49 protein-coding genes and 1 pseudogene (1 of these 50 cut by a window edge) are annotated in these 57,671 nt (G+C 42.7%); 19 read left to right on the top strand and 31 right to left on the bottom strand.

Going from position 1 to position 57,671, the window contains the following annotated elements:
* The 7 genes from IQO02_RS01405 to cobB all read left to right on the top strand — a co-directional run.
* Positions 1-178, top strand: a 178-nt coding sequence (locus tag IQO02_RS01405) for a twin-arginine translocation signal domain-containing protein (RefSeq protein ID WP_193838491.1), incomplete at its 5' end; no start/stop codon positions are given.
* A gap of 10 nt (positions 179-188) precedes the next feature.
* Entirely contained in the window at positions 189-3,044 is a 2,856-nt protein-coding gene (locus IQO02_RS01410) for a formate dehydrogenase subunit alpha (protein ID WP_010440856.1), read from the top strand.
* A gap of 11 nt (positions 3,045-3,055) precedes the next feature.
* Positions 3,056-3,664, top strand: coding sequence for a formate dehydrogenase FDH3 subunit beta (fdh3B, locus tag IQO02_RS01415; RefSeq protein WP_010440854.1), 609 nt, complete (start codon positions 3,056-3,058; stop codon positions 3,662-3,664).
* Between the two features lie 13 nt (positions 3,665-3,677).
* Positions 3,678-4,751 carry a formate dehydrogenase subunit gamma gene (locus tag IQO02_RS01420; protein ID WP_016784885.1) on the top strand — a complete coding sequence of 358 codons (1,074 nt, stop codon included), beginning with the start codon at positions 3,678-3,680 and terminating at the stop codon, positions 4,749-4,751.
* Positions 4,735-5,151, top strand: coding sequence for a hypothetical protein (locus tag IQO02_RS01425; RefSeq protein WP_010440849.1), 417 nt, complete (start codon positions 4,735-4,737; stop codon positions 5,149-5,151). Before IQO02_RS01420 ends, IQO02_RS01425 begins: the two co-directional genes overlap by 17 nt.
* A 412-nt stretch (positions 5,152-5,563) precedes the next feature.
* The gene (locus IQO02_RS01430; RefSeq protein ID WP_016768064.1) at positions 5,564-6,784 is read left to right on the top strand and encodes an ammonium transporter; all 1,221 of its coding nucleotides are present in this window, start codon (positions 5,564-5,566) and stop codon (positions 6,782-6,784) included.
* A 256-nt stretch (positions 6,785-7,040) separates the two neighbouring features.
* Positions 7,041-7,775 (top strand): Sir2 family NAD+-dependent deacetylase, encoded by a 735-nt coding sequence (cobB, locus tag IQO02_RS01435; protein WP_016784887.1) that lies wholly within the window; start codon positions 7,041-7,043, stop codon positions 7,773-7,775.
* A gap of 93 nt (positions 7,776-7,868) precedes the next feature.
* Here the strand turns inward: cobB and IQO02_RS01440 are convergent, their stop codons facing one another.
* The 5 genes from IQO02_RS01440 to potA form a co-directional block, all read right to left on the bottom strand.
* Entirely contained in the window at positions 7,869-8,906 is a 1,038-nt protein-coding gene (locus IQO02_RS01440) for an extracellular solute-binding protein (protein WP_016784888.1), read from the bottom strand.
* A 219-nt stretch (positions 8,907-9,125) separates the two neighbouring features.
* Positions 9,126-10,160 carry an extracellular solute-binding protein gene (locus IQO02_RS01445; RefSeq protein ID WP_010440842.1) on the bottom strand — a complete coding sequence of 345 codons (1,035 nt, stop codon included), beginning with the start codon at positions 10,158-10,160 and terminating at the stop codon, positions 9,126-9,128.
* A 148-nt stretch (positions 10,161-10,308) separates the two neighbouring features.
* The gene (gene potC / locus IQO02_RS01450; RefSeq protein WP_010440840.1) at positions 10,309-11,079 is read right to left on the bottom strand and encodes a spermidine/putrescine ABC transporter permease PotC; all 771 of its coding nucleotides are present in this window, start codon (positions 11,077-11,079) and stop codon (positions 10,309-10,311) included.
* Positions 11,079-11,936, bottom strand: a complete 858-nt coding sequence (gene potB / locus IQO02_RS01455) for a spermidine/putrescine ABC transporter permease PotB (RefSeq protein ID WP_016767210.1) — start codon at positions 11,934-11,936, stop codon at positions 11,079-11,081. Before potB ends, potC begins: the two co-directional genes overlap by 1 nt.
* Positions 11,920-13,035 carry a spermidine/putrescine ABC transporter ATP-binding protein PotA gene (gene potA / locus IQO02_RS01460; protein WP_010440836.1) on the bottom strand — a complete coding sequence of 372 codons (1,116 nt, stop codon included), beginning with the start codon at positions 13,033-13,035 and terminating at the stop codon, positions 11,920-11,922. Before potA ends, potB begins: the two co-directional genes overlap by 17 nt.
* Before the next feature lie 330 nt (positions 13,036-13,365).
* Here potA and IQO02_RS01465 point away from each other — a divergent pair, with 330 nt between their 5' ends.
* The 4 genes from IQO02_RS01465 to ttcA all read left to right on the top strand — a co-directional run bounded on the left by IQO02_RS01465 (position 13,366) and on the right by ttcA (position 17,032).
* Positions 13,366-14,205 (top strand): hypothetical protein, encoded by an 840-nt coding sequence (locus IQO02_RS01465; protein WP_010440834.1) that lies wholly within the window; start codon positions 13,366-13,368, stop codon positions 14,203-14,205.
* Entirely contained in the window at positions 14,198-15,046 is an 849-nt protein-coding gene (locus IQO02_RS01470; RefSeq protein WP_016784889.1) for a glucosaminidase domain-containing protein, read from the top strand. Before IQO02_RS01465 ends, IQO02_RS01470 begins: the two co-directional genes overlap by 8 nt.
* Before the next feature lie 121 nt (positions 15,047-15,167).
* A complete protein-coding gene (locus IQO02_RS01475; RefSeq protein WP_010440830.1) occupies positions 15,168-15,818 on the top strand; it encodes a DUF2987 domain-containing protein in 651 nt (216 codons plus the stop codon).
* Between the two features lie 320 nt (positions 15,819-16,138).
* Positions 16,139-17,032: a tRNA 2-thiocytidine(32) synthetase TtcA gene (ttcA, locus tag IQO02_RS01480; protein ID WP_010440828.1), complete on the top strand. Its 894-nt coding sequence runs from the start codon at positions 16,139-16,141 to the stop codon at positions 17,030-17,032.
* A 120-nt stretch (positions 17,033-17,152) separates the two neighbouring features.
* Here the strand turns inward: ttcA and uspE are convergent, their stop codons facing one another.
* The 10 genes from uspE to ccoN all read right to left on the bottom strand — a co-directional run bounded on the left by uspE (position 17,153) and on the right by ccoN (position 26,173).
* On the bottom strand, positions 17,153-18,103 hold the full coding sequence (gene uspE, locus IQO02_RS01485; protein ID WP_010440827.1) for a universal stress protein UspE: 951 nt from the start codon (positions 18,101-18,103) through the stop codon (positions 17,153-17,155).
* Positions 18,104-18,235: 132 nt separating this feature from the next.
* Positions 18,236-18,982, bottom strand: a complete 747-nt coding sequence (locus IQO02_RS01490) for an FNR family transcription factor (protein WP_010440825.1) — start codon at positions 18,980-18,982, stop codon at positions 18,236-18,238.
* An 86-nt stretch (positions 18,983-19,068) separates the two neighbouring features.
* On the bottom strand, positions 19,069-19,743 hold the full coding sequence (locus IQO02_RS01495; protein WP_010440823.1) for a sulfite exporter TauE/SafE family protein: 675 nt from the start codon (positions 19,741-19,743) through the stop codon (positions 19,069-19,071).
* Positions 19,733-20,005, bottom strand: a complete 273-nt coding sequence (gene ccoS, locus IQO02_RS01500; protein ID WP_010440820.1) for a cbb3-type cytochrome oxidase assembly protein CcoS — start codon at positions 20,003-20,005, stop codon at positions 19,733-19,735. Before ccoS ends, IQO02_RS01495 begins: the two co-directional genes overlap by 11 nt.
* Positions 20,005-22,377 (bottom strand): heavy metal translocating P-type ATPase, encoded by a 2,373-nt coding sequence (locus tag IQO02_RS01505; RefSeq protein WP_016784891.1) that lies wholly within the window; start codon positions 22,375-22,377, stop codon positions 20,005-20,007. Before IQO02_RS01505 ends, ccoS begins: the two co-directional genes overlap by 1 nt.
* A 5-nt stretch (positions 22,378-22,382) precedes the next feature.
* A complete protein-coding gene (locus IQO02_RS01510; RefSeq protein WP_010440816.1) occupies positions 22,383-22,862 on the bottom strand; it encodes a FixH family protein in 480 nt (159 codons plus the stop codon).
* 85 nt (positions 22,863-22,947) lie between these two features.
* Positions 22,948-23,922, bottom strand: coding sequence for a cytochrome-c oxidase, cbb3-type subunit III (ccoP, locus tag IQO02_RS01515; protein WP_010440814.1), 975 nt, complete (start codon positions 23,920-23,922; stop codon positions 22,948-22,950).
* Positions 23,922-24,098: a CcoQ/FixQ family Cbb3-type cytochrome c oxidase assembly chaperone gene (locus IQO02_RS01520; protein WP_009846708.1), complete on the bottom strand. Its 177-nt coding sequence runs from the start codon at positions 24,096-24,098 to the stop codon at positions 23,922-23,924. Before IQO02_RS01520 ends, ccoP begins: the two co-directional genes overlap by 1 nt.
* A gap of 9 nt (positions 24,099-24,107) precedes the next feature.
* Complete coding sequence (gene ccoO, locus IQO02_RS01525) at positions 24,108-24,728, bottom strand: cytochrome-c oxidase, cbb3-type subunit II (RefSeq protein WP_016767204.1); 621 nt, start codon at positions 24,726-24,728, stop codon at positions 24,108-24,110.
* An 11-nt stretch (positions 24,729-24,739) separates the two neighbouring features.
* Positions 24,740-26,173, bottom strand: a complete 1,434-nt coding sequence (ccoN, locus tag IQO02_RS01530) for a cytochrome-c oxidase, cbb3-type subunit I (RefSeq protein ID WP_008221953.1) — start codon at positions 26,171-26,173, stop codon at positions 24,740-24,742.
* A 252-nt stretch (positions 26,174-26,425) separates the two neighbouring features.
* On the opposite strand from ccoN, the gene IQO02_RS01535 reads away from it, so the two are divergent.
* The 6 genes and pseudogenes from IQO02_RS01535 (at position 26,426) to IQO02_RS01560 (ending at position 32,800) form a co-directional block, all read left to right on the top strand.
* Positions 26,426-26,791, top strand: a complete 366-nt coding sequence (locus IQO02_RS01535) for a hypothetical protein (protein WP_016767203.1) — start codon at positions 26,426-26,428, stop codon at positions 26,789-26,791.
* Positions 26,792-26,906: 115 nt separating this feature from the next.
* Positions 26,907-28,091: an FIST signal transduction protein gene (locus IQO02_RS01540; protein ID WP_016767202.1), complete on the top strand. Its 1,185-nt coding sequence runs from the start codon at positions 26,907-26,909 to the stop codon at positions 28,089-28,091.
* Positions 28,091-29,815 carry an ATP-binding protein gene (locus IQO02_RS01545; protein WP_010440805.1) on the top strand — a complete coding sequence of 575 codons (1,725 nt, stop codon included), beginning with the start codon at positions 28,091-28,093 and terminating at the stop codon, positions 29,813-29,815. The genes IQO02_RS01540 and IQO02_RS01545 overlap by 1 nt, the downstream gene beginning before the upstream one ends.
* A gap of 298 nt (positions 29,816-30,113) precedes the next feature.
* Positions 30,114-31,025 (top strand): annotated as a pseudogene (locus IQO02_RS01550) (ISNCY family transposase); the annotation flags it as partial.
* A gap of 225 nt (positions 31,026-31,250) precedes the next feature.
* Complete coding sequence (locus IQO02_RS01555; RefSeq protein ID WP_010440796.1) at positions 31,251-31,850, top strand: porin family protein; 600 nt, start codon at positions 31,251-31,253, stop codon at positions 31,848-31,850.
* A gap of 332 nt (positions 31,851-32,182) precedes the next feature.
* Positions 32,183-32,800, top strand: a complete 618-nt coding sequence (locus IQO02_RS01560; protein WP_016783646.1) for a DUF2971 domain-containing protein — start codon at positions 32,183-32,185, stop codon at positions 32,798-32,800.
* Between the two features lie 88 nt (positions 32,801-32,888).
* Here the strand turns inward: IQO02_RS01560 and IQO02_RS01565 are convergent, their stop codons facing one another.
* From IQO02_RS01565 to matP, 4 genes are all read right to left on the bottom strand, one after another.
* A complete protein-coding gene (locus IQO02_RS01565; RefSeq protein WP_016767715.1) occupies positions 32,889-34,109 on the bottom strand; it encodes a hypothetical protein in 1,221 nt (406 codons plus the stop codon).
* 142 nt (positions 34,110-34,251) lie between these two features.
* The gene (locus tag IQO02_RS01570; protein ID WP_010440791.1) at positions 34,252-34,563 is read right to left on the bottom strand and encodes a hypothetical protein; all 312 of its coding nucleotides are present in this window, start codon (positions 34,561-34,563) and stop codon (positions 34,252-34,254) included.
* 104 nt (positions 34,564-34,667) lie between these two features.
* Positions 34,668-34,976 (bottom strand): DUF3634 family protein, encoded by a 309-nt coding sequence (locus IQO02_RS01575; RefSeq protein ID WP_010440789.1) that lies wholly within the window; start codon positions 34,974-34,976, stop codon positions 34,668-34,670.
* A gap of 21 nt (positions 34,977-34,997) precedes the next feature.
* Entirely contained in the window at positions 34,998-35,453 is a 456-nt protein-coding gene (gene matP / locus IQO02_RS01580) for a macrodomain Ter protein MatP (protein ID WP_010440786.1), read from the bottom strand.
* Between the two features lie 189 nt (positions 35,454-35,642).
* On the opposite strand from matP, the gene IQO02_RS01585 reads away from it, so the two are divergent.
* Complete coding sequence (locus IQO02_RS01585; protein ID WP_016795567.1) at positions 35,643-37,295, top strand: AAA family ATPase; 1,653 nt, start codon at positions 35,643-35,645, stop codon at positions 37,293-37,295.
* Between the two features lie 70 nt (positions 37,296-37,365).
* A complete protein-coding gene (gene fabA, locus IQO02_RS01590) occupies positions 37,366-37,881 on the top strand; it encodes a bifunctional 3-hydroxydecanoyl-ACP dehydratase/trans-2-decenoyl-ACP isomerase (protein ID WP_010440782.1) in 516 nt (171 codons plus the stop codon).
* A gap of 248 nt (positions 37,882-38,129) precedes the next feature.
* On the opposite strand, the gene rmf is transcribed toward fabA, so the two are convergent.
* From rmf to prc, 12 genes are all read right to left on the bottom strand, one after another.
* Positions 38,130-38,303 carry a ribosome modulation factor gene (gene rmf / locus IQO02_RS01595; RefSeq protein WP_016767713.1) on the bottom strand — a complete coding sequence of 58 codons (174 nt, stop codon included), beginning with the start codon at positions 38,301-38,303 and terminating at the stop codon, positions 38,130-38,132.
* A 160-nt stretch (positions 38,304-38,463) separates the two neighbouring features.
* Entirely contained in the window at positions 38,464-40,176 is a 1,713-nt protein-coding gene (locus IQO02_RS01600; RefSeq protein ID WP_046209385.1) for a DUF3466 family protein, read from the bottom strand.
* A 9-nt stretch (positions 40,177-40,185) separates the two neighbouring features.
* Positions 40,186-42,102, bottom strand: coding sequence for an ABC transporter ATP-binding protein (locus tag IQO02_RS01605; protein ID WP_016767711.1), 1,917 nt, complete (start codon positions 42,100-42,102; stop codon positions 40,186-40,188).
* Positions 42,080-42,340, bottom strand: coding sequence for a glutaredoxin family protein (locus IQO02_RS01610; protein WP_012603885.1), 261 nt, complete (start codon positions 42,338-42,340; stop codon positions 42,080-42,082). Before IQO02_RS01610 ends, IQO02_RS01605 begins: the two co-directional genes overlap by 23 nt.
* 26 nt (positions 42,341-42,366) lie before the next feature.
* The gene (gene rlmKL / locus IQO02_RS01615) at positions 42,367-44,487 is read right to left on the bottom strand and encodes a bifunctional 23S rRNA (guanine(2069)-N(7))-methyltransferase RlmK/23S rRNA (guanine(2445)-N(2))-methyltransferase RlmL (RefSeq protein ID WP_102282678.1); all 2,121 of its coding nucleotides are present in this window, start codon (positions 44,485-44,487) and stop codon (positions 42,367-42,369) included.
* Positions 44,488-44,994: 507 nt separating this feature from the next.
* Positions 44,995-45,543, bottom strand: coding sequence for a cell division protein ZapC (locus IQO02_RS01620; protein ID WP_016767709.1), 549 nt, complete (start codon positions 45,541-45,543; stop codon positions 44,995-44,997).
* Between the two features lie 204 nt (positions 45,544-45,747).
* Positions 45,748-46,758 (bottom strand): quinone-dependent dihydroorotate dehydrogenase, encoded by a 1,011-nt coding sequence (gene pyrD / locus IQO02_RS01625; protein ID WP_010440770.1) that lies wholly within the window; start codon positions 46,756-46,758, stop codon positions 45,748-45,750.
* A gap of 307 nt (positions 46,759-47,065) precedes the next feature.
* Positions 47,066-51,907: an NAD-glutamate dehydrogenase gene (locus IQO02_RS01630; RefSeq protein WP_016783652.1), complete on the bottom strand. Its 4,842-nt coding sequence runs from the start codon at positions 51,905-51,907 to the stop codon at positions 47,066-47,068.
* Positions 51,908-52,135: 228 nt separating this feature from the next.
* Entirely contained in the window at positions 52,136-52,354 is a 219-nt protein-coding gene (locus IQO02_RS01635) for a DUF2835 domain-containing protein (protein ID WP_010440766.1), read from the bottom strand.
* 243 nt (positions 52,355-52,597) lie between these two features.
* Positions 52,598-55,204, bottom strand: a complete 2,607-nt coding sequence (gene pepN / locus IQO02_RS01640; protein ID WP_016792149.1) for an aminopeptidase N — start codon at positions 55,202-55,204, stop codon at positions 52,598-52,600.
* Between the two features lie 217 nt (positions 55,205-55,421).
* Entirely contained in the window at positions 55,422-56,105 is a 684-nt protein-coding gene (locus IQO02_RS01645) for a hypothetical protein (RefSeq protein WP_010440762.1), read from the bottom strand.
* A gap of 273 nt (positions 56,106-56,378) precedes the next feature.
* Positions 56,379-57,671, bottom strand: the 3' portion of a protein-coding gene (gene prc / locus IQO02_RS01650) for a carboxy terminal-processing peptidase (RefSeq protein WP_016767706.1). It continues 702 nt past the right edge of the window; only the last 1,293 of its 1,995 coding nucleotides appear in the window; its start codon lies beyond the right edge, outside the window; the stop codon is at positions 56,379-56,381.

Genomic DNA, 57,671 nt, shown 5'->3' on the forward strand with positions numbered 1-57,671 from the left:
TACAAGCCGTAGAGACTTACTCAAAGGTTTAACGACTGCAGCCGTTGCTGGTGCCGTTGTCGCTGGTACAACCAAAGTGGCAACCGCTTCAGAAACGGTTGAAATACCTGAAAAAGACGTGAAGAAGACGGGCTATCGTGAAACGCAACATATTCGCGATTACTACGACACACTTTAGGAGATAACGGATGAAACTTGTCAAACGCTCCGATAGTGTGAGCAAAGAAACCAATCAGCTAGGTGTGTCTCGTCGCGCCTTCATGAAAAACACTTCACTTGCTGCTGGTGGCGCAGTGGTAGGCGCAAGTCTATTCGCACCGGGCATGATGAAGAAAGCACAGGCTAAATCAGTCGACCCAGAAGCGAAAACAGAAGTAAAACGTACTATCTGTTCTCACTGCTCCGTAGGTTGTGGTATCTACGCTGAAGTTCAAAATGGTGTATGGACGGGTCAAGAGCCTGCTTTCGATCACCCATTTAACGCTGGTGGACACTGTGCGAAAGGTGCAGCACTACGTGAGCACGGCCACGGTGAACGTCGTCTTAAGTACCCAATGAAATTGGAAGGCGGTAAGTGGAAGAAGCTTTCCTGGGAACAAGCGATTGAAGAAATCGGCAACAAGGCGCTAGAACTGCGTAAGGAATCTGGCCCTGATTCGGTTTACTTCCTCGGCAGTGCAAAACACAGTAACGAGCAAGCTTACGCATTCCGTAAGATGGCGTCTTTGTGGGGAACAAATAACGTTGACCACCAAGCTCGTATTTGTCACTCAACCACAGTAGCCGGTGTTGCGAACACTTGGGGTTACGGTGCAATGACAAACTCGTTCAATGACATGCATAACTGTAAGTCGATGCTGTTCATTGGTTCGAACCCTGCAGAAGCTCACCCAGTAGCGATGCAACATATCCTAATCGCGAAAGAGAAGAACAACTGTAAAATCGTAGTTGCGGATCCTCGTCGTACGCGTACTGCTGCGAAATCTGATCATTACGTATCATTGCGCCCTGGTTCAGATGTTGCCTTCATTTGGGGCATCTTATGGCATGTATTTGGAAACCAATGGGAAGACAAAGAGTTCATTCGCCAACGTGTATTCGGTATGGAAGAAATCCGTGAAGAAGTGGCGAAATGGAACCCAGCAGAAGTTGAACGTGTGACAGGCGTAAGCGAAGAAGACGTTTACCAAACTGCGAAACTACTTTCTGAAAACCGCCCGGGGTGTATTGTTTGGTGTATGGGTGGTACTCAACATACTACTGGTAACAACAACACACGTGCTTACTGTGTCCTTGAGCTTGCGCTAGGTAACATCGGTAAATCAGGCGGCGGTGCAAACATTTTCCGTGGACACGATAACGTACAAGGCGCAACTGACCTTGGCGTACTGTCTGACACACTTCCAGGCTACTACGGCTTGTCTGAAGGTTCTTGGCGTCACTGGTCTAAAGTCTGGGAAGTTGACTTTGACTGGATCAAAGGACGCTTTGACGACAACGCATACGGCGGTCAAAAACCAATGAACAGTGCAGGTATTCCTGTATCTCGTTGGGTTGATGGTGTGCTTGAAGACAAAGACAAGATTCGCCAACGCGAAAACATCCGCGCCATGTTCTACTGGGGTCACGCGGTGAACTCTCAGACTCGTGGTCCAGAGATGAAGAAGGCGATGCAGAAGCTGGATATGATGGTTATTGTTGACCCATACCCAACAGTCGCGGCAGTAATGAACGATCGCTCCGACGGCGTTTACTTGCTTCCAGCAACCACTCAATTTGAAACCTACGGCAGTGTAACGGCGTCAAACCGTTCTCTACAGTGGCGTGACAAGGTTGTTGATCCTCTGTTCGAATCTAAACCTGACCACGAAATTATGTACCTTCTTTCTAAGAAGCTTGGTTTCTCTGATCAGTTGTTCAAAAACATCCGTGTTGAGAACAACCAACCACTGATTGAAGACATCACTCGTGAATTCAACAAGGGTATGTGGACAATCGGCTACACAGGTCAAAGCCCAGAACGTTTGAAAGAGCACCAACAAAACTGGCACACGTTCCACAAAACCACGCTTGCAGCAGAAGGCGGTCCAGCAAATGGCGAGACTTACGGTCTTCCGTGGCCATGTTGGGGCAACCCAGAAATGAAACACCCAGGTACGCACATCCTTTACGATACGTCTAAACCGGTAGCAGAGGGCGGCGGTAACTTCCGTACTCGTTTCGGTGTGGAGTTCGAAGGTCAAAGTATCTTGGCGGAAGACAGCTACTCGAAAGGCAGCGAAATCAAAGACGGTTACCCAGAATTCAGTGACAAACTTCTGAAGCAACTGGGTTGGTGGGACGATCTAACCGCAGAAGAGAAAGCTTCAGCGGAAGGTAAGAACTGGAAGACTGACGTTTCTGGTGGCATCCAACGTGTGGCTATCAAGCATGGTTGTATCCCGTTTGGTAATGCGAAAGCACGTGCAATTGTTTGGACATTCCCAGATCGCGTACCTCTACACCGTGAGCCACTTTACACACCACGTCGTGATCTTGTTGCTGATTACCCAACTTGGGATGACAAAGAAGCGATTTTCCGTGTTCCTACGTTGTACAAGTCAATTCAAGACCAAGACAAGTCTGGTGAATACCCAATCATTCTGACTTCTGGTCGTTTGGTTGAGTACGAAGGTGGTGGTGAAGAAACACGTTCTAACCCTTGGCTAGCAGAACTTCAACAAGAGATGTTTGTTGAAGTAAACCCGAAAGACGCAAACGACATTGGCTTCAAAGATGGCGATGATGTTTGGGTTGAAGGTGCAGAGAAAGGCCGTATCAAGGTCAAAGCGATGGTGACTCGTCGTGTTAAACCGGGTTTAGCGTTCTTGCCGTTCCACTTCGGTGGTAAGTTCGAAGGCGAAGATTTGCGTTCTAAGTACCCTGAAGGCACTGATCCTTACGTTATTGGTGAATCAGCCAATACCGCAACCACATATGGTTACGACCCTGTCACGTTGATGCAGGAAACGAAAGTAACCCTTTGTAATATTCGTAAAGCGTAAGGAGTCTTAAAATGGCTAGAATGAAATTTCTTTGTGACACCAAACGTTGTATTGAATGTAACGGTTGTGTCACTGCATGTAAGAATGAAAATGATGATGCTCTGGAATGGGGTATTCAACGTCGCCGCGTTGTAACACTGAACGACGGTGAACCGGGTGAAAACTCTATCTCAGTAGCATGTATGCACTGTACTGATGCACCTTGTATGGCTGTGTGCCCAGCAGACTGTTTTGAACATACAGAAGACGGCATCGTACTTCACAATAAAGATCTGTGTATCGGTTGTGGTTACTGTTTGTTTGCTTGTCCGTTTGGCGCACCTCAATTCCCTAAACAGGAAGCATTTGGTGAGCGCGGTAAGATGGACAAATGTACCTTCTGTGCTGGCGGCCCAGAAACAGAGCCTGGTTCTGTGGAAGAGCGTCAGAAGTACGGTGCGAACCGTATTGCTGAAGGCAAACTGCCAATGTGTGCTTCGCTTTGTTCGACAAAAGCGCTGCTTGCCGGTGATGCTGAGCAAGTCTCTGATATCTTCCGTCAGCGTGTTGTAGAACGCGGTGCGAAAGGTGCTGGCTGGACAGACGGCAACGACCTTTCTTACGATGCGATGAAGAGCTAGTTAGGAGAGACATATGCTTACAATGTTTAAGCGTCTCTTCCTTGTTGTGCTGCCGATGTTGGCAGCACTAACAATGCTGTCTCCTTTGAGTCATGCATCTGAGACGAACTCATCACAAACTCAATCGAGCTCTGCTGAAAGAGAAATAACACAACTTGCTGGCGCTGATTTTTGGCGACAAGTAAGAAACGGTGAGGAAGGTTACACCACCTCTCAATCTGCTGAGCACGGTGTGTTGATCAGTACTCCAGGTCAAACGTGGTACATATTGAAAGAGAAGTGGATGTCGCCAGCCGGTGCTGTTGCTATCTTTGGCAGTATTGCTTTCGTTACTTTAATGTATGTTGTGATTGGCCCATTAATGCTAAGTGCGCCAAGAACGGGTCGTAAGATCAAACGTTGGTCTCGACTGGATCGTGCGTTGCACTGGAGCATGGCGTTTACTTTCTTAACGCTCGCGTTCAGTGGTTTGATGTTGGTTTACGGCAAGCACTTTTTGAAACCCTACATTCCAACTGACCTTTGGGGCTTTATCGTTCTATCGGCGAAGCAATACCACAACTACATCGGCCCGATTTTCTATGTGCTGTTGATGGCTGTTCTTATCAAGTGGTGGCGCAAGTCGATATTTAAGATGGTGGATGTCCAGTGGTTCATCAAACTGGGTGGTATGGTCGGGAAACATAAAGGTTCTCATCCATCGGCAGAATTCTCGAACGCGGGTGAAAAAGCGCTGTTTTGGCTGTTAATTGTGATGGGCAGTGTGGCGGCAATCAGTGGTTTGGTGTTGGATTTCCCAATATTCGGTCAAACACGCCGCCATATGGAACTTTCAAACCTTGTTCATATGATCGCCGCTCTTATCCTTATTTGTGGCTTTGTGTTCCACATTTATATCGGTTTGTTCGGTATGGAAGGCGCATTAGAAGGTATGGTAACAGGCGAAGTTGATGAAACCTGGGCTAAAGAGCACCATGACCTTTGGTACAAAGAAGTGATGGAACAAGAGAAAAACGGCGTTGAACAAAGCGCTAACGTAGCAACAGAGAAAACGGAAGGGGTGAATAAGAATGAACAAACCTCATAAGGGTATTTGGGTTGCTTACATCCTAAGCTGCTTTACACCATTTACTTGTCTTCTCTCTGGTGTGATTGCCATTATCTACGCGGGCTATCGTTTAGATAAAGGCGAAGACGGCGAAGTCGTGGATACCCATTACTACGGCTTGATTCGCTCGTTCTTCTTGAACCTGACGTTTTTTGTTGTGCTTATCGTCACGGTAGCGACCTCTAACGGCGTATTGATCGGTGTGAACGATTACTGGTATCAAAACCATATTATCGATGACATCGCTTACTACATCCCATATGTAGGCATGTTATTTGGTGGTGTGGCGATTGTGGTTTGGTTTATTCGTATGTATCAAGGCATGCAGCGTTTAAGTCAAAACCTACCGCAAAACCCGACAACAGGTCCAAACCTTTAAGCGTTTATATGTAAGTCGTTTGGGTTACCAAACTCGATAATAACTCCTTTGTCGATGAGTTAACTCTAATCAGCGAAAGACATTAAAAGCCCAGTGATTCATTTCTCTGGGCTTTTTGTCGTTTGGTCGCTAGGTAACTGATCTAATGCCCTACAATGACCGCATCAATATAGTGCAAATCCCTCAATTGGTGCAATCAGTTATCAAATATTTTCTCTCTCTGAGAACCAATAAAGTGCACTTTAGAAATTAACCACAAAAAATCAATAACTTAAAATCAAACTCTGTTGCACGTTTTTTGCGTAACCAAGTTGGAACGCATCTTGCCTTTACTGTTGAGTCTTTAATTAATTGCAGCATCAATTCGCACGAATCTAGTGCAATTGAGACAAAGCTAAGGGAGAAAGCTTTAATGAGTCAAACGGTTACCCAAGTTAATAGCGCAGTAGAAAGCTTGACGCAGAGTTCAGACACTCTATTTCTATTATTAGGCGCGATCATGGTCTTCTTAATGCACGCAGGCTTTGCATTTTTGGAAGTTGGTACAGTAAGAAAGAAAAACCAAGTTAATGCATTAGTTAAAATCCTCTCTGATTTTGGCGTCTCTGCTATAGCTTATTTCTTTATCGGTTATTGGGTCGCTTACGGCGCGCATTTCTTTGCTGACGCAGAGACGTTATCGCAAGGCAATGGGTATGAGTTGGTTAAGTTCTTTTTCTTAATGACGTTTGCAGCCGCCATTCCTGCCATTGTTTCTGGTGGTATTGCAGAGCGTGCTCGTTTCTATCCAATCCTTATCGCAACTTTGTTTACCGTTGGTTTCGTTTACCCATTCTTCGAAGGCATCATCTGGAACGGCAATTTTGGTTTCCAAGCTTGGCTAGAAAATCAGTTTGGTTATGGATTCCATGACTTCGCAGGCTCTGTTGTGGTTCACGGTGTTGGCGGTTGGATTGCATTGGTCGCAGTTTACTTCCTTGGCATGCGCAGAGGTCGAATCCGTGCAGGTAAGCACACCAACTTCGCGCCATCGAACATTCCATTCTTAGCGTTAGGTTCTTGGATTTTATGCGTAGGTTGGTTTGGCTTTAACGTGATGTCTGCTCAAGCTATTAATGGGATCAGTGGCCTAGTAGCGATGAACTCATTAATGGCAATGGTTGGCGGTATTCTTGCGGCTCTAGTCGCAGGTAAAAATGACCCAGGCTTCATCCATAATGGACCTTTGGCTGGCTTAGTCGCTATTTGTGCCGGTTCTGACTTAATGCACCCACTTGGCGCTTTAGTGACTGGCGGCGTGGCAGGCGCGCTGTTTGTTTACTTATTTACTTACATGCAAAACAAAACTCAGATTGATGATGTACTGGGTGTTTGGCCTCTACACGGCGTATGTGGCGCTTGGGGTGGCATTGCGGCAGGTATCTTCGGTCAGCAAGCATTCTGGGGGCTAGGGGGTGTGAGTTTCGCGTCTCAGGTTGTTGGTACATTAGCGGGTATCGCTGTTGCTCTGATTGGCGCTTTGATTGTTTATGGCGTACTTAGCAAAGTGACAGGTCTACGCTTGAGTGAAGAAGATGAATTCAACGGTGCTGACCTTTCAATTCATAAGATCTCATCGATCAACGAAGACTAACGTTGGTCACTTCGAAGATTCATAGACTCTTCGAATCAATATCAGTGAAAAAACTAAGCGGCTTCGGTCGCTTTTTTTGTGTCTGGTGAAAACAACTAAGAGTTTTAATAACAGAGCCAAATGATAGACAAGCGAGTTCTGTCACAAATAACTAATGAATTCAGTTGGCTAAGACTATGGTCTAATCCCTAAAACTATTGTTGGAATTTGAACAGTGCTAAGCTGTTACAAAGTGACATATTGAAAAGGACGTTATATGCATTTCCCATATCGAAATATCGTAATTCTTACTGGCGCCGGCATCTCTGCGGAATCAGGAATACAAACATTCCGAGCACAAGACGGATTATGGGAAAACCATAAAATCGAAGACGTTGCGACACCTGAAGGGTTCGAGAAAGATCCGGATTTGGTACAAGCGTTCTATAACAAGCGTCGTCACGGCCTGCAAAGCGAAAACATCCAACCAAATTCGGCCCATAAGGCGCTAGGCGAGCTTGAAGACAAACTTGATGGAAAAGTAACAATCATCACACAGAATATCGACAATCTGCACGAGAGAGGCGGTAGCAACAACATTATTCACATGCACGGTGAACTGCTTAAAGCGCGCTGCAGCGAGTCGAATCAGGTTATCGACCATAAAGACAACATCGAGACAGGCGAGCTTTGTCACTGCTGTCAGATTCCCGCACAGATGCGTCCACATATTGTTTGGTTTGGTGAAATGCCATTAAGAATGGGGGATATCTACTCGGCATTAGAAGAAGCAGACCTTTTTATCTCGATTGGCACATCTGGCGTCGTCTACCCAGCTGCAGGGTTTGTACATGATGCGAAAATGCATGGTGCACATACAATAGAAATCAACCTTGAGCCAAGTGCAGTAGAGAGTGAGTTTGAAGAGAAGCGTTACGGTAAGGCAAGCATTGAGGTGCCTAAACTGGTGAGTGAGTTATTATGTACAGAGAAGGGTTCTTTAACGGCCTAGGCTTGTCTTTAATAAAGCACATCAGTTTCTGAATCTGAAAAAATAAAGCGGCTTACGCCGCTTTATTTACTTAACTGATTACCTAACAAAAACTTAGTTATTCACTTTAAGTTTTTGGAAATACTCGTCGTAGATAACGCTCGCTTCACCAACTTCATCTTGCCATACACCGTTATCCATTACTGACTGTGGTGGAAAAACGTTCTTATCTTCAGAAAATTCTTTCGGAAGAAGAGGGTAAGCTGTTTTAACTGGCGTTGGGTAGCCGATCTCTAGAGCAATCTTCGCTGCATTCTCAGGGCGAAGAAGAAAGTCGATCATCTTATGTGCCGATTCGATGTTCTTAGCGCCTGACGGAATCGCCAGGCTGTCCATCCAGAAGATAGCGCCTTTTTCTGGCCAGATAATGTCAATCGTTGCGCCTTCTTGGCGTGCCATGTAAGCAGAGCCATTCCAAAGCATACCAAGAGACACTTCACCAGCTAGGTAAGGGTTCGCTGGGAAATCTGAGTTAAATACCAATACGTTTGGCATTAGCTTACGAAGTTCTTCGTAGGCTTCTTTGATTTCTTCAGGGTTAGTCGTGTTTGGAGAGTAGCCCAGTTTAGATAGAGCGATATGGAAAACCTCACGAGAGTCATCCATCATCATCAATTGACCTTCCCACTGCGTATCCCACAGATCGCCCCAGTTTTTAACTGAAGACTTGTCTAGCATATCTGAGTTGATACCAATACCCGTTGCGCCCCAGATGTATGGGATCGAGTAGTTGTTGTTTGGGTCAAATGGCTTATCTAAGTAATTTGGATCCAAATCAGCAAAGTGGCTTAGCTTAGTTTTATCAAGCTCTTGAAGCATGCCTTCTTTACGCATCTTAGAAACGAAGTAAGTAGAAGGAACCACTAAGTCGTAACCCGTACCTTGAGTTTTTAACTTAGCGTACATGCTTTCGTTAGACTCATAAGTTGAGTAATAGACTTTGATGCCAGTCTCTTCTGTGAAGTCTTCTAAAACTTCATTTGGAATATATTCAGACCAGTTGTAAAAATACAGTTCTTGGTCAGCTGCGAAAGAGGGTGTAGAAAGTAAAGTAGCAGCACACAATGCGCCGGTATACAGTGTTTTTTTCATTACTGTTCCGTTCATTTGTTTGATTTGGAGCTGGGTAGTGAACCCAAAGTAAAAGGATTTCTAAAAATCGCGCTATATTATAGCAGTGATATAACAAAATAGGCAGCCTAAGCTGCCTGTTCATTGTTATTCTTCTTTTTAACTTATTGATTATCTAGGTTGGGTTGTTATGTAAACCAGTGGCTTACAACCAATTGGATAACGGCCAAACGAGTTAATTTACTGACCGGCTTTAAGCTTCATGAAGTAATCTTCGTACTTCACAGTCTTGTCGCCAACCGCAGCTTGCCATTCAACGCGGTCAAGGTCTTCTTGCGATGGGAACAGAGCCGGGCTGTCTTTGAACTTCTCATTAGACGCTTTAACGGCTGTTAGGTAGCCTGTATCACGAGAGATTTGCTCAGCAATTTCAGGGCGAAGTAGGAAGTCAATCATCTTATGAGCTGCTTCTACGTTTACCGCGCCAGAACTGATGGCAAAGTTATCAACCCAACCGATGCCACCTTCTTTAGGGAAAACCAATTGAATTGGTAGACCTTCGTTTTGCGCAGCAGCAGCAGAACCGTTCCACAGCATACCAAGACCCACTTCACCAGACATGTAAGGCGAGCCTGGGTTGTCTGAGTTAAATACTAGAACGTTTGGCATTAGCTTTTTTAGCTCAGCGTAGGCTTCGTCGATCTCTTTCTCGTTTGTTGTGTTACCAGAGTAACCTAACTTACGTAGCGCAATGTGGAACACTTCACGAGTGTCGTCCATCATCATCAGTTGACCTTCAAGCTCAGGCTTCCATAAATCAGCCCAGCTTTGGAAATCTTCTGGATCGTACATATCAGTGTTAACAGCTAGGCCCGTAATAGCGACAACATGTGGAATAGAGTAGTCGTTGTTCGGGTCATATGGCTTATCTAAGTAATTTGTATCTAGGTTCGCAAAATTGTTTAGCTTGGTTTTGTCGATCTTTTGAAGCATGCCTTCGTCGCGCATTTTAGACACGAAGTAAGTTGAAGGAACCACAAGGTCGTAACCTTTATTGTGCGTTTTCAATTTTGCGTACAAAGTTTCATTCGATTCGTAAGTCGAGTAAATCACTTTGATGCCAGTTTCATCAGTGAACTGTTCTAAGATCTCACTGTTGATGTAAGGTCCCCAGTTCATGAATACCAACTCTTTGTTATCTTTTGCAAACGATGGTGCAGATAACATTGAAAGCGCACATGCACTACCAGCTAATAGAGTAGCCCATTTTTTCATTGACGTTAGCTCCAAACTAAACGTTGCCCGAAGGCAGTAGATAGAAAAACAGAATGGCAATTTACCATTCTGTTTATGAATAACACTTTTGTTAAACTTCAAGTATCTTAACTTCTTATCAAGTCAGCCTTTGTATAGAGTAGGAGACTTACTTGATTTTCTCTCTTGCTAACAACTGGGAAATAATCACCAGTACTAACGACACCACTAACATCACTGTTGCTAGGGCGTTGACCTCAGGAGAGATACCCACTTTAACCATTGAGTAAATCTTCAGTGGTAATATTTCATAGGTTGGGCCAGTTACGAAAGAGCTTATGATCACATCGTCCAAAGACAGAGTGAAGCTCAATAACCAACCCGCAGCAACCGCTGGCTTAGCAAGTGGAAGGATGATCTGTTTTAGAATCGTCCACTCGCTTGCCCCTAAGTCTTTTGCGGCTTCTAGCATCTTCACATCAAAGCCATTCAAGCGACTGTAGACCGTTACAACAACAAACGGCAGACAGAAAGTAATATGTGCTGCAAGCAGGGTAAAGAACCCAAGTTGTACACCCATTACCAAGAATAGCGCAAGAAGCGAAATCGCCATTACGATATCTGGTGACATCATCACGATGAACAACATGCCATTGACGATGCCTTTACCTTTAAACTGGTAACGGAATAGGGCAACCGCAGTTAGGCTCCCTACAATTGTGGCAGCTGTTGCTGAGAATACCGCTACGTTGATCGAGTGCCATGCTGCCTGCATTAGGCTGTCGTTGTTAATAAGCGCGTCATACCATTTAGTCGTGAAACCACCCCATTTCATACCAAACTTATTGGCATTAAACGAGTTAGCAATCAATACGACAATAGGTAGGTATAGAAAGGCGTATACCAGCGCCATAAAGCTGAACTTAACTGTGCGACCCATTAGTCTAGCTCCACTTTCTTGTTCAATAGCTTACCTGCTCGGTAGTAGGCATACAGCATCACAGCCATTGCCATGGTCAGTGCGATACTCGTCGCTGCGCCAAACGGCCAGTCTCGAGCGTTGAGCACCTGGCTCTTAATCACATTACCAATCAATAGGTTTTTAGCTCCGCCTAATAGGTCAGAGATGTAGAACATGCCTAACGCAGGAAGAAGTACTAATAAACAACCACCGATGATGCCTGGCATTGTCAAAGGAAGTACCACTTTCAATAGCGTTTGCAGTTTGTTCGCGCCTAAATCTTTCGCGGCTTCTAAATACGTATCATCCAGTTTTTCAATCGCTGAATACAACGGCAGAATCATAAACGGAAGTAGGATATACACCAAACCGATCATTACTGCTGTTTCTGAGTACATGATACGTAGCGGCTTATCGATAATGTCTAACGCTAACAAGCCTTTGTTTAAGACACCTTGCGTACCCAGTACAATCTTCAATCCGTATGTACGAATCAAAGAGTTAGTCCAGAATGGCACTATCACTAGGAACAACATGATCGGACGCCACTTCACAGGCATTTTTGCCACGATGTAAGCGAACGGGTAACCAACAATTAAACAAAGTAGGGTTGCGACAATTGCCATATAGAAAGAGTGCATTAACACTTTAAAATACAGCGGGTCAGCCAAACGCAAGTAGTTATCGAGAGTGAAAGTCATCTCGATCAAGTTTGCTTCATCACGAGTTAAAAAGCTCGTCCCGATGATCATGATGTTTGGAATCATCACGAACAAAACCAGCCACCCTGTAATTAAAGCAACAATCGCGCTTTGTAAATTAAACTTCTTGCTCATCTTCTAGTACCACTTCCCAGCTCTCAACCCAAGTTACTGCAACTTTTTGGCCCAGTGAGTGATCAACATCAGGGTCATCTTCGTTGAAGAATTCGCTAACCATGACACGCATACCAGATTCAAGTTCTACCACTGAATCTAGTGTCATTCCTTTATAGGTTCGCTCGACAATGTGGCCAACAATACCGCGTTGCTCCGACTCTTTGATTTCTTCGATACGAAGATCTTCAGGGCGAAGCAATACTTGCAGTTTTTGGCCCGGTGTTACGTCTTTATCGTGATAGATAATTGATTCTTCACCTTCGATTGTCGCAACAATGCGTTTTTCATCTTGACGAGATTTCGCTGTCGCTTCGAATACGTTAATTTCACCAATGAAACGAGCAACAAATAAGTTCTTAGGCTCTTCGTAAATTTCTCTTGGTGTTCCATCTTGTTCAATCACACCATCACGCATAACTATAATACGGTCTGACATGGACAACGCTTCTTCTTGGTCATGTGTTACAAAAATAAACGTGATACCAAGTTGGCGTTGCAGTTGCTTAAGTTCGATCTGCATTTGTTTACGAAGTTTGTAATCAAGAGCAGAAAGAGATTCGTCCAGTAAAAGAACTTTAGGCTTATTAACGACAGCACGAGCGATTGCGATACGTTGCTGTTGACCACCAGATAACTGGTGTGGCTTTCGTTGTGCCATTTGTTCTAAGCGCACCATTTTCAAAGCGTCCATTACGCGAGGTTCAATCTCGGTACTTGGAACTTTCTGCATGCGTAAGCCAAACGCCACATTGTCGAAAACGGTCATATGTGGGAATAGGGCATAGCTTTGGAATACAGTGTTAACATGCCTTTGTTCAGCAGGAACTTGTGTTACATTCTGGTCAGCTAATAGTATTTGACCACTATCTGCCGTTTCAAAACCCGCAATCATTCTTAGTACGGTTGTTTTACCACAACCTGATGGGCCTAAGATCGTGAGAAACTCACCATGATTTACATTTAGATCAAGATTGCCGATGACTTCTTTGCCATCGAAACTTTTACTAATGCCAGTAAGCTGTACGACTGGCTTTCCTACTGATTTTTTAGCGTTCAACGTCTGTTTTTCTCCACCTTGGTTCTTTTTGAGACCTGTTGCTATACACTTTTAAGGCGCGCATCATAATCACCAAAAACGTGAATTCAAAGCCTTTTTTGTTATTAGAAGACAAAAAATTTCGCAGGTAAAAGTAAACATCCTTTACCATACTGTAATTTACAAGGTTTACATCCCAATAAGTGTCTAATTATTAACCATTAAGGCATAAAAGCAAGGCTTGTTACAGATTCATATTTTAGTTTGTATTCGACATATGAGTATAATGAAGCCAATTTTTTATCAATAAGTTAGGTAGCTTCGATAAAGTAAGCACACCTAGGTATCATTATGAACAACGACATCGAAAAAGATTTTAATTTAGGCGGTAATATCAACCGTGCTCTTTCAGGGGATTATGAGCTTAAAGCAACAGCTGTATTCCAAGAAGCTTGGAAGCATACCGTTAGTCACTTTCTTTCGTTTTCTCCTGCGATTGTTGCTCTTATGTTCGTGCAACTGGCTATTTTCTATATAGCATTGAAATTACAACTGGGTGATCCTGCCATCATCCTAGATGCCGTTATCGACCCAGAAGCGTTTACACCACAGATTGTTGAATCTATTTTCATTGCTAACTTTAGCTATGAAGTAGTGAGTGCACCTATTTACGCAGGCATCAGCCTAATGGCAATGAGCCATGCGGCAGGCTTGCGAACTAAAACGCGTCATATTGGTAAAGGTTTGCAATTTACTGTGCCTGTCATCTTAGTGACCTTATTCAGCCTAATGTTGCAAGGTATCGCAGGTATGCTATTACCGTTTCTTTCTATCTACTTCTCATTAGCTTTCAGCCATTCAATTCTGTTGATTTGTGATAAGAAAGTGCCTCCTATGCAATCTTTATTGCTTTCTCTACGAGCAGTAAATAAGAAAATCTTCACCGTTGCGTCTATTTATTTAATGGTGATGTTGATGTTTATTGTTGCAGCGATGATGTACGGCATTGGTTTGATCTTCGTACTTCCATTCTTTTTCCACGTGAAAGGTATTCTTTATCGTGAAATGTTTGGCATCAAGTTGAAGCTTATTGCGTCAGATCGTCCAAGTAACGATGACGACAGTAACAATGATGGCAACAACAGTAACAGCGACGATAACAACAAAAATCCACAGGTGTTCGATGCGTAATAATGCTCAAGCAGGCGTTGGAAAATCTCTGGCGTTGAAAGTAACCGCACTGGCGATCGTTGGTTCTATCTCATTAGTTGGCCCATACATTTACCAAGAAGAAGAGCGTCGACGCACAACAGAGCAAAGTTCTAATTCAATCAATCAATTTGGTGACTTGTCGGTTTCTTCAAGCGCACCTGATTTTGCTGCTATCGAAGATGTAAACGAGAAAAAAGACACTTTCTTTTCGTTCTTACGTCCAAGCATCAATATTGAAAATAAACGTATTACGAAAGAGCGTGTATTTTTGACCAAGATTTCAGAGTCAGGTTTGAGCAATATTGACGCTGAAGGTACGTCGTATGCAAAAAGGCTAGGGAAATTGTACAGTTTACCAGTGCCATCTTCAGGTTTAGATCAATCTTGGCTAACTGAAATGCTGAACCGCGTAAACGTACTGCCAGAAGCGCTTGTGCTCACACAGGCTGCTAATGAATCGGCTTGGGGAACATCGCGTTTTGCCACCAAAGCAAACAACTATTTCGGACACTGGTGTTATACCAAGGGTTGTGGCCTTGTTCCGCTACAACGTAACGAAGGTAGCTCGCATGAAGTCGCCACATTCTCTTCAAGCCAAGAATCCGTGCACCGTTACTTCATGAACCTTAATCGCAATCGTGCTTACGCAGCTCTAAGAGCGATTCGTGCAAAACTTGCTGCGCAAGGTGATGATATTTTAACAACCGAGACAGCGACAGAGCTCACCAATGGCTTGTTAAAATATTCTGAGCGAGGTTCAGACTATGTGACTGATTTACAAGCTATGATCCGTCATAACGCGGTATACTGGAAAAAGTAACTCGATTTGATATCAGTTGGTTGCCTTTCATAGTAGGTTATGACCAATCGGCATTACATAAAGAGCAGCTCATGGCTGCTCTTTCTATTTATAAACGCTCAACTTTAACAAGATTATAATAATGAAAAAGACAGCACTCGCTTTATTAGCCTCATTAAGCCTTGGGGTCTCTTTACCCGCTGCAGCGCAAGAGTACATGTTCACGTATTCTAAGCTCTACACACAACTTAAGAACAATACCAAAGAAGGGCACGATGACGTCAAAGTTGCGGTCTTCTTTGTTGATCAACAAGCTCAAACAATTTGCCACATCAGCAAAGCGTGGATGGAAAAAGAAGAGCACTACGAAGAGCTAAAAGTATCTCCAACACATGAATTACTTTTACCTGTAGATCAAAACCTTCGTTCAGCAAACCCACTTATCTTTGTTCAAACTCAAGAGCAAGAATGTGCGTATTCTTTGGTTGTAATGACTCAAGAACCTTTGGCTGGAACAGTTGAGGTTGCACTACTGGAAAGCCTGTTACCACAGATGCAAGCGATGTTAGAAGACGTCAGCGGCATGTTCTCTAGTTGGTTCACGCCGGATGTTGAAGGGTTAACCTTGGAATTTGATAATAAGCTTGAAGGCAACATCGCGCTGTCTAACGGTAAGCAAATCCCAATCACACAAGGGCGTGCTAAATTCACTTTAGAAGAGCTGAACGGTAGTGACAGCATCACGTTGCCAGAGCCAACGGTTCGCGTATTGCCGTACATTCCCGCGCAATAATTTTAAACGGAATCTTTGTTAATGGGGTAAGCGTTAGCAGAATCCTTCCCCTAAACTTTCATGACATACCCTTAAGCAGCCCCATCGAATTAGAGCAGGCTGCTTTTCTTTATCTATAATACATACCTAGATCTGGCCTAGACGCGTTTCTCTAGCCGTTTAAGAGGCTTATCGAATAATAAAAGCAGAAACTTTCTATTACTCAGCTTGTTTATCCTACCGTTACTATTTCAACATGAAATAAAAATCCGTATAATCCACGCCCTAAAACAGTCCCACTAGCAATCTACAGTCGGTAATACGACGGTGTGAGAGTCGCAATGAACCAAAACGATAATAGAAAAGAAACACTTGAATTCAACAAACTTCAGAAACGTCTGAGAAGAAATGTTGGAAATGCCATCATCGACTACAACATGATCGAAGAGAATGACGTAGTAATGGCGTGTATTAGTGGCGGTAAAGATTCATTTGCGATGCTAGACATTTTGCTACGTTTACGTGAAGCAGCACCTATCAAATTTGATGTTGTGGCAGTAAACCTAGATCAAAAACAACCTGGGTTCCCTGAACACATTCTTCCTGAGTACTTTGAAACGCTGAACATTCCTTACTACATAGTAGATAAAGATACGTATTCAGTGGTTAAAGAGAAAGTGCCAGAAGGCAAAACAACGTGTGGCCTATGTTCTCGTCTTCGTCGTGGTACTTTGTACTCGTTCGCAGAAAAGATTGGCGCAACTAAGATCGCACTAGGTCACCACCTGGACGACATCGTTGAGACCATGTTCCTGAATATGTTCCACGGTGCACGCTTAAAGGCTATGCCACCAAAGCTTCGTTCAGATGATGGACGTAACGTTGTTATTCGTCCACTGACTTACTGCCGTGAAACGGACCTAATCCAATACGCTGAGCACAAAGAGTTTCCGATTATTCCTTGTAACCTGTGTGGCTCTCAAGAGAACCTACAGCGTCAGAATATTAAAGCAATGCTAATTGATTGGGATACTAAAACGCCAGGTCGTGTTGAGAAGATCTTCAAGTCAATTCAAAACGTAAGCCCAAGCCAACTAGCTGACCGCGAGTTGTTTGACTTCGTGAATCTTCCACTAGACCGTAGTGAAGACCGTAAAGCGTACGAATTCGAAGAAGCTGAAATTTCATCTTCAAACATTGATGAGTCTATGTTCATCGACGTAACAAATGTTTAGCCATTTGAGTCGATAAAGACGATGTTAACCATTCGTATTTGGAATGGCACAGCTCTAGATAAACAAAAACGCCTCAAGCAATGCTTGAGGCGTTTTTTATAAGTTAAATTTGCCGCTGACTTAACCTTTCGAAAGGTTAGGGTCTAGTGGGCTCACGTAACCTGACGGTTTAAGAGCCAACACGTCACAGTTAATCTTGTCGATAACATGTTCCGCGGTGTTACCGATAAACACAGCAGACAAGCCAGTACGGCCAGTTGTACCAAGAATAACCATCGCAGCGCTGTTTTCAGACGCAACACGTGGGATAACATCTTCAGGCAAGCCTTGCTCAACCACAGTTTGCTCTTCACACATACCGTGTTTCTGGCGTAGTGCTTTCATCGCGGTTAAGTGATGGCCACGAACTGCATCAGTATAAGAGGTTGGGTCAAACTCGGGCAATTCGATTGTGATATTCGCTGGTGTGACAGGGTAGGCGTTAACCAAGAACGGTTCAGCATCCAAACGACCAGTGATCTCAAGTAATCGGTCGACCATTGTATCATTAAGCTCTAAGTGAGCTTCAGTTTCAGAACCTACGTGAACGGAAGCAAAAATCTTCGCATGCTCTGGCCAGAACTCATTCTTAACCAGTAGCACTGGGCTAGGGCATTTTCGCAATAGATGCCAATCCGTTGGAGTGAAGATCACGGATTCTAAGGTATCGTGCTTACGCGTGCCTTTGATCAAAATATCGTGCTCACCACTGTAGATTTCTGCAATGATGGCCTCATAAGGGCGATTATGCCAGACCACTTGAACGTTGAATTCGATAGCATCATCAAGGTAAGGTTCTGCGACTTTATTCATCCAGATCTCACGCTGATGAATGACACCTTTGCGCATTGCGTCTCTTTCGTCGACAGAAAGCATCGATGTCATCTCATATGAGAAATCATAGATAGACAAAAAGAAAGTGATACGACTCGTTGAAGTGCTTTTCTTGGCGAGTTGGATAGCACGAACCAGAGCAGGTTGCTCATCGTGATTAATGTCTGCGACAACTAGAATTTTGTTATAGATACTCATAACTAAGCCTACTTTTTAGACCGAACATATAAATAATGTAGCGTAGTTATGGGGAGATTAAGAGAAATATAAGAGGTTTTAAGAGAGAAACATGATGTAGCTCATTATTGAACTACATCATTGATATCTAGACTATTCTTTTGAAACGCCAGCAAGTTCCATCAGCGCATCGTGATCTTCGATAGTGATGTATTTGCCTTTAACGCTCAAGATGTCTGCTTTTTGGAAACGACCTAAAAGACGGCTAATTGTCTCGACAGTTAGACCTAAGTAGTTACCAATGTCGCCACGAGTCATCGTTAAGCGGAACTCTCGAGGGCTGAAACCACGTTGAGAGAAGCGTGTAGAAAGGTTGTAAAGGAATGCTGCAAGACGTTCTTCCGCGTTCTTCTTAGAAAGAAGCAGAATCATTTCTTGGTCACCTTTAATTTCATTACTCATCAAGCGCATAATTTGCTGACGCAATTTAGGCATTTTCCCTGACAAGTCATCAAGAATCTCATATGGAATTTCACATACCATAGAAGTTTCTAGTGCTTGAGCGAAACTAGGGTGTACATCACCCGTAATCGCGTCAAAGCCAACAAGATCGCCCGCTAGGTGGAATGCAGTAATCTGCTCATCACCTTGTTCGGTAATCGTGTAGCTCTTGATCGTTCCAGAGCGAATAGCGTATAGAGATTTAAGCTCGTCGCCGGCTTTAAATAGCTCTTGGCCTTTTTGAATAGGTTTCTTTCTCTCAATGATCTGATCAAGTTGATCGAGTTCAGATTCATTCAAAGTAAATGGGATACAGAGCTGGCTAATACTACAATCCTGGCAGTGGATTGCACAGCCACCAGACTGAACTCGTTTCGTCACAGGCTTTTCAGAAATCATAACAATCTTTCACTATTTGATATACGTCAATATTTTAGCATTCCTTCACCCGGTTGGGTAGTAAAAAAACCGGATTAAAGGAAGCTCTATACGGTATAAATAATGAGCTGTAGCGCCATATATCCGCTATAGATGCCATAAATGAGGATTAAAATTGCGCCTAGTTGGCGAAATAAGTCAGCTTGTTGCAGTTTCTTGAGAAAACTAGCGCCCATTCCCACCGTTAACATGGCAGGAAGAGTGCCTAAGCCAAATGCGAGCATAATTCCCGCTCCGTTATACCAACTTCCTGATACCGCAGCCCACGTAAGCATTGAGTAAACAAGGCCACATGGTAACCAACCCCAAATGAAGCCAAACGGCAACGCATGACTAGGGTGTTTTAGCGGCAAAAATGATTTCCCAAGAGGAGATATATAGCGCCATAGTTTTTGCCCAACTTTTTCAAAGAACAGCAAACCAAACCACCACTTACCAATATATAGTCCCAAGATGATCATGAACACCGCAGCAAACAGGCGAAGCCAAGCTAACAAGGTATTGAAATCGCTCAACTGTCCAATAGAAGAAATGGCACCACCAATCAGACCGCCAATAACGGCATAACTTGATAAACGGCCGAGGTTGTAAAGTAGGGGAATGAAAGGAGAAGGTTTAGCGTTGCCAATCGATAGAAGCGAAGCAATACCACCACACATTCCCATGCAATGGCCTGCACCGATCAACCCAACAAGAAAGGCTCCGATCCAATCAGGCGTCATCATTCTTTTTTTCTAAGTCTGTTTGGATTTCTAAGTCAACGTGATTTTCCTCAGAGGTAAGAGTAATCACTTCGGCTTTTCTTTTCACAACAGGTTTGCTGTCGGAGTTATTGTGAGCATGGCTGTCTTCATCAAAAAGAATATTGTGGCCTTGGCGTTCAAGGTCTTCAAACTGCTCACTTTTAACGGCCCATAGAAAGATTCCGACAGCGATACAAACAAGCACGATCGCGATTGGAATGAGGATATATAAACTTTCCATTATTTACCTTGCTCTTTTAAAAGCCTTAACGAGTTAGACACAACAATAATAGAGCTAGCAGACATGCCAACAACGGCAATGTATGGAGCAACCAAACCTGCGACAGCCAGTGGAAGGATAAGTAAGTTGTATCCCAATGACCACGCTAAGTTTTCACGGATTATCTTACGCGTTTTTAGTGCCAATGTACGCGACTTAAGTAATCTATCGAGTTTATCACCTAAGAGCACCATGTCAGCCGAGGCTTTCGCTACATCCGTACCGCCACCCATCGCAACGGATAGGTGGGCGCCAGCAAGGATAGGCGCATCATTAATGCCATCGCCAACCATCATTGTGATGTCGCTTGCGTCTCTAGAGTTGAGGTAAGCAAGCTTATCTTCTGGTTTCGCGTTAGCAACAATATCGGCAATACCAATTTCTTCCGCAACAGGTTTCGCGTTAATCAAAGAATCCCCAGTAAGCAACGTAGTTTTGATACCTGCTTCTTTGAACTTTTTTATAAACTCAATACTTTCTTTACGAATTGGGTCTTCATAAGTAAACGTTGCGATATGACGACCTGTCATCGACAAATAAATACCATTGCTTTTAGATGGTTGAGATTCACCTAGAATAAACTCGCTACTGCCAATCGCAACTTTTTGTCCGTTCCATTCACCAGTGATGCCTGAGCCAATCACGTTGTTAACAGATTCAACTTCAACATCATCTGCAATGAAGGCTTTGAACGCTTTGGCAATAGGGTGGTTAGCGTGTTGTTCGAGACTAGCTGCTATTTGTAAACAAGTGTCTTTATCGAGATTTGCAAAAGTTTCAACTTGGCTGATACGAATATCACCTTCAGTTAAGGTTCCCGTCTTATCAATGATCAAGTGATTCACTTTGCAAAGCGTTTCAAATACGTGGCCTTTGCGCAGCAAAATACCGAAGTTACCCATGCGGGAAGTTGAACACGTAATCGCTGTAGGTGTCGCAAGAGAGAGAGCACAAGGGCACGTCGCTACTAAAACTGAAAGCATGATCCAGAAAGCATCTTCTGGACGTGTTTGGTGCCAGTAAAACCAGGTACCGAATGAGATAATTAAAATTACCGCCACAAAATATCTAGCCACTACATCGGCAATTTCAGCAATTCTAGGTTTAGAAAGTTGAGCTTCATCTTGAAGGCGAACTATATTGGAAATCACTGAGTCCGCTTTTGACGTCATCACTTCCAATTCAAACGATTCATCGCCATTCAATGTACCAGCGAAGACCGTATCACCCTCATTCTTAAACACATGGATAGATTCGCCTGTCAGCATGGATTCATCGATATGAATTCTGCCAGACAATACTTTGCCATCTGCGGGAATATGTTCACCCGGTAGAACGCGAATTTGATCGCCAACCTTCAAAGTTTTAACCGGAACTTGTTCACCGTCTAGCGTTGTCGCCATAGCAGGAACTAGCTTTAGTAGGTTTCCGCTCGCAGCCGCAGCTTTTCGGCGTGCTCGCATTTCAAGGAAACGGCCAAGCAATAAAAAGAAGGTGAACATCGAAATCGATTCGAAGAATACTTCACCTTGCTCGGTTACCGTTGCCACTAAACTCGCGATGTAGGCAAATAGCAAAGCGATCGACACCGGAACATCCATACCCAGTGTTCGGCCTTTAATACTGCGCCAAGCATTGACATAGAAAGGTAACGCAGAATAGAGCAGTACAGGCGTTGCAAAGATCAAACTAACCCAGCGGAAGTAACTTTTGAATTCAGGTTCCAAGCTACCAAACACTTCAAGATAAAGTGCCACAGCCAACATCATGACTTGCATGGTCGCCAAACCAGCAACACCAAGACGATAGAGATAGTTTTTCATCGAGCGATGATAGGCGGCTTCTTGTTGATCGGCTTCAAAAGGTGCAGCTTTGTAACCTAGTGTATGTATTGCCGATAACAACTCGCTAAGTTTCACTTGCGTATTATCCCAGCTAAGCAAAGCACGATTAGTGGTTGTATTTACACGAATACTGCCAACACCATGTTTTGAGGATACTTGCTTCTCAATCAGCCATGCACAGGCAGCACAAGACACACCATCAAGTGACAGCGTCACTTCTGAGGTGTTTTCTGAGTTACGAACGAACTCTAATTGAACATCTTCATTATCATAATGACTGAGTGCTAGAAGTTGCTCTGGCACAAGATCAGCTTTCTCAGCTGGAGCGGTGCGGTATTGATAATAAGAAACCAAACCGCTATCAACGATGGTCTGAGCTACGGTCTCGCAGCCCGGACAACACATCTTACGAGCCGATCCTAGAATCTCAACTTCAAAATCCGTTTCCGCTGGTACATCTTCACCGCAGTGATAACAGGATTCACACATAAGCTTTAATTCGTTAGTTGAGTAGGTGTATCAATAGGAAAGTTCATGCGGCCTTGCACCAACCATTCAGAGTCATGCGGAGATAGTTCAATAAACCATGGACCTTGCATTTCGTGGTCTAGAGTCAGCGTATAGTTACCCTTCGCATCAGCAGTAAGAAGCTGCGTGAAATCGCGGTCAGGCAATGTTCTGTGCACGAACATAGCGTTAATAGCAGGGAAGTGGTCAAGCTTACCTTTGTCGAGAGTAATGACAACTGAGTTACCTTTCTCGTTAACGGTAGCTGATAGGCCGAGTTCCTTTGCAATATTTACTTTTGAAATATCGACGTTAATGCCTTTTCCTTTTTTATAGTAATCCTCAGTCACTAAATCGACAGAGTTTTGAGTGAACACAATCACCGTCATAATCGTCCAAATCACAACTGTCGCCGGCAACGCGATTAAGAACCACGGCCAAAACTGTTTATACCAAGGCTTTACCATAAAAAATATCTCAAAAAAGAATAAAAAGAAGGGGTTATAAAATAAAGGAAAGACAGCCCCTTAGAAAGAGGCTGTTATTGAAATGTTACTTATTATCCGAGTTGCTTAAGCTCCAAACGTACGATGCAACAAGCTGAACTTTGTCTTCGCCTAGAATATCTTTCCAAGCGGGCATTACGCCAGAACGTCCGTTCATTACTGTTTCAGTTACATCAGCACGAGAATCGCCGAACAACCAATCGCGGTCTGTTAGGTCAGGTGCACCTACTGCAGGGTTACCCTTACCATCAGTACCGTGACATGCAGCACACACGACGAAACGTGCTTTACCTGCTTCAGCTTCACGTACATTAACACTACGACCAGAAAGGCTAAGAGTATAGCTAACTACTTCTTTAACACCTTGCTCGCCTAGAGCGTCTTTCCACGCTGGCATTTGACCAACACGACCGTGCATGATCGTCGTAACGATAGCTTGTGGTTCACCACCATATAGCCATGCGTCATCAGTTAGGTTAGGAAAACCTTTCTGACCACGAGCATCAGAGCCGTGACACTGAGAACAGTTTTGCAAGAATAAACGTTGGCCTACTTTGATTGCGTCAGAGTCTGATGCAATATCAGGGACAGAACGTAAACCATTTTCGTCGTGAGCTAGCTTTTTGAACGCTTCACCAAAGTAGGTGTTAGCATCATCAAGCTCTTTCGCGTACTCGTCTAATTGTTTGTTTGCTTGAGCCGCAGCGATTGAAGAGCGAGACTCTTCGATACTGCGAACTTCTTGGTTTGAACTTGTCCAACCGAGTAGGCCTTTAAAGTTGCCAAGGCCAGGGTATAGAGCAAGGTAAACCGCTGCAAACACAATTGTACTGATGAAAAGGTATGTCCACCATTTTGGTAGTGGGTTATTAAGCTCGCGAATACCATCGTATTCGTGGCCCATATCATGACCTTCTTCTACGCCTGTTCTATCTTTAAAACACCAACGAAGTAAGACCGCACAACCAATTAGGGTACCAATCGTAATCGCACTAACCCAGATACTCCAGAATGTACTCATTACTTTGTCACTCCTTGATTTTTAGAACTTGTTGCCGGCTCGTCGTCTGCGAACACAAGGTTCGCGTCTTCGTCGAAACGTGATTTACGATTCTTGCCATATGCCCACCAAACGATGCCAATGAAACAAGCAAAAACAGTAACAGTCCAAACACTTTGAAATGTAATAATATCCATAATTATTCCTTATTTCATTGCGTGGCCAAGCGATTGAAGGTAAGCGATGATTGCATCCATCTCTGTTTTTCCTTCAACATCTTGTTTAGCGTTAGCAATTTGTTCGTCTGTGTAAGGAACACCAAATTGATTACGGAAGAGTTCAAGCTTCTGTTTAGTCAATTTGCCATCAAGTACGTTCTCAGCAAGCCATGGGAAACCAGGCATGTTTGATTCAGGAACAAGTTCTCGAGGGTCTAGAAGGTGAACGCGGTGCCACTCATCAGAGTAACGATCACCAACACGCGCCAGATCAGGACCCGTACGCTTAGAACCCCATAAGAATGGGTGTTCCCAAACGCTTTCGCCAGCTACAGAGTAGTGACCATAACGTTCAGTTTCAGAGCGGAAAGGGCGAATCATTTGGCTGTGACATACGTTACAACCTTCGCGGATATAGATATCACGACCTTCCATTTCCAGAGCAGAGTAAACGCGTAGGTTTTCTACAGGTTCTGTTGTCTGCTTTTGGAAAATAAGAGGGGTGATTTCTACTAAAGCACCAAAGCTGATAGCAATAACGATCAAGATCGCTAGTAAGCCAACGTTTTTCTCGACCAACTCATGGCGATTATTTGAATTTGAGCTCATTCTAAATCTCCTTAAGCCGGTTGAGGGATAGCTTTAAGGCTATCTTTAGGTGCTGAAACAGTTTTGTACGTGTTGTATGCCAATAAGAACATACCAGATAGGAAGATGAAACCACCTAAGAAACGTACAAAGTAGAACGGGTAAGAGGCTTCTACAGACTCTACAAAGCTGTAAGTCAATGTACCGTCAGAGTTAACTGCACGCCACATCAGACCTTGCATCACACCAGAAATCCACATTGCAACAATGTAGAAAACCGTACCAATCGTTGCTAACCAGAAGTGAACATTAATTAGAGATACAGAGTACATACGCTCTTGACCAAATAGTTTAGGAACTAAGTGGTAAACCGAACCGATAGAAACCATAGCAACCCAACCTAACGCACCAGAGTGAACGTGACCGATAGTCCAGTCCGTGTAGTGAGATAGTGCGTTAACCGTTTTAATTGCCATCATAGGGCCTTCGAAAGTCGACATGCCGTAGAATGATAGAGAAACGATTAGGAAACGTAGGATCGGATCGTAACGTAGCTTATGCCACGCACCAGATAGAGTCATGATACCGTTGATCATGCCACCCCAAGATGGAGCAAACAGTACCAAAGACATAACCATACCTAGAGATTGAGTCCAGTCTGGAAGTGCAGTGTAGTGTAGGTGGTGAGGACCAGCCCAGATATACAATGACACAAGAGCCCAGAAGTGAACAATCGACAAACGGTAAGAGTAAACAGGGCGACCAGCTTGTTTAGGGACGAAGTAATACATCATACCTAGGAAACCAGCTGTCAATAGGAAGCCTACCGCATTGTGTCCGTACCACCATTGCACCATTGCATCGATCGCACCGGAGTAAATCGAGTACGATTTAAACGCAGATACAGGAACAGCCAGGCTGTTAACGATGTGCAACACGGCAACCGTGATGATGAAGGCTCCGAAGAACCAGTTAGCTACATAAATGTGCGATGTCTTACGCTTAATCATGGTTCCGAAGAACACGACCGCATAAGCTACCCACACAAGAGTAATAGCAATATCGATTGGCCATTCAAGTTCTGCGTATTCTTTACCAGAGGTTAAACCTAACGGTAAAGTAATTGCAGCGGACAGGATAATCGCTTGCCAACCCCAAAAGGTAAAGGCTACGAGAGGACCACCAAAGAGACGCGTCTGACAGGTACGTTGTACAACATAATATGATGTTGCAAACAGCGCACTTGTACCGAACGCAAAAATAACCGCATTAGTATGCAGGGGACGTAAACGACTGTACGTCAGCCACGGCGTATCAAAGTTTAGCTGTGGCCAAACTAATTGAGCGGCAATCAAAACACCAACGCCCATACCGACAATACCCCACAAAATTGTAACGAGGGTAAATTGACGGACGACCGTATAGTTGTAGTTTTGTTCAAGCTGCTTTTCTTGGCTCATTTGCATGCTTCCAATTTCTTATTTACTACACTTTACTTCCAACACGACTCACGTCGTAATGCCACCCAAATTAGAAAAGGAAATTCAGCCTATTCAGGGCTTTATTTCCACTTGCTGATTTTAAAAAAAAGTGGCATTTTCAACGCGACACTATACTTGAATTAACAAATCAATGACAGAGTAGTAACCTTACGCTTGGTCTGGAATTGGATTTTTATTTAAAAACTTTGAACTTTGTAACAAGGAGTAAAGATTATAATGGCGGCACAAAAGCTAACAAAGGGCAGGCTTGTTCAAATTATCGTCATGTTGGTTATTTTAATAGCTGCATTTACTTGGAGAACAGTAACATACAACAACGACAAGACGGTGAACTGTATAATTTCAAAACCTTGTGAATTTGGTATTGATAAACATAATGTTTTGATTTCGGGTGATAGCCTAGGGTATTCAATTGAAACATCTGAAACTGGCAAATTTATCATTAGTAATAATGGAAGCGAAATTTTAGAAGAAAAAAGCCCAACAAATTGGCTTTTACAAACTAGTGCTAAGACCTCCTCAATAACAGTTACATTTCCACAACAGGTAAGTACGTTTTCTGTAAACCTTTCAAAAGAGTAATAAGGCCAAAACTGAGTTACTCCTCGGTTCTTTTGATAGAAATATGTACCAAATCAGTGAAACACAATGCATTTAAGTGTTATAAAGAGTGCATTAATAAAGTTTCCAGAAATCTATGAAATTTCTATCAAAAGTCTCTTATGCCTTAAGTGAAAACATCGCGATAGATGAGTTGCTCAGCGGGGTCGAAAACGCCGAGGAAATTGCTTGTCTTATTTGCTACTGCACAGAAGAGTACTCGACGCTCGCTGTACAGCGCTATTTAGTAGATGCTCTTCCAAACAGTCCGATACACGGATGTACCACCTGCCACGGTATCATGACCGAAACTGGGTTCCATTCTGGACCTGTGATTGGTGTACTTATCATCTATGACTCAGGGATCAACGCTTATGGTACTGGTATTGAGCACTTTGGTGAAACCATAGAGCACAGTACCTTCAACGCCATCGATAAAGCACTACAGAACGCCAATCGAGAAGGTGAAATACCCGACCTCATCTTGCTTCACTCGACGCCTGGCAATGAAGAAAAAGTGATGACAGCGATCGATAAGAAATTCGGTACTGAGGTGCCTATTATTGGTGGAAGCGCTGCCGACAACCAGGTTTCTGGAAATTGGAGCATATTTACTGAAGAATCGATCTCTATCAATGGCGTGTCACTAACCGTCATTTTTGCCTCTCAGTCTATCTACTCATCCTTCAGTGCTGGTCATACTCCCACTGGTTATTCAGGTATAGTGACCAAAGTAAGAAACAGAATTTTGCTGGAAATAGACCACCGGCCGGCCACAACCGTTTACAACGAATGGACAAACTTCCATTTAGGCGGTAGCGATGATGGATATATTTTCGAAAAATCCTCTGTCTATCCACTGGGCAGAAAAGTCGGTTCTTCATACGATTATCCATATTTCAAATTATCACATTCAATTAGAGAAACAGAATGCAATGGAATCGAGCTGTTCACTGACATCAATAAGGGCGATACTATTTATTTGATGCAAGGTTCTAAGCAACAGTTAATCAGCCGAGCTGCAAACATAATCCATTCTTCTTACTATAATGATATGGATCTCGAGGAAAAATTAGGCGCTATCAACATATTTTGTGCAGGACCTATGCTACATCTGAAACAAGACATGGACGAGGTTTGCGATCAAATAAATCAAGCACTTAATGGGCTGCCATACATCTGCCCATTTACTTTTGGCGAGCAAGGAAGACTCTCTGGTGGCGAAAATGCACACGGAAATTTAATGGTGTCATCTGCAACTTTCTATAGGTTAAAAAAGTAATGAGTTCTGAAGGTCAAGAAGCACTGCAAGAAGCTCGTATTGAACTGCAAAAGCTAAAATCCCGTGAGCGTAAACTGGCTGAAGAGAATAGAGTGATCTTGTCTACTATCTCTGCGATCAGCAAGGCAAGTAACATATCAGAGATATTCTCAAGCTTGGAATATGTACTCAAAAAATACATTAAGTTTGATGACTTTATTGTGGTATCAAGGGTAGGGAAGGAAGGTGATTTCAAAACCCTGCTGACCAATAACAAAGTCTTCGAACAGATGTTGTGGACTGATTGTGGCAAGCTATCGCGTGTCATCAACGGAGAATGTGCCATCCTTTTTGAACCCAAATCATTGGGTGAATTCAACTCTTTGCATCCCATCGTTCTCGACCAAATTAATTCAGTTCTCATTACAGGTATTGATAGTGGGCTGACACAATCTGTTATTATTTTCGTCCATTCCAACACCAAGCACTTTAGTATTGAGACCAAAGCAACCCTAAACCGTTTTCGACCACTGATAGAGCGTGCTGTTTTCGATATTGAGAACAAAGAAAAGCTTGAAGCCACTGTTCGAGAACGTACTGCAGAGCTTGTTACAGCAAGAAAAGACGCGGAACGAGCGAACAAGGCAAAGTCTGAATTCTTAGCTATGATGAGCCATGAACTGAGAACGCCTTTAAACGCTATTATAGGATTGATTGACGCATTAAAATCCACACAGTTAAATGAAGAACAACAATCTATACTGCTTAATATGAGCACATCATCTGAGCTTCTATTAGCGATCATTAGTGACGTATTGGACTTTTCCAAAATAGAATCGGGATGTTTCTCACTTGCACCTCAATGGACCAATGTTAGAGACACTGTAACTTTTGTTTTATCTGAACAAATAAAAGCAGCAGACGAAAAAGGGCTTCAACTCACCGTGACCAGCGATATCCCTGAAGGTGAACTTCATTATATTGACCCGAGCCGCTTGGCACAGATTCTCTTTAACCTAATTGGCAATGCGATTAAGTTCACTAACCGCGGACATGTTCATGTTTCTATTGAATACCGACAGAGTTCATTCTACATAACAGTTGAAGACACCGGGATTGGTATCAGTTCACAGAAACTTTCTTCATTATTTAGTCCGTTCATTCAGGCCGATAGCACAATAACTCGTAGATTTGGCGGCACCGGTTTGGGTTTGGCCATCACGAAACGACTTGTTGAACTCATGCGTGGGCGTATATCTGTAGAAAGTGAACCGGACAAAGGCTCGAAATTTGAAGTACAGTTGCCGGTACTTACCAGAGTAATTAACGATCTCGTAAACGACGAACAGAATGAATGTGCACAAGAACTAAGAAGCCGTTATTCAGTATTAGTTGTCGAAGACAACCCAACGAATCAGATGGTAATCAAACTGATCCTAACGCGACAAGGTCACGAAGTATTTATTGCAAGCAACGGTGAGGAAGCGATTGGCTTTGTTGAAAGAGGCAATGATTCGATAGACATTATTTTAATGGATGTTTCTATGCCAGTAATGGATGGCTTGACCACAACCAAATGTATGAGAGACGCAAACATTCAAACGCCAATCGTCGCGCTAACAGCACACACATCAATAGAAGATAAATATTCCTGCTTAGATGCTGGTATGAATGATTTCGTTACCAAACCAGTGAGAACCAAAGAAATCACCGAGGCAATTGATAGACTGATGCTTGAGATCTAATAAACGTATTCTTAATCGAAGATTAGGAAATATGTTTATTAGGTATTTTATGGTAAATAGCCTCACTGTTAAATAGACTCCTAATTTGAAGCCTAATGGAATGATGGGGCGTTATAGAAAGAGACTAATACTATGCTTGTTAAACTCAATTTAACATAATACATATAATACGCAGTTAGGCTGTAAGCGCAAAGTTGTAATGTCACTATTTTCCAAAGTTAAAATGTCCCTTTAGCTCATCACCACTGGCTTAATTGATATTGGTAAACGCTATGGACATAACAACATGCTGCTGACTATGAGTGATTCAGAGATCAATCGTTTTAAAGTAATTGAAGATGTGTGTCAGCGACGGATACGTCGGGCCGATGCTGCCGAGATCCTCAGCTTGAATGTCCTTCACATCCAACGCCTGATGAACCGACTTCGTAAATACGGTGCGAGCGGATTGGCTCATCGCGCTCGCGGTAAGCCTAGCAATCATCGTTATTCGAGTGGTTATAGAAACTCGGTGCTAAGCCTTGTCCGTGAAAACTACAGCGACTTCTCACCAACACTCGCTCAAGAAAAGTTATCTGAGCTGCACAACTTGCCCATATCAAACGAAACTTTACGTCAATGGATGATCGCCGACGGACTGTGACTTCCACATTCACAACGCAAACCTCGGGTCTATCAGCCTCGTTACCGTCGTGATTGCTTGGGTGAACTTATCCAAATTGGCGGATCCCATCATGACTGGTTTGAAGGCCGCTGTGACAAATGCTGCCTATTGGTGTTCATTGATGATGCGACTGGCCGTCTGATGAACCTAAGATTCAGCAAGACAGAATCCGCGTTTGACTACATGATGACCACGCATGAATACCTTAATGAGCACGGTAAACCCATCGCATTTTACAGTGACAAGCACTCTATTTTTCGAGTGAACCAGGAGAAACACAAACAAGTTGGCCAAACTCAATACGGCCGTGTGTTGAAAAAACTGGCCATAGAACTCATCTGTGCCAAGAGCTCTCAAGCTAAAGGCCGCGTTGAGCGAGCCAACCTCACGCTGCAAGACCGACTGGTTAAAGAGATGCGCTTACAAAGTATCGACACCATCGAACAAGCCAACGCCTGGCTTCCCTACTTCATCGACGATTTTATCCATCGCTTTGCTAAGCCCGCTCAATACCTGAAAAACATGCATCGTCAGGTTCGAGAGTCAAAGTAAGGACTCGACGATATTTGCTAAATGACCATCCGACAATAAGTTACATCGTAACATAATTAAATTGTCTGATCTCACCCGTTAAAAAACTACGGTATTGATGTTTTTATTAATGATAAGCATTAAAAATCAGATAGTTAACGAGCATTCTCATTGATTTAAAAAGCTTGTATTTGATAACATATTCCCCAGATAAATAACTCATTATATTAAAGGCTTAATATGAAAATCCGCATGGTCGCTCTATCCTTCTTCACCGCTTTTGGTATCAGCTCTCAGGCTCTTGCTAATGACAATGAAAAACCTTCTAAAGATCTTGGTAGCTTTTATACTGGAGTTGATATCGGTTTTTATAATGAAACTGAATTAGAATATCGCGGGAGTGCAATTGAAGATTCATCTGACCTATCCGACCTTAGTTATAATTTAGTTGGAGGTTATGAATTCAATACCCACGATGTTGTAAAACTAGGAGTAGAAGCTGAATACCGAAAAATAGGTAAAGTGAACTTTAGTGATGTAATGGATATTGAAGGACAAGCTTTCTTCTTAAACGTAAAACCAAAATTCATTGTTAAAGGTGATGTATTAGATTTATACGTATCCCTTCTAGCTGGTATAGGCTCTATGGACATGGAAGCGCGTGCCTTTGGAACCTCCGACTCTAAATCAGAAGTTGGTTACCAAGTTGGTGGTGAGTTTGGCGCCATAGTTACAGACAATATTGACATTCATGTTGGCTATCGCTTTGCACAGGTCGAAATTGAATCTATAGATGTCTCACCTCAAACTGCTTACCTTGGCGCAAGGTACCACTTTTAAACCACCTTCAATATGAAGAACTATACAAATTAAGCCGAACTCATTTAGTTCGGCTTTGAGTTAATCGTTAAATTGAGTTTATCCATGCTTTTTAACCCTACCTGTGCACTCTATTCCGTTACGTTGTATCTTTCTCCACAATACATCAACGCTAACGATAAACAATGCAAAAAAAACTACTAACAACAGAAGCTATTTTGTGTTTAAACTTTGATCTATCAATCAGTTATAAGAACAAACAAGGCACTTAAGCAATCAAATGCAATGCATTCGCACTTACATTGTAATTTAAAATGTTAACATCAGGCAATTTTGTAAAATAGGTGTTTGATATGTTACCCAAGCTTTATAAGTTCAGATCCCTTAATGATAGAAATATACAATCGATATCTGAATGCTCGCTGTGGTTTGATTACGCGAAAACCTTTAATAACCCTTTTGAATCTAACCATGCGTTCAACGAAAACCTTCAAAACGATTTCAAAGTCATGTGCTTTTCTCAGTCCAGTGACCACCCTATATTGTGGTCACAATATGGCGATAATTTTAAAGGTATGTGTATCGAATATGATCTTAATTTTTATCGTGGCAAAGCTAAACTCAACTGCTTTGAAGTCCAGTATGAAGATGACCCAACCATTTTTAATTCGTCTCCTATTATCATCGACTTCAAGACTCATTTGAAAACAGCTAAACTGGGAGCCGAACTGTTTAAGATTAAGCATGCAAATTGGCGTTACGAACAAGAATATCGATGGGTACTGCCTAATGAAGAGATTGTCGGGCATAAATTGTATCTGAATAGAGAATGCTTGAGATCTGTGATTCTTTCGGAACACGCTCCTGTTGATAGGAAACTGAAAGTTCTGATGACATGCCAAAGCCTCGGCATTCCAGTCAAGCATGCTATTGCTCAGCAGAATTCATTTACTTTCCAAGCAATGAACTAAGCTCTACTGTCACGGAATATGGCATTATGAAAAGTTACACCGCAACAATAATCGCCACATAAATTGTGGCTCTTTTGGTTTTCTACACCTACATATGAGTCGTTAACTTGCCTGGAACTTTGCTTTGTACCTGGCTAATCGTCGCTGCTGCCATTTGCACTGTAGAGAACCAATACGGGCGATGTTTAGCGTTGAACAAATCACTATTATCTAACGCCTCATATATAGAAAACTTCCTTCCTTGAGCCAGTGCTGCGCCATAAACCGTTCGTTCAAGAGCAGGAATATCATTAACTTCCTCAAGAAGCGCACGCTTTATAAATTGGTTACTTGGGCTCCAGTCAATGAAATCAACAAGATTTTTAAGTAATTTGAGTTCCAATTGCTCTACCATAGCCTCAAGAAACTGTGTGTTTGGTAGTACTTCAGTGCAAGCGTAATATTCATCATGCTTGTCACTTGCATCTCGGTAACCCAACATAGTTTTCACTAGTGCATCTTCAAACGTTGAAGAAAAGTGGTTACAAATTAAGAACAAAGGCAGCACTCTCAACACACCAAGAAGGATACCAACATTAGGCTCTTTTACTGAGGTTTCTTGAAGTCGAAGTCGCGTCACGTTTGACGTTACTACTAGATGTTGCCAAACCTTAGGGACGATATGTTTAATATTGCCATCATTCCACTTGATAAGCTGCTGGCTCATCAGTAAAGGAAACAATAAACGGCAATTTTCAATTCCTATCTGTCGTGCTGCAACTTTGGGGTCAAGAATGACCTTTGCTTTCTTACCGTACTTGTCTGTGAATTCACGGTTAGAAACAAACTCTATTAAGCTTGAGCTCAATGACCTACTTTTGGCCGATATCTCATGGAGCTTAGAAAAATTTAAGGATGGCGAATAAGCAGTACTAGCGAATTGATTGTAATCTGGTAGATCAGAAAACAAAGAACTTATTAAGGTGCTTTGAAGCTTTTCCAGCATCAGAGCTGAGGCGACATTGCTCACATCATCGATAACGTATCGCAATGTTTGTTGCTTCGCGACGACTTTCTCTCGATGTGCATTAACTCTGTCCTGCTCACAACGCAGCAAAACACGTTGATTGTGAGATATTCGGTCACACTCATCGAATATGACGCTATCACAGTATCGATTTTCTAAACTCAGTAATGTGTCTACTGTGGCTTGCTCAAGCTTATACTCTGGAGAGATTAACCATCGATTAAAGCGAGCCTCAATATTAATTGAGACCTTTCTAGAAATCTCAATGACTTCCGGAGTGTAATTTTTATTTGCTAACAACAACCGTGACTTTCCTTTGCCCTAAGTGTTTTTCGTCTGCATATTCTGCCTTTATAATAAAACTAATATTAATGGAAATCAGAGATTGGTTCACGAAATTGTTTCAATTAAATTAAGGTTATCTAGTTATAGTGCGTTATAGCTATCATTCTGTGATATGTAACCGGATAAACTTCTCAGGAAAGCTGTATTTGTACTTTTTCTTTTTTGGTAAATGCTTTTTGGCCTGTTTACAGATTTGAGGATCGCCCGATGTTCTTACTCTTTTGATTCTTGTATAGCCTTTGAAATGCTTCATCTCAATCATCAGGTCGCAATAGCCCACTACGTCAACATTGCTCTTGCTGACACCTTTGATGACAGTCGCTTTAATCTTCTTTGCTACTGGATTAGTCAATGCATCATCACTGAGTACGTGTAAGGATAAGAAATAAAAAAAGAATATTAGGTATTTCATACTGGTCTCAATTATTAAGTTGGAGAACAGTATGCAAGTAATTGAGATAAATTGAGGACTAACTAAGTATGGCTATTCACCAACCGAGGCTTAATTTTCGACAATTACGCTTTCTTTGAACCTCTAGACTTGAAGCCGTTGTGCGGAAACACGTTACGAATACGTTGTTGAACATTTTTAGGTACCTCTTTAGTGAACTTAAGATTATAGCCAGAGCGTTTTGCGTACACTTTTAGTTCACCTTTAAAGGCGTTGTTATTACCAATTTCTTGAAGGTTATGCTTAAAACTCGGAGGAAGATGACCTTTAACCTGTTCAATAACGCCGTCGTTGAATTTGATTTTCAATACGGGTCTATCTATTGCCACTAACCAAAAAACCAAGACTGCACCGATTAAGATTACATACATCATAATGTCACCACTTATTGATGATTACTTGTCGTCAGAAAGAAGTTTACTCAAGTCTTCTTTAAGGCTTGTTACTGTCTTACTAGCCTGCTCACTACGAGAGGCTTCGCTCACAAGGTATTCAATGGCATCCGATAACGTGCAGCCCAATTCGTTCGCGCGTTGAGATAACTTTTCCCAGACGCGGTAATCAAGGTCGATTGATTTCTTTTTTGTGTGAACTTGTTCAGCATTGAAATGGCGTTTTCGCTTCGCTCTGATCGCTTGTTTAAGCTTGTTATCGAGCTCAGGAGACATGTTGTTAGAGATCCATTCGAGAACGCCTGTAGGTTGGTGTTCAAGCTTCAATAAGGCTTGTACAGCAACGTCAGCTTCGCTTGAATCAATATGGCAAGTGATCGATTCGCCTTCTTTCCATTTCTTGACCAAATAGTTCCATTTCCAACCACATTCCAAGTTTTCAAGTTGCTGATATTTCATGTCTAATCTCGAGTGTAAAACCTAGTGACAGCGTAACCCAAAGCGGGCTAATTAACAATTATTGTCTTGAAAGAATAGACCAAGATCATACTTATATTAGCTTAGTGATTAGTAACTACAACATAGAGCTACAAGCGAGATCGGTTTTTCTATATACTCCGTACCTTATTACCATAATCAGAAACCTAAATGACTCAAGTAGATTGGCGACATGTAACGCCTCAGTATGACGAATATAGTGCTCAATTAGAGCAATTCCCTGACATCTCGCCTTTCCCATTTTCAGACATTCAACATCGATTTAACGATGCGCTAACCCGCTTTGTCCGCTTGTCCAACCTTTCGCGTGTTTTACTTGTAAACGCCCAGGACAACTCAATCTATCGTCAAATGATTGTTGAATCTTTAGTCACTGCATTAGATGATCACACTCTGCCGGTTATAAAAACCGAATCTTTAAATGCTGTTTCTTTGTTTGATCAAGTTCAATCAAAAGACGGTAAAGTCATCGTGACAAAACCCGGCTTACTCGCAAGAGCAAACAACGGCTATTTGATCGTTTCAGCTAACTTGATCTTAGCGAATCCTGGAAGCTGGTTGTTGCTAAAATCAGCCCTGCTTGGTGAAGCTGTAGAGCCGGTCAGTAGTAATCCTGAACACTTAAATCAATCACCTACTTTACCCCTTACCTACAACATTAAACTCATTGTTGTTGGAGACAGAGCTCAATTAGGTGACCTTGATTATCTCGACAGTGATATTCAAACAGGGTTTTGCCTGTTCAGTGAAATTGAGCAAGACATCAAGCTTTCACAAGACACTTTGACGCAATATCTTGGATATCTAAAGTGGCTTCAGCAACGCTATGAATTACCTAACATCACACAGCAAGCGTTGACGGGGATTCTTACCGCCGGAGCAAGAGAAACTGAAGATCAAAGTTATATCCCGCTGTGCCCAATTTGGCACAATGCGCTATTGAACGAAGCACTCGTGGAAGCGAGCAACGGTGAGATTGATATTCACCATATCCAACAAGCATTACAACACAAATATAACCGAGAGTCGTATCTACCTGAACGCGCTCTTGATGATATTCGAGATGGACAGGTCATTATCGAAACTGAAGGTGAACAAGTTGGTCAAGTAAATGGATTAACTGTTATCGATGTGCCTGGACACCCTGTCTCTTATGGGGAACCCGCTCGTATTTCTTGTGTTATTCACTTCGGTGATGGCGACATTGCTGACGTTGAACGTAAAGCTGAGCTTGGTGGTAACCTGCACGCTAAAGGGATGATGATCATGCAAGCTTTTGTTAGCAGTGCACTCAACCTTGAAGATCCCCTACCGTACGCAGCTTCTGTGGTGTTTGAACAGTCGTATTGTGAAGTTGATGGCGATAGCGCTTCTCTTGCTGAACTGTGCTCTCTAGTGAGTGCGCTTTCTGAGTACCCTATCAATCAGCATATTGCGGTAACAGGGGCTGTCGATCAGTTTGGTCGTGTACAAGCGGTTGGTGGGTTAAACGAGAAAATCGAAGGATTCTATCATGTGTGTAAGCACAATGGCTTAACCGGCGAGCAAGGCGTGATCCTTCCAAAATCTAACTTAAGGCATCTGGCTCTTAAACCTGACCTTATTGAAAGCATCAAAAATGAAGAATTCCATATTTGGTCTGTTTCTAATGTAGATGAAGCGATTCCTCTGATTATGAACAAACCATTTAGAGACGATGAACAAGAAAGCGTTCTGAGTAAAATCGCGGAACGTATTGAAAACTTTGAAAGACATGAGCACCCTATTGGAATTGTTGGACGCATCAAAAACTGGTTTGTCTAGTACTGATCGGACTTGTTTAGCGTACACCTGTTCACTAATATGCACCTATCAAAAATCGGAGTAATTGATAATGCAAAACAAACGTGATTCTTACACTCGCGAAGATCTTCTAGCATCAAGCCAAGGCGAACTATGGCCAGAAGGTCCTCAACTACCAGCACCGAACATGTTGATGATGGATCGCATCACTAAAATGTCTGAAACTGAAGGTGATTTCGGTAAAGGTTTGATTCTTGCTGAACTGGATATTACTCCTGACCTATGGTTCTTCGACTGTCACTTCCCTGGTGATCCAGTAATGCCTGGTTGTCTAGGCCTTGACGCAATGTGGCAGCTTGTTGGCTTCTACCTTGGTTGGGTTGGCGGCAAAGGTAAAGGCCGAGCTTTAGGTGTAGGCGAAGTGAAATTCACAGGTCAAATTCTACCTACAGCGAAAAAAGTAACTTACGAGATCCACATGAAGCGTGTTGTTAACCGTCGCCTAGTTATGGGCCTTGCTGATGGTCGCGTACTTGTTGATGGTAAAGAGATCTATGTTGCTAAAGACTTGAAAGTTGGCCTTTTCCAAGATACGTCAGCGTTCTAATCGGCTTGATGTATTTTAATAAAGCAGCCAAAGGCTGCTTTATTTTTGCTCCAATAAAATCAGTTATAGTGCATCAGGATACCTAGACCTAAATATGAAATAAGTTAAATCCACCAGCAAAACGCACTTGTGATAGCGAAACTATAATACTTTATAGCTCTGGGGAGCTTAGCACTCGTCTGAAACTAACAAGGCTCCAATGTTTCAATCAACAATGGAGCCTTGACCTTGAATTCTTTGCGCCCTATCTATTTATAGAGTCCTGCATTTTTATCATCTTTGGCATCACGCCAACCACCTAACCAATAAGACCGAGAATCCATTTGGCTGTATGGGCAAGCTTCTTGCGACCTACCATTTAAACCAGCTTTGTAGCCTTGAGATTGTGCTCGTTCTAGTCGATCACGCTTTTGTCTCTTCATAGTGCAGTCCTCACACGGGTGTTGATTTACTAACATACAATGATTACAACTTAGCGGAGTTTTTGTGACTCCAACTTTAAGAATCGAACAATTTTTTACTTTTCTCAAGGCGAAAAAAAGCCCGAATTCAGAAATGTGAACTCGGGCTCAAGAGATAAAATTATTTAAATTTTCTACGGAACCCTAATAGACCAAGAACAGTCAAAGTTAACCAACCTAGACTACCGCCTTGACGATCAACTTTTTCTGTATCAGCGCTGCGAGTTTGGATATCGGCTTTACCTTTACCAGCGATAGGAATCAACTTAACAGCAACAACCTCTTCAACTGCATTAGTTGCTGCACCGCCACAATACGAGTTATGTGACGTTGTATCGTATGGTTGTGTTGTTCCACCAACGGTACACTTGATAGCTGTAGCTGAGATCACACCTGCATCATTGATATCGGAAGCATCAATAATTCTGAACTTGTTGTTATCTCCAGACGCGTTGCCGTCATTTGTTAGATCATCTAACCACCAAGCTTGGCCATTAAAGATGTCTACACGACGCTCATCTTTCGAGGAGTCGACATTGTATGGGTAGATAAAGCCTCTATGTCTACGCTCACTACCATCAACCTCACGAGTGGTTTCTGCATCTATTTGACCGACAAACTCATTGAAGTTGTTAACGGCTTTAGCTTCACCACTTGAGCCACCAAAGAAGATACCACCAGACAGGTATGTTGCCGTCGGAGTCACTGCAGATGCATCCGTAACAACGAAAATCTTATTACCTGCACTACCGCTCTCTGGTACATAACCATTACGCTTAGAATAACCCACAGCAAACAAGTTATCGTTGATGTCAGTAGCAACGGAGTTACTGTATCTCGCATCATCGTTAGATGAACCAGACTTAACCTCTGCACCGCTAATAACTTTCGTTGACCAAGAGCCTGAAATGTCTAATGAATCACTAACAAAAACACTTGCGTTCATGTCTTGAAGGTCGCCATTCCCATCTACAGTGTTGTAACCGACACCATAAAAGATCGAACTCGACTCAACAATTGAACGCATACTGCCTTGAGCAAAATAATCGCCTTGTTGGGCATTACCACTTCTGACCCAATCAATTTCTTTTGTTGTTGTGCCACCCCAAATTGCCGCTTTAGAAGCAAACGCCTTATCTGGTTCAGAAGTGTCAGTCGGATCAAATTCTTCAGAGATACTACCTACATTGTAAACGGTACCGTTGCTTGCCGTTATCGCTTTCCAAGCACGAGTTTCTGAAGCTCCAGTTGGCGCCGCTGTCGTCGTAAACAATGCATTATTGCGAATATCATCTTTGGATTTGATCCCCACAGGTTGGGCATTCTCATCTAAAGAATTGATTACCGTATTGCGAGTTTCAAAAGTATCCCCACCTTCAACAAACGCTTTCGCATTTACGTGAGTAAGGTCATTTCTTTCCTTACTCCAAGTGTCATTCCAACGGTTTTCAGCCCAACTTTCACATGTAGAATATCTCAGCTCTCGATAACAATAGTTTTCGAAATCATCACGCTCTTGAATGTACTGAAATGGTGCATCCATTGCGAATGGTACTTCTTCACGATAACTTACCGCTTCAAGCGTATCGCGAGTCTCACCAGCAAGTTTAAATGCACTATCGGTACAGTTGGTTGCAGCTGAATCGAAGCAACCTAACGCAAGCTCATTCGTTCCGTCTGTCGCAACACCAGGTTGAATCGCCACACCATAGATTTCAGAGGCACCTGTAATTGAAGGAGTGACTTCAACGACCTTGTAAAGCGCAGCATTGGCATTAGTTGCAGCTAAAACTAATGCTGCAACTGTAGTTAATTTAAATTTAGTACAAGTCATTATTACTTCTTAACTTTCCTGTTGTAGTGCCTCGAGCTCTTCCCAGCGCTCAAAAGCAACTTCAAGCTCCTGCTCTGCTGCAGATAGCTTATCTAAAACTGGTTGTGTCTGCTCTACAGATTTTGAAAAGAAGCTGGGATCGTTGACTTCTTCCTGAAGAGTTTCAATTTGAGTTTCCAATTCTTCTAAACGCATTGGTAGCGCTTCTAGTTCTCGTTGTAGCTTATACGATAACTTCTTAGGTTTAGCCTTAACTGGCGCAGTTTTGGGAGTTTCCTCAACTACTTTCTCGGGCTTTGATGGCTTTTCAACCTGTCGGTACTCTAATGCCTGCTTTCTTTGCTGCTGGGCATCATGGTAACCACCAACAAATTCTTCAATAACGCCATTACCTTCAAAGATCCAACTTGTCATCACCGTATTATCAACAAACTGACGATCGTGGCTCACTAAAAGAAGTGTACCCTGATAGTTGGCAAGCAAATCTTCTAAAAGTTCCAAAGTTTCTATATCTAGATCGTTGGTCGGCTCATCGAGAATCAATAAGTTGTTCGACTTAAGGAAGATACGAGCTAATAACAGACGGTTTTTCTCACCACCAGATAGTGCCTTTACAGGAGTACGAGCACGTTTAGGAGAGAATAAGAAATCTTGCAGGTAACTCAGTGCATGGCGCTCACGGCCGCCTACTGTCACTTCTTGCTTACCATCCGCTAGATTATCAATTACAGACTTCTCAGGGTCTAGGATTTCACGATATTGGTCGAAGTAAGCCACTTCCAGCTTAGTACCACAATGCAGGCGACCTGAATCTGGCTTAAGTTGATCAAGAAGCAGTTTAAGCACCGTACTCTTACCACAGCCATTAGGACCGATCAGAGCAATACGATCACCACGCATGATGTTGAAGCTAAAGTCTTTAACAATCTCTTTGCCTTCAAAACCAAAGTTAAGATTTTCTGCTTCGAATACAATCTTGCCTGAGCGTTGACCATCATCAATCTGGATAACCGCTTTACCCTGCACTTCACGACGATTGATACGTTCTTCACGCAGCTTCTTGAGAGCACGCACACGGCCTTCGTTACGAGTTCGACGAGCTTTGATACCCTGACGAATCCAAACTTCTTCTTGAGCAAGCTTTTTATCAAATTCAGCGTTCTGCATTTCCTCAACACGCAACGCTTCTTCTTTCTCTAATAGGTAGTTTTCGTAATCCCCCGGGAAAGAGCTCAGTTTACCGCGATCAAGATCAACGATACGTGTTGCCATCGATTTAATGAACGCACGGTCATGCGAGATAAAGATGATTGAACCACGGAAGTCTTTCAGGAAGCCTTCTAACCATTCAATAGTTGCAACATCCAAGTGGTTAGTCGGTTCGTCTAGAAGTAGAACGTCTGGATCACACACTAATGCACGCGCAAGCGCAGCTTTACGTTGCCAACCACCAGACAAATCGGTCAGTTTGGTTTCAGCAGTCAGCTTAAGCGCCGCCATTACGTTACTTACACGATCTTCGAAACGCCATGCGTTTGCGTGATCTAACTGCTCTTGAACACGAGTAAGACGGTTTAGGTTCTTTTCACTTGGGTCAGTACCAATGAGATCCAAAAGATCATGATAGATCTTCAGTTGCTCGCCAATTTCAGCTAAGCCACCAGCAACGTAGTCATAGACGGTACCTTGCTCATTACGCGGGGGATCTTGCTCTAAGCGAGATACAACTACATCTTGTGTGATTTGCATCTTACCGTCGTCCATGATGATATTCCCTGACAGGATCTTCATCAACGTAGACTTACCCGCGCCATTGCGCCCTACTAAACACACACGTTCATTTTCTTGCAGTGCAAAGTCCGCACGATCTAATAACGGGTGATCGCCAAACGCTAATTGCCCGTTATGAATTGTAAGTAATGCCATTCTTTTTTAACCAATCATTAAGTTCTAACAAGCCAAATGGCCAGTTAAGCTCTGAGCTTTGAGAGAAGTCAGAGCTTTCAAATTTGAGCACCGGAATAGTGACCCCGTAACGGGAAAAGAGCTCATCATCAAATGCAATGTCGACAACGTTGACGTGATGGCTAATGTTTAACTGTTCCGTGAGTTTGAATGCCATCTCACATAGATGGCACCCTTCTGTACTGTAGAGAGTCAGCACTCTATATCCTTATACAATCTCTTTGATTATTTGTGTGTAATCAACCAGCAGTTATGAATATGCTTATTACGAGAGAAATCTAATGGAAGCGTCTTAGCTGAGATATTCTGAGCTTTAAGACCTAACGCTTCTAGACCTTCTAGATCCATCTTAAAGTGACGCTTGTTGTTGGAAAATACAATCCTACCTTCTTCACGAAGAAGACGCTTAAGGTTTTCCATCAACTGAATGTGATCACGTTGAACATCGAAAGATTGATCCATACGCTTAGAGTTTGAGAACGTAGGTGGATCAATAAAAATCAGATCGTAAGAACCCTGCTCTTTAACCAACCATTGTAAGCAGTCAGCTTGCACAAACTGATGTTGACGACCAACACGACCATTAAGCTCCATGTTCTGCTTTGCCCACTCAAGGTAGGTATTCGACATGTCAACCGTTGTTGTAGAGCGTGCGCCACCTACTGCAGCATGAACAGATGCACTGCCAGTGTAAGCAAACAGGTTTAGGAAATCTTTACCTGCAGCCATCTCACCGATACGACGACGAGTGATCTTATGGTCTAAGAACAAGCCTGTATCTAAGTAATCATGAAGATTAACAATGAGTTTAACGCCGTACTCGTTCACTTCTAGGTTAGATGAATCTTGAGCCATTTTTTGATATTGAGAACGGCCTTTCTGCTTCTGACGAACCTTAAGAACCACGTTGTTTGCTTCAACGCCCGTTACTTGAATAGAAGCACGGATAATGTCGGTTAGACGGCGCTTTGCTTTATCTTCTGGTACATCTTTAGGCGCTGCGTATTCTTGAATCACAAGGTGGCCTGGGTATACATCAATCGCTACATTGTATTCTGGTAAGTCAGCATCATAGATACGGTAGCAATCTAATTGCTCTTTCTTAGCCCACTTGCCAATTTTACCGATGTTCTTTTTAAGACGGTTTGCGAAATCAGGCGCAATCAGCTGTTCTTGCTCGCCCGTTGGACGTTCTGACATCGGACGATCTGAAATTGAATAGTTTTTTTGGTGACACGGTAACGCACCGTTGTTCAATTTGAACTGTTTTTCTGCACGCATGCGTAAACAGCTAAGTAGTTCGTCTGAACTAGAAAAGATAGACGCGTTACAACCACCAAATTCAGCTTTAAGCTGCGCGCCGAATGCTGTGTAAAGAGCAATAAGACCCGGCTCGGTACCAAGACGTTCACCGTAAGGCGGGTTAGAAACAATCACACCATCAGTAAACTCTGTAGGACGCTTAAGCTTTGCAGCATCGCCTACTTCGAATTCAATCAACTCTTCAACACCGGCACGACGAGCATTGTCACGCGCAGTTTTGATCATACGTTCATCATTGTCGTAGCCATAGAACTTACATTCCACTTTCTTAACACCACGACGACCTTGAACGTTCGCTTCAGCTTTCACTTCAGCCCATAGCTCTGGTTCGAAATCTTCTAGTGATTCAAAACACCACTTCTGACGTTTAACACCTGGAGCCATGTTTGCAGCCATCATCGCCGCTTCAATCACTAACGTACCTGAACCACACATTGGATCTAGGAAAGGCTTAGTTGCGTCCCAACCACTACGAAGAAGAATCGCGGCAGCAAGAGTTTCACGTAGTGGTGCTCGACCTGATTCAGGACGGTAACCACGTTGGTGAAGACCGCTACCTACCATATCAACACCAAGAATCGCTTTATCACGGTGTAAACGAACGTGGATACGAATGTCTGGGTTCTCTTTGCTAATAGAAGGACGAGGTAAAGACTTCTTCTCAAAGCAATCAACAACGGCATCTTTTACTTTCATCGCACCGTATTGGCTATTACGGATTTCGTTGTTCGTACCATTGAAGTCAACAACAAAACGCTTAGAGCTATGGAATTGATTTACCCAGTTAACCGCTGTGGTTGATAGGTACAAATCCATGTCGTCCATACAAGTGAATTCAGAAAGGACACGTACAAATCGAGAAGCCAAACGGCTCCACAAACAACAACGATAAATTTGCTCATTGGTGGCTTTGAATTTAACACCTGCTTGAACAGGTTTTGCGTTTGTAATCCCTAGTTGGGTTAGTTCTTCAACTAATAAATTCTCAAGGCCATTTGAGGTAACCGCTAGATATTGATTCATAGTGTTCTTTTATTGATAAAAATGAGCTCGATTATACCTGAATTTATTACCAGAGCATCACACTAAACTCGTCTTTTCATTGAATCTTTCGACTAACTGGCTAGCAAGTGCACAGTGTCGAAGCGATCGCTTACCCACATTCCCTTAGGACATAAGACTTACTAAACCAACATGATTTGTGACCTAACATCGCCCAAAGTGGTGATTTGAATTTATATTCACATCAAAATTGGTATATACCAGGTTAAATTTATGAGTGAAAGTTAGCTACAAATGACAATAAACAAGGAATAAATTCGAGTTATTTACACTTTTGGTGATAAAAACAGGCAGGAATTAAGGCGAAAAAATAGTCGAGTGTTCACTATTTAAATGGATAACAGGTGATGTATTTATCAGAATGAGGTTTTTTAGGCACAAAAAAATCGGCTATTAAGCCGATTCTGAGGAAGGTTTTGTGAATTGTGCGCTGTAATATGTGCTAGAAATAATGCTCTAGATTGGAGCTTAACCGACCATCGCTATGTGGCCGTGATGAAGAATAGCGTTCGCGTTTACCATTCTGTCATGCATCACCTTAATAGAGTCACCAAATCGAAGTCCTTTTGAAGGGGTAAGTAAGAACTCTTCTAGGTCTACAAAAGCACATAGGCTCGCACACTCTCCCACTTCTAGTACGATGAAGTAACCTAAGCTATGCTCGTTACTCATTTGTACTATGTCCCCTTCTTGAGGGTGTTCATGGCCTGTACCTTGTGAGTCGAAAAACCAACTCTTAGGCTGCACAGGCTTGTGGAAGCGCTTTGCTGCCACACAATAAAGTGCAAGTTCAGCTTGACGAGGCTCAGACAGTTCTAAGCCAGAAATTTGTTCTTTGAAGGTTTGGTATGAGGATGCGTCATCAACGGTGAATTCATTATCTCTAAACGCGCAGTCCACCAGCTTATTGCGGACCAGATTCGTTTTGAAAATCATATCCTCTCCGAGGCTTAGCATTAATGAACATTGCTGCTCATCGTAATACCAATTCCATGTATCGCTAGGTTTAAGCATCATTTCGTCTCACACTGTTGAACCATTCCATTAGGTAAAACGCAAAATTACCTTCAATTACAGTAATTTTACTGAGCAATAGGCAAAAAAAAAGAGGAAATGAATTCCTCTTTCTTATCGCTTTTCTCTACAACTCATTGAGTTACAGTGTCTCTTTTAGTAAGACGATACCGGATTATAGCCTTTGACTACGATCGATTTTACGAACTATAGATTTTTGACAATATCGCCTACAAGACCTGGGCCTTTATAGATAAAGCCAGAATAAACTTGGACAAGTTTAGCACCTGCCATCATTTTCTCTTTTGCTGCGACATAAGAGTCAATGCCACCTACCCCAATGATCGGCAGTTTGTCACCAAGTTCTTCGTGAAGTTTACGAACCACTTCTGTACTACGAGATTGAACTGGACGCCCACTAAGACCACCCGCTTCATCGCAATGCTTCATGCCTTCAACAATTGAACGATCCAACGTCGTGTTGGTTGCGATCACACCATCAATCTCATTTTTGACCAATGATTCACAAATTTGTTTAATCTCGTCGTCGCTTAGATCCGGAGCAATCTTAAGAGCAAGAGGAACATACTTGCCATGCTTCTCCTCCAGTTCAGATTGTTTCGCTTTAAGTTCAGACAACAGATCGTCTAGAGCTTCACCGTATTGCAGAGAACGAAGTCCAGGAGTATTTGGTGAAGAGATATTCACAGCAATGTAACCCGCGTATTGATATACCTTCTCCATACAAATCAGGTAATCTTCTGCGCCCTTTTCAATTGGTGTGTCTTTGTTCTTGCCGATATTGATACCTAAGATACCGTCGTAGTTTGACTTCTTAACGTTCTCAATCAGATTGTCGACGCCTAGGTTATTGAAGCCCATGCGGTTGATGATACCTTCAGCCTCAACAAGACGGAATAAACGAGGTTTGTCGTTACCCGCTTGTGGACGAGGAGTAACAGTCCCGACTTCAACGAAACCAAAACCCATTGCGCCAAATGCATCAATACATTCGCCGTTTTTATCTAGGCCAGCAGCAAGGCCAACTGGGTTTTTAAAAGTAAGACCCATGCATTCTACAGGTCGGTGAGGTAACTGTTGGCGATACAAAAGATCAATAGGTGTGCCTGTGAAGCGTTTGAAATTTTGAATTGCAAGATCATGTGCCTTTTCGGCATCAAGTTGGAAAAAGCCAGTTCTGGCTAGACGGTAAAGCATTGTGCCTCCGATAGAAAAAAGCCCCGTGTAAACGGGGCGATATTATTTACTTATTTACTCAACTATTCAATCTATTACTGTCTGTAGGGGTAAGATAATCGAGTTTGTTAGCGAATGAGGTTCTTTATTAAGCAAACGATACCGTTTCTATAAACACTCGCTGAGTTTGAGTATCATTCACCCTACTACTTCACTTTGTTCCCTTTAACCTAAGCATAATCACTCAATCAAATGAGTAGTTCGACTTTTCCAAACAAAAAAGGCAGACCTTATGGCCTGCCTTTGTATTATCGTCTTTATCTAATCGCTAATCTTTAGACATGCAATTAAGATTTAACAGCATCAATTCACGCAATGCCACTGAGAACTTAGCAAACTCGTGAACCGAACCTACTTTGAATTCGTTCAAGATACTTTCCCAGCGATGTAGAGAAACAGAGTTATTTTCCATCCAATCATCAAGCGCTTTAATCACATCGATGTCCGAAGCACAACCACAGTTGAGTACTTGGCCAGTTAACTGACGTTGTTGCCAATCCAGATCTTCTCTGAATGCTGCACGCGCCAGTGCTTGCCAGTTGTTGTCTACAGCTTGGCCATTGATTTGCTTCAAGAACCAGTGCAATGACAAACGGTCGCCAAGGTTGAAGTAAAGCTTAGACGCTTGTTGTACTGTTTTACCGGTTTCACGAGCTACTGTGGATATATCCAGCGCTGAGTATAAGCTAGACAAACGTGCGACTGAATTAGCCAGTTCTGCATTCACGCCCTGGTCAATCCACACTTGAGCCATTGCTTGATGCTCTTCTACTTCTGAAGCCACAAGATTTTCATCCAGATTCTCAGTTATCGTAACTACATCACCTTGGTATAACTCAATCAATGCATTCACCGATTGCTTACCTGTACGATTTCTTAGCAACCAACGAGCGAGTCGACGAAGAGTACGGCGTACATGGTAAAGCAACTCGTATTGAGCTTCAGAGCTTGAGATGTTATCGAGTTCACGAATACTCTTAAGCACCTGACCTAAACCGTAGATTTCGCGAGATGCTGCGTAAGCATTAGCGATATCTACAATATTTGCGCCCGTCTCTTCTTGCAAGCGAGTCACAAAATTGCATCCCATTTCGTTAACCATTTGGTTAGCGAGTGCAGTCGCAATGATTTCTGCACGCAATGGATGGTTATCCATATGCTGAGAGTAGTTACGACGTAACGCAGTTGGAAAGTATTGCATCAACTGTCGAGCATGGAACTCATCATTCGCAATATCATCACTCACAAGATCTTCTTTAAGTACCATTTTACCGTAAGCAACAAGTACAGAAAGCTCTGGTCTTGTTAGGCCTTGACCCTGCTTTTCGCGCTCAAGCAATGTTTCGTCATCTGGGATATATTCCAAACCACGATCCAAGTACCCTGCTTTTTCCATTGTGTGAATAAAGCGGATTTGCTCTTTGACTAAGCCAACACCTTGGTGCTCAGTAACCGAAATAGATTCGGCTTGGCAGTATGCGTCGTCTAGTACGATTTCGCCTACTTCGTCTTCCATAGACTCAAGAACTTGGTTACGTTGTTTGACGGTTAGATCACCATTAGACACCAAACCATTCAAGAAGATCTTAATGTTAACTTCGTTATCCGAGCAGTCTACACCACCAACGTTATCAACGAAGTCAGTATTAACTCGACCGCCCGTTAGAGCATATTCAATACGACCCAATTGAGTCATACCCAAGTTCCCACCTTCGCCAACAACCTTGGCCTTTAGGTCGCGACCATCGATACGTAGAACGTCATTTGCACGGTCACCTACATCAGTATGAGTCTCGCTTGAAGACTTAACATAAGTACCAATACCACCGTTCCAAAGTAGATCAACGTTCATAGACAGGATCGCTTTGATCAAGTCATTTGGTGCCATTGATGCTTTCTTCGTGCCCAGCATTTTCTGTATTTCAGGTGTCAGAGAGATAGACTTCGCTCGGCGAGAGAAGATGCCACCACCTTGAGAAATCAGGTCTTTATTATAATCTTCCCAGCTTGAGCGAGGTAGATTAAATAGACGATCACGCTCTACCCAGCTTGACGCTGATTCTGGGTTAGGATCAATGAAGATGTGCATGTGGTTAAACGCAGCTTGTAAACGGATGTGCTTAGATAACAGCATGCCGTTACCAAACACGTCACCAGCCATATCACCAACACCTATCGCAGTGAAGTCTGTGGTTTGACAGTTAATACCCATCTCACGGAAGTGACGCTTAACCGATTCCCAACCACCTTTTGCTGTAATCCCCATGGCTTTATGGTCATAACCATTAGAACCACCCGATGCAAACGCGTCTCCTAGCCAGAAGTTGTACTCTGCAGCAACTGAGTTAGCCAGATCTGAGAATGTCGCGGTACCTTTATCCGCAGCAACAACTAAATATGGGTCGTCTTCATCATGACGAACGACGCTCTTAGGTGGGATAACCTCACCCTCGATGATGTTGTCTGATACGTCGAGTAATGCACGGATGAAGCGCTTATAACAACGTTGACCTTCAGCGAAGATTTCATCACGGCCAGACATCATATGCTGACGCTTACAAACGAAACCACCTTTTGCACCAACGGGCACAATCACCGTATTCTTAACTTGCTGTGCTTTAACTAGGCCTAGAATCTCCGTACGGAAATCCTCTTGACGGTCTGACCAACGTAAACCACCACGCGCAACTTTGCCGCCACGTAGATGCACACCTTCAATGTCCGGTGCGTAAACGAAAATCTCAAATACAGGAACCGGTGCCGGGATATCTGGAATCTCACTTGGTCTCATTTTCAGAGCCAACCAAGGCTTAGATTGCTTATTTTCATCTACTTGGTAGTAGTTAGTACGCAGCGTGGCAGTGATCATTTCCATGTAGCGACGAATGATACGATCATCATCCAAGCTTTCTACGTGATCCAACTGCTCAGTGATCTTCTTGATAAGATCTTGTTGGCCCTTCGCGCTACCCTTGAGTTTAGGATCAAAACGCTTGCCAAATAAGCTGACTAGACCTTTTGCTAAATCTGGGTAATGAGACAGTGTGTCTTCAATATATTGTTGACTGAATGGGAAGCCAACTTGGCGCATGTAGCGTGCATAAGCACGTAAAATTGAAATTTCACGACCAGAAAGACCCGCGCCTAGCACCAAGCGGTTGAAACCATCGCTGTCTAACTCGCCCGCCCAAATTGCCGCAAACGCTTGTTGGAAAAGATCACGAGCTTCACGAAGATCAATTGTCTTGTCACTCTTATGCAGCATTGAGAAATCCAAGATCCAATATGTCACACCATTGGTTTTACGGACTTCATATGGAGATTCACCGATAACGCGCAGGCCAAAATTTTCAAGCATTGGCATTACATCTGAAAGGTGGATTGGCTCATCACTGTGATAGAACAACTTCAAACGAACGGCTTTTGAATCCGCCGCTTCTTCTTGAGGACGGTAGAAAAGCATACCCAGTTTGTTGTCTACACTTAACGCTTCTAAACGTTCGATGTCAGCAACAGCTGAGCCTGGCATCATGTCCTCTTTGTACGAACGTGGGAATGCACGCATATACTCTTTCGACAATGGAAGGCCTTTGCTTTCACCAAAGTTTGCAATGATTGATTCAGAGAGACGGTCATCCCATGTAGACGATACTTCCATTAAATTTTGCTCAATTGTTTTCACGTCCACATCCATGTTGTTGTTATCAACACGAACAATATAATGCGTTCTCGCCAGTGGGCTTTCAGAGAAGTATGTTGTGAATTCCACTTCCTGCTCACAACCAAAGTACTGCTTCAAGATGCGTTGTGTTTGACGGCGAAGCTCAGTGTTGTAACGATCTTTTGTTACGTAAACCATACAACTAAAGAAACGGCCAAACGGGTCTTTGCGAACAAACAAGCGCAGAAGATCACGATCTTGCATTTGTACGACACCAGTGCCCACTTCGAGTAGCTCTTCTTCTCGAGCTTGAAGCAATTCATCTCGTGGGTAGTTTTCAAGAATATTGTGCAGTGCTTTGTAAGAATATGAACCCTCACGGTAACCACTCGCGTCTAAGATACGCTCTACTTTTTCACGAACTAGAGGAATACTTTCAACGGTTTGGTTATAAACGGCTGAAGTGTAAAGGCCTGTAAAGCGGTGCTCGCCAATGACCTTACCGTTCTTGTCGAATTTCTTAATGCCAATGTAGTCATTGTAAGCTGGGCGATGAATGCGAGAAGCCGTGTTACCTTTAGTTACGATAAGTACATAAGGTTTTTTCGCTTCTAGACGTGCCGAGTCAGAAAATTCAGACAGCTTAACATTGCGAACGCGATCTGAATTTGCGAACAAACCAAGGCCTTGCTCTTTAGTCGGTTGCAATTCAGTGTCGCCATTCACAGAAACAAGGTCATATTCCTTGTAGCCCATAAACGTAAAGTTGTGCTCACCTAACCAACGAAGAAATGCCAATGTTTCATCAAAGCGCTGGCTGTCGACAGGAATGGTATCTTTCTGCTCTTCAACTTGGTTAGTAACTTCTCCAAGTCTTTCTACCATTTTCAGCCAATCGTTAACAACAAGCCCAGTGTCGGTAAAAATATCCAGCAGTTCCGTTTTGAGCGCTGTCATTTCAGCTTTGCTGCTAAGACGGTCAACTTCGATATGGAAAAGCGATTGGAATGCACCTTCGTTATTGCTAACGCCGACAACACTGCCCTTATCAGAGCGAGATATTTGAGTTGGGTTGTGAAGCATAAGGTGAGAAGAAAGATCGAGACGGGTTAATGCCATTTTTACTGAATCAACCAGGAATGGGCTGTCTGGTACTACAATCTCTACGATTGTGTGAGTAGACTGCCAACCTTGACGACTTACTGTTGGGTTAAATACTCGAACAGAGATTTCGTCGGCTTTTTTTTCATTGATGTGATGCCATAAGCTAACTACAGCACCATATAAATCGGATTCGTTTCTCTGAGTCAAGTCGTCGTGAGAAACATTACTAAACAAGTGTTGAGCAAGTTGAGTTACGAGAGGTCGATGAGCAAGGTCAAGTTTGTCTTGAATCAGTTTGTAAACTTTTTCAAGTAAAACTGGAACCACAGTTTCACGTGCGGTCATAGTCACACTCCACAATTAGAATTATATTTTATTATTAGGGGGATCACTTAATCTGGTGTTTGAAACTCGCTGTTGAGCGCTTTTCTACTAACGAGTTAAGTAAAGGTAATGCATTCATTTATTGTAAAAGCATTATTGAAAAATAGTTAATTGTTTTGGAGGTGGTAGGAGGTGAAATGTTTGATTATGTGATTAAGATTCCTTTTAACTCACTAGGCATGCCAAGCTTTACAGAGCTTCTAACTTAATAAACTTATTTTTTTGGTCAGTTGTCAGTCTAAACCGCCCTCTAACACCTATTTGTGTAAGAAATGGTCTGAATCGAGTTGCAGGTAACTGTAGACGTAAACCTGTCGTTGTTATCACTTGAACTTTGCTTGCCGCCCCAGAATAACTCACCAAGAATTGCTGATACGAAATGTTAAGTTGGAAAATATAGTGATTCATACGATACCTGTATAAATATACAGTGCCGGTGTTTTTTGGCACAAATGGGTTAAAATTAGCAAAGTGTTAGCGCTTATAGCTATGTTCGCACATGCCTATGTTCGTATACGTCTATGGTCCATATACTATGTTTAAGATTTAAAACGACATTTAGGCCTCTAACAAACTGAGTAACATTGAAAGCAAAAAATCAGTGACAGATTCCTCTGTCACTGATTTAGTTTACCTGTTTTATCGCTTAACTTAAGCCTCTAGTGCTTTATTCACTTTTTCAAACAGATCTTTAGCTAAGTTATCCATGTTCTTGAGCGTCTCAAGTTCTTTTATGATCAAAGCTTGACGCTCATCGTCGTATTTACGGAACTTAAGCAGTGGGTCTATTAAACGCGACGCCACTTGCGGGTTGCTGCTGTTAAGCTCGCGTAAGATTTCACCAGCAAACGCATAACCTTGACCTGACTTGTCATGGAATTGAACCGGGTTCATATTTAGGAATGAGCCAACCAAATTACGGGTACGGTTCGGGTTCTTCAAACTGAACGCTTGGTGCGACATCGACGCTTTGATCACGTCAAGCGCGCTTGCACTTGGGTTTGTACCTTGCAAGGCAAACCATTTGTCCATAACAAGGCCATCGTGTTTCCACTTGTCACTGTAATCTGCCATCAAGGTTTCACGACATGCTAGCTGTGCACTGTTGGCCGCCCCCATTGCAGCCATAGTATCTGTCATGTTGTTTGCCTGTTGATACATAGTCACAACCAAATCATTACCCTGTTCAGTATGAGCTAAGTAACTTAGGCAAACTTTACGCAGAGTACGCTTACCAATCGAATCATGATCAATTGTGTATTCAGTTAATGCATGACTGTGATAAACCGCAGACAGTTCATCTTCCAACTCTTTCGCTAATGTCACTTTCATCGCATTTAATACCGACGCAACTGCATCGATATCGACGCGATCATACCAACCAGAAACTTCGTTGTGACTTGGCAATGAAAGCATCTCTGCAATAAATGCAGGCTCCAATGAGTCACTAAGCAATACTCCACGGAACGCATCTACAACAGAAATTGAAAGTTCAAACTCTTCACCTTGTTGAACTCTTTCAACGTTACTGCGGATGTACTTAGCCAGTAGCATTTGACCCGCATCCCAACGAGAAAACTCGTTGCGAGCATTAACCATCAAGAAGATCAGCTCTTCATCTGAGTAATCGTACTCAAGTTTCACTGGTGCAGAGAATTCACGAAGTAATGATGGGATCGGTTGCTCAGAAACGTTTTCAAACACGAAAGTCTGTTCCGCCTCTTTCACATCTAGCACATTGTGAACTGACTTTCCGTTACGTTGTAACTCAATCACATTACCCGTAGCTGTGTACAGTTCTATATCAAAAGGAATATGTAGAGCTTGCTTTTCCGTTTGCTCATGAGTTGGAGCCGTTACTTGTCGAGTTGTTAACGTGTACTGTTTCTTCTCTGCATCGTAATGGCTTTCAACCGAAAGTGTCGGCGTACCTGATTGGCTATACCATAAACGGAACTGAGACAGATCAACACCCGATGCATCTTCCATTGCCGCTACGAAGTCTTCACACGTTGCTGCCGTGCCATCGTGACGTTCAAAGTACAACTTCATGCCTTTTTGGAAACCTTCCTCACCCAACAATGTGTGGATCATTCGGATCACTTCACTGCCCTTTTCGTATACCGTTAATGTGTAGAAGTTATTCATTTCTATCACTTTTTCTGGGCGAATTGGGTGAGACATTGGACTCGCATCTTCAGCGAATTGTGGCCCGCGGATAATACGAACATTGTTGATACGATTTACTGCGCGAGAGCCAAGATCAGAAGAGAACTCCTGGTCACGAAACACCGTTAAACCTTCTTTCAAGCTTAACTGGAACCAATCACGACAAGTAACTCGGTTACCCGTCCAGTTATGGAAGTATTCATGACCGATTACTGCTTCAATACCAAGGTAGTCTGTATCTGTTGCTGTTTGGTCATTAGCTAAAACGAACTTAGAGTTGAATACGTTCAAGCCTTTGTTTTCCATCGCACCCATATTGAAGAAATCAACGGCTACGATCATGTAGATGTCTAAGTCATACTCAAGATTGAAACGCTCTTCGTCCCACTTCATGGAGTTAATCAAAGAAACCATCGCGTGGTTTGCGCGGTCTAGATTGCCTTTGTCGACAAAGATTTCTAAATCAACATTACGACCAGATTTTGTGGTGTATGCGTCACGAAGTACATCGAAGTCACCCGCAACTAAAGCAAACAAGTACGCTGGTTTTGGATGTGGGTCTTGCCATTTCACCCAGTGACGACCATTTTCAGCTTCGCCTTGATCTACTCGGTTACCGTTACTGAGTAAGAATGGATTCTCTGCTTTGTCCGCAATGACAGTTGTCGTGAACTTAGCCAGAACATCTGGGCGATCCATGTAGTAAGTAATACGACGGAAACCTTCAGCTTCACATTGAGTGCAGAAAGCACCACCCGATTTGTATAGGCCTTCAAGCGCACTGTTCCCCTCAGGGTTCACCTCAGTCACGATGGTCAACGTAAAGTCTTTCGGTAAAGCGTTCAGAATAAGCTGAGTTTCAGATAGCTCGTACTGAGTCCACTCGTTACCTTCAACTACAACAGAAACCAGCTTCAAGCCTTCACCATCAAGTACTAAGGTCGAGCTATCTCTCTCTTGCTTAACACTAGACACCGCCGTAATGATGGATGCTGAATCGTACAAATCGAAAGTAAGGTCGATTTGAGAAATAGTGTGAGATGGTGATTGATAATCTTTACGATACTTGGCTTGAGGTGTATGTGCCATGACGGGTTCCTTTTGATCGTTATACGTAATTTTTCTTAACTGTATATATCTAAAGGTTGAGCGCCAAGAACACAAGAGGAAAGTTAAAAAAAGAAGGCATTGTTGGAAAATGCCTCCATGTTTTGCTATTTTTTCAATCAAATCAGAAAGGAACGCCTAAGAAATGACCTGCACACCATATTATCAACGAACGGCGTTTTACAAATAAACCGAATACTTATCGAATACGATTGAGCACCGCAAACATATCTCCCTCTTCACCTTGAAGGGTCAACACATCGCTATTTAGTGTGTAACGCGTACCGTGTTCACCATTTTCATATAAGAGCACCAACTGATCACCCTCTGTGTAATAAACACCACGACGAACCACTTCACTGCCCACTTCATCGGATACTCGGAACATAAATACAAAGTCAGGTTGAAGTACTAAATCCATTTTTTGAATGTTACTTGCCCGCAAGTCACTACCTGAAAGTTCGGCACTTGACCAAATCCCAGCCAAGGCGTTTGGCAACGCTTTGGTAAACATAACACCATTAAGGTTCAGCATATTGTGATTACTGCTATAGGCGTAAACCTGAGGTTCTGAAGTATTCAAACCAAGGATGAGCGTATCTTCATTGGCGTTATACAAACCTTCCCAATGGTCAACGCTGTAGTCTTTCTTCTGAATATCAATGGTGAACGAGTAATTAGAATCAAGGGTCAATTTGATCGCCCTGAAATTTTCAGTGCCTTGATCTGGTTCCGGATTCATTAAATACCAATCACCAAGCAATAAAGGAAGATCAAAATGGGATAGATTACTGTCGCTTTTTGATTGTTGCGTGCTTGAAGCAACCTCGCTCCCAAAAGCAACAAAACTTACACAAGATAAAAATAGTAGAATCCATTTCATAAACGTCCCCTCGTTTTCTTTAAGCTTAGGCACGTAATGAATAGAAAGCGAAAAAATACGATCCAAGTCACTAAATTTTAAATGCGAAGTAACTTAAATGTCATTATTAAACGCAAAATAGAGCTAGATACCCTGAATATTGGATGTGTTTTGCGTCGATCCCGACCGATACGGTCAAATATTTCTGTCAAATATTAGGTATAAAAAAAGCGAGCCTAAGCTCGCTTTTTAAATTATGTATCTTTAAACAATCACCTTTGATAGGTAACTGCTCTACTTTTTGATCATATCCAGCATGATAGCAACAGACTCATCAAGGTAAGCATCGGGAGCTTCGTAGTCTTTAGGAATATCATCCAACGTTTTAAAAGCTTCTTGCTTAGCAGCCTTTTGACGTTGATTAATACGTTCTAAGCGGAGTACATCTGCTTCATCGCTTTCTTGCTGACGAATCTTTTCATTAAGAGAAAGGTCGTTATCATCTTTATCTGCTTTATACTTTTCAATATCTTGTGCAATAAAGCCAAACTCCATGTCAGTCGCGATACGAGCTTGGTGTTGAGCGGTTAAAGCTGCAACTTTTTCATCGTTACGCTGTAACACTGAGTAATTCGCTTTATCGATACTATCCCAAGGCAGAGCGTTATCTTCAACACTTTCCCCAGTATCTGCCGGGTCAATTGGCGTTGGGTAAGCAATATCAGGCACTACACCTTTGTTTTGCGTACTGCCACCATTGATTCGGTAGAATTTCTGGATTGTGTATTGAACGTAACCCAACTCTTTATCGAACAAATCATAAATATGATTCAAAGAGCGATGCTGTTGCACCGTACCTTTACCGAAAGAGTTTTCACCCAAAATGATTGCACGACCGTAATCTTGCATCGCGGCTGCAAAGATTTCAGATGCTGAAGCACTATAGCGATTCACCAATACCGTCAACGGACCTTGGTAACTGATTTGACCATCAGTATCGCTGTTCACTTTAACACGACCGTAGCTATCACGAACCTGGACAACGGGGCCCTCTTTGATAAACAACCCAGAAAGTTCGGTTGCTTCAGTGAGTGCACCACCACCATTATTTCGAAGATCGACAATGATACCATCGACACCTTGCTCTTTAAGTTCGGTGATCAGTTTATCGGTATCTTTAGATAGACCAACATAGAAACTTGGTACTTCGAGTACACCAATCTTCTTGCCATCTTTCTCGATGACTTCTGATTTAACAGCTCGGTCTTCTAAACGAATCTTATCGCGTACAATTGTGACAACGTGACTTTTTGCATCTTTACCATCAGGCAAAATCTGTAGCTTAACTTTGGTCCCTTTCGGGCCTTTAATCAATTGCACTACATCGTCTAAACGCCAGCCGATAACATCTACTATCTCTTCGCCATCTTGACCAACACCAACAATACGATCGCCATCACTTAGTTGTTTGCTATTTGACGCTGGGCCACCAGCAACTAATGAGCGAATAATGGTGTAATCATCTGTCATCTGAAGCACAGCGCCAATACCTTCTAAAGATAGGTTCATCTCAGATTGGAATTGCTC

It is taken from the genome of Vibrio sp. OPT24 (assembly GCF_015163545.1).
Taxonomy (GTDB): domain Bacteria; phylum Pseudomonadota; class Gammaproteobacteria; order Enterobacterales; family Vibrionaceae; genus Vibrio; species Vibrio cyclitrophicus.

Coding starts and splice junctions, on each gene's coding strand:
- IQO02_RS01470 (WP_016784889.1), top strand. CDS start 14,198: ATGCGTAATAATGCTCAAGCAGGCGTTGGAAAATCTCTGGCGTTGAAA.
- fabA (WP_010440782.1), top strand. CDS start 37,366: ATGCAAAACAAACGTGATTCTTACACTCGCGAAGATCTTCTAGCATCA.
- IQO02_RS01620 (WP_016767709.1), bottom strand. CDS start 45,543: ATGATGCTTAAACCTAGCGATACATGGAATTGGTATTACGATGAGCAG.
- rlmKL (WP_102282678.1), bottom strand. CDS start 44,487: ATGAATCAATATCTAGCGGTTACCTCAAATGGCCTTGAGAATTTATTA.
- fdh3B (WP_010440854.1), top strand. CDS start 3,056: ATGGCTAGAATGAAATTTCTTTGTGACACCAAACGTTGTATTGAATGT.
- IQO02_RS01410 (WP_010440856.1), top strand. CDS start 189: ATGAAACTTGTCAAACGCTCCGATAGTGTGAGCAAAGAAACCAATCAG.
- IQO02_RS01645 (WP_010440762.1), bottom strand. CDS start 56,105: ATGAAATGGATTCTACTATTTTTATCTTGTGTAAGTTTTGTTGCTTTT.
- ttcA (WP_010440828.1), top strand. CDS start 16,139: ATGAACCAAAACGATAATAGAAAAGAAACACTTGAATTCAACAAACTT.
- IQO02_RS01535 (WP_016767203.1), top strand. CDS start 26,426: ATGGCGGCACAAAAGCTAACAAAGGGCAGGCTTGTTCAAATTATCGTC.
- IQO02_RS01635 (WP_010440766.1), bottom strand. CDS start 52,354: ATGAATCACTATATTTTCCAACTTAACATTTCGTATCAGCAATTCTTG.
- uspE (WP_010440827.1), bottom strand. CDS start 18,103: ATGAGTATCTATAACAAAATTCTAGTTGTCGCAGACATTAATCACGAT.
- IQO02_RS01540 (WP_016767202.1), top strand. CDS start 26,907: ATGAAATTTCTATCAAAAGTCTCTTATGCCTTAAGTGAAAACATCGCG.
- IQO02_RS01600 (WP_046209385.1), bottom strand. CDS start 40,176: ATGACTTGTACTAAATTTAAATTAACTACAGTTGCAGCATTAGTTTTA.
- ccoO (WP_016767204.1), bottom strand. CDS start 24,728: ATGAGCTCAAATTCAAATAATCGCCATGAGTTGGTCGAGAAAAACGTT.
- IQO02_RS01490 (WP_010440825.1), bottom strand. CDS start 18,982: ATGATTTCTGAAAAGCCTGTGACGAAACGAGTTCAGTCTGGTGGCTGT.
- ccoP (WP_010440814.1), bottom strand. CDS start 23,922: ATGAGTACATTCTGGAGTATCTGGGTTAGTGCGATTACGATTGGTACC.
- IQO02_RS01440 (WP_016784888.1), bottom strand. CDS start 8,906: ATGAAAAAAACACTGTATACCGGCGCATTGTGTGCTGCTACTTTACTT.
- IQO02_RS01420 (WP_016784885.1), top strand. CDS start 3,678: ATGCTTACAATGTTTAAGCGTCTCTTCCTTGTTGTGCTGCCGATGTTG.
- ccoS (WP_010440820.1), bottom strand. CDS start 20,005: ATGGAAAGTTTATATATCCTCATTCCAATCGCGATCGTGCTTGTTTGT.
- cobB (WP_016784887.1), top strand. CDS start 7,041: ATGCATTTCCCATATCGAAATATCGTAATTCTTACTGGCGCCGGCATC.
- matP (WP_010440786.1), bottom strand. CDS start 35,453: ATGAAATATCAGCAACTTGAAAACTTGGAATGTGGTTGGAAATGGAAC.
- IQO02_RS01545 (WP_010440805.1), top strand. CDS start 28,091: ATGAGTTCTGAAGGTCAAGAAGCACTGCAAGAAGCTCGTATTGAACTG.
- IQO02_RS01570 (WP_010440791.1), bottom strand. CDS start 34,563: ATGAAATACCTAATATTCTTTTTTTATTTCTTATCCTTACACGTACTC.
- pepN (WP_016792149.1), bottom strand. CDS start 55,204: ATGGCACATACACCTCAAGCCAAGTATCGTAAAGATTATCAATCACCA.
- IQO02_RS01605 (WP_016767711.1), bottom strand. CDS start 42,102: ATGGCATTACTTACAATTCATAACGGGCAATTAGCGTTTGGCGATCAC.
- ccoN (WP_008221953.1), bottom strand. CDS start 26,173: ATGCAAATGAGCCAAGAAAAGCAGCTTGAACAAAACTACAACTATACG.
- IQO02_RS01560 (WP_016783646.1), top strand. CDS start 32,183: ATGTTACCCAAGCTTTATAAGTTCAGATCCCTTAATGATAGAAATATA.
- IQO02_RS01495 (WP_010440823.1), bottom strand. CDS start 19,743: ATGACGCCTGATTGGATCGGAGCCTTTCTTGTTGGGTTGATCGGTGCA.
- potC (WP_010440840.1), bottom strand. CDS start 11,079: ATGGGTCGCACAGTTAAGTTCAGCTTTATGGCGCTGGTATACGCCTTT.
- IQO02_RS01585 (WP_016795567.1), top strand. CDS start 35,643: ATGACTCAAGTAGATTGGCGACATGTAACGCCTCAGTATGACGAATAT.
- IQO02_RS01430 (WP_016768064.1), top strand. CDS start 5,564: ATGAGTCAAACGGTTACCCAAGTTAATAGCGCAGTAGAAAGCTTGACG.
- IQO02_RS01475 (WP_010440830.1), top strand. CDS start 15,168: ATGAAAAAGACAGCACTCGCTTTATTAGCCTCATTAAGCCTTGGGGTC.
- IQO02_RS01425 (WP_010440849.1), top strand. CDS start 4,735: ATGAACAAACCTCATAAGGGTATTTGGGTTGCTTACATCCTAAGCTGC.
- IQO02_RS01505 (WP_016784891.1), bottom strand. CDS start 22,377: ATGTGTGAATCCTGTTATCACTGCGGTGAAGATGTACCAGCGGAAACG.
- IQO02_RS01575 (WP_010440789.1), bottom strand. CDS start 34,976: ATGATGTATGTAATCTTAATCGGTGCAGTCTTGGTTTTTTGGTTAGTG.
- IQO02_RS01630 (WP_016783652.1), bottom strand. CDS start 51,907: ATGACCGCACGTGAAACTGTGGTTCCAGTTTTACTTGAAAAAGTTTAC.
- IQO02_RS01510 (WP_010440816.1), bottom strand. CDS start 22,862: ATGGTAAAGCCTTGGTATAAACAGTTTTGGCCGTGGTTCTTAATCGCG.
- IQO02_RS01520 (WP_009846708.1), bottom strand. CDS start 24,098: ATGGATATTATTACATTTCAAAGTGTTTGGACTGTTACTGTTTTTGCT.
- potB (WP_016767210.1), bottom strand. CDS start 11,936: ATGAGCAAGAAGTTTAATTTACAAAGCGCGATTGTTGCTTTAATTACA.
- IQO02_RS01445 (WP_010440842.1), bottom strand. CDS start 10,160: ATGAAAAAATGGGCTACTCTATTAGCTGGTAGTGCATGTGCGCTTTCA.
- IQO02_RS01555 (WP_010440796.1), top strand. CDS start 31,251: ATGAAAATCCGCATGGTCGCTCTATCCTTCTTCACCGCTTTTGGTATC.
- IQO02_RS01465 (WP_010440834.1), top strand. CDS start 13,366: ATGAACAACGACATCGAAAAAGATTTTAATTTAGGCGGTAATATCAAC.
- pyrD (WP_010440770.1), bottom strand. CDS start 46,758: ATGCTTTACCGTCTAGCCAGAACTGGCTTTTTCCAACTTGATGCCGAA.
- rmf (WP_016767713.1), bottom strand. CDS start 38,303: ATGAAGAGACAAAAGCGTGATCGACTAGAACGAGCACAATCTCAAGGC.